Origin of the sequence: Bacillus sp. FSL W7-1085 (genome assembly GCF_038595035.1) — a bacterium.
Classification (GTDB): Bacteria; Bacillota; Bacilli; order Bacillales; family Bacillaceae; genus Bacillus; species Bacillus altitudinis.
Genome location: NZ_CP152000.1, coordinates 3694088 through 3751758, shown reverse-complemented (window position 1 = coordinate 3751758; position 57671 = coordinate 3694088). Strand labels below are relative to the sequence as shown.

Sequence of the window (57671 nt, the reverse complement as noted above, 5' to 3'; positions counted from 1 at the left end):
CACTTGTGAATAACCAAACAACATATTGGAGGAATTAGAAACTTATGAACAAATCACTTTATGCTTGTGCAGAACATATAGAAACCGTACTAGACATGTACATAGATGATCACGAAACACCGCCAGAATTCAGAAAAATCGAACATACACACAGCTTATCCACAACCTGTGAATTGTGCGATGAACCTGCAATATATATAGTGGGGAACGAATGATCGGACACAAAATACACAAATTTTATCCACAATTGTTGATAACTTATATGAATAACTTGTTCTTAAGGTGGGGATGACCTGTGAATATATCAATTATCACAGTAGGAAAACTAAAAGAGAAATATTTAAAGCAAGGCATAGCCGAATACACAAAACGATTACAGGCATACGCAAAAATCGAGATCATTGAGCTCGCAGACGAAAAAGCACCCGAGAATCTCAGCGAGCAAGACATGAAAATCATCAAAGACAAAGAAGGCGAACGCATCCTAAGCAAAATCAACCCAGACGCCCACGTCATCGCCCTCGCCATCGAAGGAAAAATGAAAAGTTCCGAAGAATTAGCCGATACAATAGATAAGCTGGCAACATACGGAAAAAGTAAGGTGTGTTTTGTCATAGGTGGGTCACTTGGGTTAAGTGATGCTGTCATGCAGCGTGCGAATGAGAAGCTGTCGTTTTCGAAGATGACGTTCCCGCATCAGTTGATGAGATTGGTGTTGGTGGAGCAGATTTATCGGGCGTTTCGGATTGTGCGGGGGGAGCCTTATCATAAGTAGATGAGTTTTTTTTAATCATTCCTAGCATAATTAATAGTATCTTGATGTAAAAGGTTCAGCTTAATGTTCTATAAAAGATGTCTTTGCTAGACATTGTAAACTTAAATCTTATGAGTATCTGATAATGATACATTAAACTTTCCATTCGCTGTCTTCTCTGTTTTATCTTTTGTTGATGCCTCATAAGAAAATCATTGAATTTTTCAATAACCAATATTTTTTCTTTTTAAAATCGCTAGGTTTATTCTTACTGTTAATTTTTTATGTCTAATTCCATAACTTATTTAAACAATAGTGAGTAGAAGAATATGAATGATAATGAACCTATTTTGTGAAATCGTAGAGACTAACAATTTCTGTTAAAATACTATTCGATTGAATGAAGTTTTATTGAAATTAGGTAATGGAAAATTAAATAATAGGAGACACAACTTGAAAAAATAAAATAAAAATAGATAGGGATATCGCACTTGAACAAGCATTAAAAATATCTGGTGTAAAGATAGAAAGAGAAAGCCTTCTGACCAATACCTTTTCAGAACTTGTATCTCCAGCACATTATCCATATTGATTTACAAGATAGCATACTAGTAAAAAATTAATAATTCTAATTATTAATCGGTAGTATAAAGTAAATGTATTAAAAGAAAGGAGAATAAATAATGGCTACATCTATAGAAGTAAATAAACAGAGTGTAAAGCAACTATTAGAAACAGGAAAAGTAAATAAATTTATTATTCCTGAATATCAACGTCCGTATGCATGGACTGACGAACAGATTCAAACGCTTTTTGAAGACTTAACAGAGTATACAGAAAATGATAATGGAAGCACTTATTTTCTAGGAACGATTGTTTCTTATGAAAATGATAGTGGTGAACAAGAAATTATAGACGGTCAGCAGCGAATTACGTCTTTATTCTTATTGTTACGAGCGCTTTACTTCAAACTTAATTCAATGAAAGAAACAAAGGAAGTAGCAAACTTTAAAGCACAAATAGAATCAGCATTGTGGGAACAAGATGAATTAACAGCTGAGGTTAACTTTGAAAAAGCTCTAATTGAATCTAGAGTTATAAGTGATGAGGGAAACAAAATTTTTGGTCAGATTCTTGTTAACGGGACTACTAAAGAAACTGCAAAAGATAACTATTCACTTAACTATAAATTATTTACAGAGTTAATTGAGAATTATGCTTCAAATGAACCGGAGTTATTTTTTTGGTTTATTAGGAATGTTTTAAACAAGGCAATCTTATTACCAATCACAGCTGATTCCCAAGATACAGCTTTAACGATCTTTTCAACTCTTAACGATAGAGGACTAGCTTTATCCGATGCTGATATTTTTAAAGCGAAAATCTATAATAATTTAAGTGTTGATATTAGAGCTGTTTTCATTGAGCAATGGCAACAACTTGATGATGAAGCGAAAGATGCTGGTGAAAGCATTCAAAAACTATTCTATTATTATATGTTCTATTTAAGAGCCTTAGAAAATGATCGAAATACTACAACTCCAGGTCTAAGAAAGTATTATTCCAGAAATAATTTTGAACAGTTATATAAAACTGATATTATTACAAACTTAAATTCAATGCTGAATTTATGGAAGGTGGTTAACAATCGTGTGGAAATAGAAGATGAGAATTGGTCTAAAAATATCGAGATTAAACAAATACTTGATGGGTTATCTTCGTATCCAAATGAATTTTGGAAGTATCCAGTAGTTATTTATTATCTTAATTATTATAATTTACCAAATTTCGAAAACCTTTTTTTACGGTTTCTTAAAAATTTACTTGCTGTTTTGGCAGCGCGTTACATAGTTACGCCAACTATTAATGTAGTCAAGCGAGGGATTTTAAATCTAAACTCTGAAATTATTAATTCGCCTATACCTATATTTAATTTTAATAAGTTGGATGAACAAGAGCTAAAAATTAAGATTAAAACTGCGCATCGTAATACTGTTCGAATGATTTTAAAGATACTTGCTTATCAAAAGCAGGAGGAACTCCTTCCTGATAAATGGGAAATCGAGCATATACTACCTAGAAAATGGCAATCCAGTTATTTTCCAAATAATTCTGAGGAAGAGATAAAAGAACTTGTGGAGCATTTGGGAAATAAAATACCTTTTGAAAAAAAGCTTAATATCATTGCAAGTAATGGATATTTTAAAAAGAAACAAGACAGCTACAATAAGTCTAAAGTTCAAATCTTATTAAATTTATCTAGCGAACATAAAGACTGGGGAATGAATGAAATTCGAGAAAGAGACATACGAATTTCTGACGAGCTATTAAATGTATTTAATGATTGGGGATTAAATCAACCCGATTTTCTAAGTAAAAGTGAAGAACAACCAACCCCAACCCCTGAAGATTTAAGAGCAATAAGGGAATTAAAAAGAAAAGGTCTAATTTAAAATTTATTTTTTAGAAGCTATGAATTTGAGTGACTTGTGTTAATTTCATAGCTTTAAATATACTTAAAACCGCACTTAGATACGTCACGGAATTAAAAACATCAAATTAAATGAACAGTTAATAGAAATTAATTTTAAAAACTCTTAAAGGAGAACAAGATAATTAAATCATTTATTATTACTTTTATTATATTACCTTCAATATTAGGAGCTGCAATGGCATTCACTGTAGAAATACTTCCCTTTATTTGGAGTATCATTACACAAAAAGGGACAAGCTTGGCATTTAAAGATTTAGTAATTACATTTGTTTTAGGCTATGTAATGTATCTGGTGTATATTGTATATAAAGCGATCATTCACAAATTCAATAAAAATAAAAGTCACTAAAAATATATACAGATACAAAGCGAAATTTTAACAAAAAACTCTTAAATTATTAATTTAAGAGCTTTTTTGAGTTTTTAGCTATCTTTCTAACGAACATCACGATCACCATTCTTTAAATAATCCTATATAATGTAATAATTTACATTCAAACAATCCAGATTATTCCGATATATGGTTTATAAGGATAATAGAGAGGTGTTAGTATAAATGGCAATTACATTACCAGAAAATATTAAAAGTACTGCTACTGCAGGGGAACGAATTTTATTTCGAACATTAAAGGAATATCTACCCGAGGAGTATATTGTACATTATGAGCCTAATATCAATGGATTTAGACCAGACTTTGTGATAATTGGTCCTGATTTAGGAGTATTAGTTTTGGAAGTAAAAGATTACACCAAAAATACAATAAGAGAGCTAAACGATAATACCTGGGGCATTTTAAATTCTTCTGGTGATTTACATAGAGTGAAGAGTCCCCTAGTTCAATCAAGAGAGTATGCTTTTAAAATAAAAGATATGCTGGAGAAAGACATTGATTTAATCAATACAGAAGGGAAATATCAATTTAAATTAAAGTTTCCTTATGGTTATGGTGTCGTCTTCACTCGGTTTCATGAAGAACAACTTTTAAAAAATAAAGTATATGAGGTTATTGATCCACATTTTATTTTATCGCGTGATCAGATTGATCCTGATAATGACCATTTTGATCCTGAGATCTTAATAGAAAAATTGTTTGATATGTTTCATGTGCCTTTCAAGTTAAATACGCCACTATCATCTGACGAATTAGAAAGGATTCGTTATCATCTATACAAAGAAATACGCGTTGGAGCAGATGTTGAACCAGTCCCATACCAAGAAAAACTGTTATTATCTTTTCGAAACATCAAAACGATGGATCTGCATCAAGAAAACTTGGCTAAACAGATTGGTGATAAACATCGGCTAATTAGAGGAGTAGCAGGAAGTGGTAAAACCTTAATCTTAGCGACTCGAGCAAAAATGTTAGCTGAACAACATCCGAATTGGAAGATATTAATACTCTGTTACAATGTAGCTTTGAAACAAAATATTAAACAAATGATTCATTCTAAATTTACAGAACCAGATGATTTTCTGACATCCGATCATAGAAAAACACCAAATTTAAATAATATACAAATATTAAATTTTCATCACTGGATTAAAAAAGATCATGGTATTTCAGAACTTGAAATAGATGATTACATTGAAAAAATAGAAAATGATGCTTTAACTCCTGTAAAGTATGATGCCATTTTAATTGATGAAGGGCAGGACTTTGAAGGGAGCTGGCTGCATCTCATCAGCTTATGCTTAGATCAAGAGACGCAATCTTTACTTTTAGTAGAAGATAGAGCGCAAGATATCTATCGGAAAAGTAGAAGCTATGTGAAAGATACGGGGCTTGATTTTAGAGGTAGATCTAGAATCTTAAATATAAATTATCGTAATACGTCACAAATTGTGGATTTTGGATGGAAATTTTACGATAGCCATAGAGCTTTAGATCTTAAATTAAAACAAGAACAGACAGAGACAATCGAAATCATCCCTCCAAAAAAGACGAAACGTAAAGGGCCAGAAGTAGAACTTTTAAGATGTAATACCTTTAAAGAAGAAATAGAAGAGATTACTAAACAAATAGTGGATCAACATAATGAAAAGAACATACCTTACTCTGAAATGGCTATTTTATATCGTATAAAGGGATATAATAACCATTATATATCAGCGATTCAATCTGAATTTCAAACAAAGAATATTCCTTACAATTGGATAACTGAAAATGGTGCAACCAAACATAAGTTCAATCCAGAGGAAGAGACAGTCAAAATTTGTTCTCTCGATAGTAGTAAAGGTCTTGACTTCCACTCAGTTTTTATTGTGAAAGCTGATCTGATGCCATTAAAGTATGAAGAGGATCAAGAAAAAGAAGTGTCTTTAATGTATATAGGAATGACTCGTGCTAAAGAGTACCTATCAATATCTTATTCAGGTGTTTCTTCGTTTACTCAGTATTTTGAGGATGCAAAGCAAAAAGAGCCGACATTTAATCAATAATTTTAAATAGTAAAAGGTACGGGAATTATTCATTTCTCATACCTTTTTTCATGTAAGAAGAAAAGAAGACTCTTCTTAATAAATATCGTATTATATATAATGAAAACTTAGTTCAAGAAACGATTACAGCAGGTATTGGGAACGATCACATATTCAATCTACAATTACTCAAAGGAGACTTTCATGGGTTTCAAAGCTGACTTTAAACATGAAATACGTAACATAATAAAAGATGTAGAAAAAGAAATAAATAAAACATGGAAAATTGAATATAAAGGGCATTCTATAGAAATTACAAACCAAATAAAAGAAGAGCAACTAATCATTGATGGTGTGACAGTTGATAAAAAACAACGAAAAAGTTTATTGACTCATATGATCCCTTATTCAAAATTGTCAGGGATATTGGAGCTTCAAGATGGTACAAAACACAAAGTGTCCGTTAAACTTGGTGGGTATGTACGATTTCGTTGTATGGTGAAGGTAGATCATGAAACGGTTTTAGATGAATCAATGAAGATAGACTTTCTCCCATGGGATCATAAAGAGAAAATCGTTCCCTTTATTCAACAACAAATTCAATCACATCATAAAATAGTAGACGACCGTTTACCCGATGAAGATTATTTATTTGACGAAAATGAACCACGATTGGCTCCCGGTTTATCTGATTATTATGTAGATGAACGACCTGCTCCTTTTTATGTGAAGAAACTATTGAAGCTTTTTGAAAAACAACTCAATCATCCTACAAATGAAACAAGAAAGAAAACATATGAAAAGATCATTTCTAACAATATGGCGAGTCGCAACAGTGAGTTAATTGACCGATTTCAACAAACACAATGGGATGAGTCTCTTGTACAGCAAGAAGCGTTATGGCTTCTTGAACATGCGGCACATCGGGAGGTCGTCAAATTTGCAGTTATGATACTGGGATGTACGAACTGTGAAAAATACAAAGAGCTCTTATTCACAATAGGTATGCATGAAGAATTTACTTCTTATGTCGTGATTGCATTGAAGAATGGCACAATTCAAGGAAACGAACATGTTTGGCGTCTTGCAAAGTCCGTCGATGGATGGGGAAAGATTTCGGCTGTTGAGCAATTGGAAGCCTCGACACCAGAAATAAAACGATGGCTACTAACAATGGGCTGCGGAAATACAATCATGAATGAATACTTAGCTTATACTTGTGCTCTTAATGGTGATCTGGAAACAGCTTTATCAGAAGATGAAATTTCCAAAGAATTATACGATGGAGCGAGTCTCATCATTCAAGCATTATTAGAAGATGAGGTTTCTATCTACGGAATCGATGAGTATTCAAATGCAAGCTCAGTTCTCTGCCGATTTATTCACCATGCTCATAAGCACTGCCAAGCAATTGAGGACTTTTATACAATATTGAAAATAAATGAGTTTTTAAATGATGAACAAGAGATTTGGGAAGACCGATTGAATGATTCATGGAAACAGGACGATTATAAGGCTATCCAGGAAGCTGTTCAACCGTTTATTAATGACAGTAGATGGCCAAAGCTTGCGATCGATTCGTTACAACAGGGTTTTAGCTCCCAAGCACTTGAAATCGCTCTCTTTTATCGTTTAGATGTGATTGAGCATCTATTTGCTTTACTTGAGAAAGATCCGGCAAATAGTGAAATATACTTTGCTGTGATGGACACAAATCATCACCAGCATATTAGAGAGCTTTGTACATTTGCAGTAACACATTTATTGTTATCAAACCTCTCAGATGATGAAGTGGCTTGTCTACAATATATTGTGCAAGATTTATATGAACACGAAGGTGTAGGATTGCCATTGATTCAAGCTGCACTTAGATCAGATGATGGAAATTTACAGTATCATGCTTTAAGTGTATTAAAAGAATGGTCTCCTTCGTATTCGCAGCAAGCGGCCACAAGAGAATTGATTGAACATATATCCATTAAGACTGATGATAAAGAAGATCGAAAGTTAGCCAAACATTTGTTAAAGAAATAATATTTGATTAAGTAGAGCATAACAATTCAACGGGGATAAAACTTAAAAATATTAGAAAGCAGGCACACCATGCACACAATAAAAAAATAGGCCAAACCTTCTCCTACATCACATCAGTATCACACACCGACCGCCCCATCCTAGGTATGGTCGCAGGCAATAACAAAACATTAATGATCGATGCCGGCAACGTTGTAAGGAATCTCCAACAACACATGTTGACATATCGTTATTTATCGATATAATGGTTTGTATGGAGCCAATAGAAGTTTTTAAAGCTTTATCCAATGAATCCAGATTGCAAATTTTACAATGGCTAAAGGAACCTGATCGTCATTTTACACCCCATGAAGGGATTGATATGAATACTACAGGGGTATGTGTTAGTCAAATAACAGATAAATTGAAAATGACGCAATCAACAGCATCTCAATACCTTTCAATTCTACTACGAGCTGGATTAATTACAACAGAGCGTATAGGTAAATACACGTATTATAAAAGAGATGAAAATGCCATAAAAAAAATTGCTAAGATTCTAGAAAAAAATATTTAATAAATGAACTGAATTCATACATCAGAATTCAGTTTCATTTATTAAATACAAATCGACTTATCGTAATATGTTTTTTTGTCCATACATATTAACAATTCTAGATATGTAAATGTATTATATATAAGGAGTGATCTACATTGTCAAACACTGTAAAGATTTACATTTTAGCTATTGTAAGTTTTTTAGTTGGTACATCAGAGTATATCATCTCTGGTATTTTGGATAATATTTCTGAATCATTAGGGATTACGATAGCTGCAGCTGGCCAGTTAATTACGATTTTTTCTCTTGTGTATGCCATCTTCACCCCAGTATTAATGGCTTTAACATCGGGAATGAATAAACGCAAGTTAATGTTATTTTCACTTAGCGTTTTTATTCTAGGTAATATTCTTGCATTCGTCCTCCCTGGGTATCAATTATTTATTGTGTCAAGAATTATTATGGCTCTTGGGGCGGGGATGGTCGTAGTTACTGCATTAACAATTGCTGAAAAAATTGCACCAAAAGGTAAGCAAGGTACCGCTATTGCTACAGTAGTAATGGGATTTACAGCATCATTGATCATTGGAGTCCCACTGGGCAGAATGACTAGTGATTTCTTTGGTTGGAAAGCTGTATTCGGAGGAATAGCCTTACTCGGATTATTAGCTATGGTGATAATTTCTCTTACGATTCCAAAAATCCAAGGGGATAAACCTGTACCTTTAATTCAACAACTCGCTCTTTTTAAAAAACCAAAAGTAGTGTTGGGATTAGCTATCACCTTTTTTTGGCTTGGTGGTTATTCAATTGCCTATACCTATTTATCCCCTTACCTTTTAAATATATCAGGTGTAAGCAGCAAATTGCTGAGTGGAGTTCTTCTCATATTCGGGATTGCTAGTCTAGTTGGGTCAAAGTTTGGTGGATTTAGTACCGATCGATGGGGTGTGAATTTTACTCTGATTAGTGGAATGACATTACATGTCATCATGCTCATATTGCTCTCACTAGTTACGCATTCTTATGTTGGAGTATTGCTCATTTTAATATTATGGTCATTTGCTGCATGGTCTTCTGGCCCGACTCAACAATATCACTTAGCTAAAATGGAGCCAGAGTCATCAGGTATACTATTAGGTCTCAATCAGTCAATGATGCAATTGGCGATGGCTGCAGGTGCAGCTATTGGAGGTATCTTTGTAGAGAAAGTTTCTCTATCTTCCGTTACTTGGGTAGGGGCTTTAGGCGTTGCAATCGCGATCATTGTAACAATATTGGCTTCACGTGCTACTTCGAGTAATGAAATTCGATATACTTAATCATAAACAGCAGAACGTTGGGAAAAAACGTGATTCAATTTAAAATATGATGACAGAAAGTAGGAAACACCTATGCACTCAATTAAAAAAATAGGTCAGAGTTTTTGGTACATCACACCAATATCACTCACCGACCGCCCCATCCTAGGCATGGTCGAAGGCAATAACAAAACATTAATGATCGATGCTGGTAACTCGGAAGATCATGCGAACTATTTCATCCAAAAGACCTTAAAACAAGAGAACGCCACGCCGGATATGGTTGTCCTCACTCATTGGCATTGGGATCATATTTTTGGTCTACCGGCGCTGCCTCATGCGGTTTCAATTGCTTCTGCAAGAACCAGAAAGGAAATGGAGAAGCTTCTTCCGTTTTCTTGGTCAGATGAGGCGATTGATGAGCGGGTGAGGGAAGGAACGGAGATTGAATTTTGCGCGAAGGCGATAAAAGAAGAATATAAGAATCACCGAGAGATTCAGGTGGTTTTACCGGATGTGACGTTTGATCGTCGGATGGAGATTGATCTTGGCGGGGTCACTTGTGTTGTGCAGCATGTTGGGGGCGATCATGCTGCAGATTCAGTGATCGTGTATGTGAAAGAAGAGAAAATCCTGTTTCTTGGTGATTGCATTTATCCGAAAATGTATGCAGAAAAAGTACATTATACGGTAAAAGAAATTTTGCGTCTTTTAGATGAGTTAGATGCTTTTGATGCGGAGACGTATATTCCATCGCACCAAAGACCGTGGACAAAAGAGGAGTTTCGTCAGGAAACAGACAAGCTTCGAATGATGGCGAAATACACTGATCTTTATGGTGGAGATCAGGAGAGAATCAAGAGTGAATATCAAACACATGTGAACAGAGAACTAAAAGAAGATGAGTTAGAGACGATTGCTTATTTTGTAAATGGTTATGAAGGATTAGCAGAGGGATAAACCTCTGCTTTTTTTATTTTCATGGCTCGTCCTTTTCCCTGAGTTTATATCAAGTTTATATACGAGCGATATACTCGAACCGGTGAGAAAAGGAGGAGAACCATCAATGAAAGTATTTAGATCATTTATTGATAAAATGTCTACAAAAAAAGGAGCTTGGCTGACTGTTATCATTTGGCTTGTTTTCATGATCGGGTTGAGTGCTGGGCCTAAATTGGGCGATCATAAAGTAAGCAATTTTCAATCTTTACCTAGTGATGCTCAGTCCATCGTGACACAAAAGAAGTTAGATCAGTATTTCCCAAATGATAAAGGGACTCCGGGATTATATGTGTTCCATAACCCTAATGGAAAGCTGGTTATTCAAGATGTAAAAACGATCATTCAAGGAATCAAAGAGGCAAAGATTGAGGGAATTGAAGAAATTGTCGATGTGTCCGCATTGCCTCCTCAAGCGTTATCCGCTTTTTTATCAGAAGATGAAACGACCATGATTGTGCCAATGAATTTGAAAGCGGGATTAGGCAATGCTGATTATGCAAAGATTAATGATGAGACAACGGATGTCGGTACAAACATAGCGAAAGGGCTAGATGCTGATTTTTATATTACGGGTCCAGCAGGTATAGCGGGGGATACGGTTAAGCTGTTTGAATCTGCCGACTTGAAACTGCTATTAGCTACTGTTGCAATCATTTTGGTTTTATTGATCGTCATTTACCGTTCTCCGTTATTAGCGATCATTCCATTGTTCGCAACGGTCATTGTCTATCAAGTGGTGAATCAAGTTGTGGCTTTACTTGGCGTGGGTGGACTTGAAATCAATAACTCGACCACCTCGATTATGAGTATTTTGTTATTTGCTGCTGTGATTGATTATTCATTGTTTGTTTTCTCGCGTTATCGTGAGGAGTTACAACATCATGAAAATCAATTTGAAGCGATGAAAGTGGCGATGCGTTCAACAGCCAAACCGGTCTTATTTGCAGGCGGTACAGTATTTGCGGCGATGATCATTTTATTTGTGGCGGATTTCCGTGATTATCAAAACTTTGCGCCAATCTTTGGTGCTGCGATGGTGGTCATTATGTTGGCTTCTGTCACACTGATTCCAGCCTTGTTTGCATTATTTGGCCGCAAAGCATTTTGGCCGAAAGTACCGACATATGGTGAAGCAAAAGAAGCAAAACATGGCATATGGGGACCTCTTGCCAAATTCGTGGTTCGAAAACCAGAATTAATTGGTGGTGCGGTCTTGCTATTTTTACTTGTGACAGGTGCGAATATTTTCAATTTACATTATGAATTTAACTCGGTGAAAAATTTCCCGAAGGATTTACCTTCTCGTGTTGCATTTGAAATCGTTGAGGAAAAATTTAATAAAGGTGATCTAGCCCAGACAACAGTACTTGTGACTGGTCAAAAGCTAACTCAGGAACATTTACAAGAAATCTCCGCCCAATTCTCAGAAAATGAAGAGATAGGATCGGCTCGTCCTTCGGGGGTAACCAAAGATGGAGAGCATGGCAAAATGACGATATCATTAAAAGTGAATCCATACAGTATAGAGGCTATTGAATTTTTAGGAGATTTCCGTACAAATCAAGCCACCTATCGATTATCAGATGGTCAAAAGGTTCAGTTATCTTTTGCTGGCACAACAGCTAAATTAGTGGATGAGCAACAAGTGAATCAATCCGATATTAAAAAGATCGTATTACTGGAAACATTACTCATTCTGATCTTGTTACTCGTTTTGACACGTTCCATGAAAATGTCGATTTATATGATGGCGACGATTTTAATCTCATTTGTGTCTGCATTAGGCTTAGGTATTTTCTTAGTCGATGTGTTATTTGGATATGATGCGATTTCAACTCGCGCCCCTGTGTATGCCTTTATCTTTCTCGTGGCATTAGGAATTGATTATAACATCATCCTTGTGAGCCGTTTCTTAGAAGAACGCCAAACGTTACACGTCAAAGCTGCATTAGAAGTAGCGATACGAAATACAGGCGGGGTGATTTCTTCAGCGGGGATCATTCTTGCTGCAACATTTGCCGCATTAATGACCATGCCGATTACGGATTTATTTATCTTTGGATTTATTGTCGCTATTGGGATTATCATCGATACATTCTTCGTGCGAGGAATGTTGCTGCCGGCACTCATATTATTCTTTGAAAAAGACAAAGCTAAGGAAATAAAGGAGGAAGGATAATTGCATGTATTGGTTGTGGATGATGATGAAGCCATTTTGCAATTAGTGTCCATCCATTTAGAGCAGGCGGGATACCAAGTGACAAAAGCAAGCAATGCTGAGGCAGCGCTTGCTTTTTTGCAACATCAGTCATTTGATCTCATGATTATTGATGTGATGATGCCTGGGATGGATGGCTTTCAGCTGGCGAACATTGTGACGAAACAATATGAACTGCCTGTCATTATGCTGACAGCGAAAGGGCAGATTGAAGATAAGCAGCAAGGATTTGAACAAGGGATTGATGATTATATCGTCAAACCATTTGAAACGAAAGAACTGCTATTCCGTGTAAATGCGATTTTACGACGATATCGTAAATCCATAGAAGCTTTAACGACTGCGGGAAATGTTCAAATTGATACGAACCGTTGGGAATTAACGATTGCGAATCAGCAATATATCTGGCCCATGCGGGAATTAGAAATTCTGTATTATCTGCTGCAGCGGGCAAACCGCAATGTAAGCCGCTGGGATTTAATTGATGACATTTGGGGGGATACGTTAGATCAACCCGAATTCACATTAAACACGCATATTAACCGCATACGAGAACGTTTAAAAAGGGCGGAAGCGACGATTGAAATTGTCACAATACGTGGTTTCGGCTATCAACTTGAGGTAAAAGAATGAAACTACAACAACGTTTTATGCTATATACGTGTTTGATTGTTTTGATTAGTATCTTCATTGGATTTATTTGTTCTAACTTGATTTACAATCATGTTGTCAAAGAGCAAATGAATGATCGATATTTAGCCATTGCCGAGCAGTTATCTAAACAAATCAAAGAACACGAAATTACCTTGAGAGCCTCTTCTGATTTCTTGCAAACCATGAGCGATCTAGGGTACCAAATCGCTTTGGTTAAAGAAGATGGGGAGATGAAGATGTTTGGCGAACCATTTAAAACGAAAAAATGGAATGACCAAATGCACGCCTTATTTGAAGGCGGTAAAGCATACAACGGGATCAAATCCTTTAAAAATTCATACTTAATCATGAGTCATTTCGCAAATGATATACAAAATACAGTGGGGACGAAAATAGAAATTGACGGGGAAGAATGGGGCTTATTTTTACGTCCGAATAATATCAGTTTCTTTACAGAGTTCCATTTGATTATTTTTGGATTTATCTTTGCCGTTTTTGTGAGCAGTATCATTGGCATTTTATTTATGTCTCGAAAGGTCACCCAATCTCTTTCAGAATTGACGAGTGCGACGCAAGAGATGGCAAACCATAATTTTCAGTATCCATTAATGATCAATCGAAAAGATGAAATTGGTCAGCTTGCTGATCGTTTTCGGATGATGCAGCAGAAGTTAGAGAATACCGATCAAGCAAGGAAGAAATTTGTGAATAACGTCTCGCACGATTTTCAGTCACCACTATTAAATATACGAGGGTATTCTGAATTACTAAATGAGGAGATTTCATCAAGCGAAGGGAAAAAATACAACCACATTATTCAAACAGAAGCAAAGCGATTATCTAACTTAACGAAACAACTTCTCATTTTAACCTCTATTGATCAAGGGACATATCCAACGAATAAACAAATCGTCAGGGTGGATGAGCAGCTTCATCAAGTGGTCCATTCGATGCTATGGCGGATAGAAGAGAAAGGTCTAGAAATTAAGTTGGATCTACAGCCTGTTTCGGTATATGCGGATCGGACCTTGCTGATCAATGTATGGGAGAATTTAATTGGCAATGCCATTAAGTACAACAAAGAGTTTGGGGAAATCAGTATTCATTGTAATGCAAATGAATCGGAAGCGGTCGTGACAATTAGAGATACGGGGATTGGCATAGAACAACACACATTAGAAAAAATATTTGAACGCTTTTACCGGGTAGATCAGGCACGAAATAAAGAGGGAATGGGTCTTGGATTATCCATTGTGCAAGAAGTCCTGTCGTATCACAATGCTTCTATTGAAGTAGAAAGCAATGAAAAAGAAGGAACGACTTTTACGACGGTTTTTCCAAAGAAATAGTATTTGAGAAAAGTCTCGTTTGCGTGTGTCAAATGAGACTTTTCTTTTTAATGTTTATGGTAAACCTACAAAGTCTTCTGCATCACGAACTGTGACAGACATCTGTTTTGCATTTACAATAATGACACAATCCCATGTCGGCTTTATTTGCAGTTCATCATTTTCATCAATACGGAGCATTCCTTTAAATTCAACCGTTTGTTCTAGAAAAACCATTTTCTTTTCTGTATCATCTTTGACTGCTGTTAAATGGTCAGGATAGTGAATCGTCCAATCATAAAAAGCGGTTTTCTTCATAGTTCCTCCTATTTTCATTCGTACACATCTCCGAATACTTCTTTTGTTTGCCGGATTGTCAGTGATTTATTGGTTGGATCAATTGAAATGACACAATCCCAAGTAGGTTTGATTTGTAGCTCGTTGTTGTCATCCATCCAGATGATGCTATTTAGTTCAATGGATGGCTCTAAAATGACCATTTTCTTTTCATAATGATCGGTAATCGCTGTTAAGTCCGCTTGTAAATGGACGGTCCAGTCAAAAAAAGTGATTTTTTTCATTGTTTCTCCCCTCATCATCGCTTATATTTCCATTATAACTTGAGTGTTTCCTGATACAATTTACAGATGGATAAAATAACTAACCCATACGACACGTTCAAAACCAAAATATCGAAATATCCAATTGAACAAAATCATTGGCAAGCCTTCAAAGATGGAACAACGATTAAACAATTAAAAGCGGGTACATGCATAATCAAGGCTGGCGATCCAGTGAAGCATGCCTATTTCTGCATAACAGGTCTCTTCCGTCTCTTCTATTTGTTACCGGATGGCAGGGAGTACAACGTGGCTTTTACGTTGGAAGATGATTTTGCTACTTCTTATGCAAGTATGATCAACGGGCAGCCTTCTCCTTATTCGATTGAAGCGATGGAGGATTCTATCGTGATTGAAATTCCGTATGATCTGCTTCAAATGTTGATGGACAGCAGTCATATGTGGGAGCGGTTTGTTCGGGTGAGTGTAGAAAGGCTGTATACGAGAAAGGAAGAGCGTGAGAGGGAACTGCTATATTTGCCAGCCATTGAGCGATATCAGGCGTTTTTATTGAAATATCCCGGGTTACATCAACGTATCGCTCAATATCATATTGCCTCATATATCGGTATTTCTCCAGTTTCGCTGAGCAGGCTGCTGCATCCTGCTGAACATTAACCTATGTTAATGCACATTCTCTAGATCTGGCGTACAATCATCACATCATAGAAGAATCGAGGGGCTTGATGATGAAATATATGATGGTTGTTTTATTAGAGTTCTATCCATCTTGGCTTTCTTTACCACGAGAGGAGCGCAGAACCCATGCGGCTTCGCTGCAAGAGTTGATGCAGAAATATGAGGAACATGTGACGGTGCGCTTTTTTGATGCTGAAGCTCTTCCAGGTAAGGATTACACAGATTTTGTGATGTGTGAAACAGATGACCTGAAGTTCTATCATTTTATGTGGGAAGAGATTAGAGATTCTATTCCTTATACAAGTGGTTATGTCAAAATTAAAGAGGTCATCATGGGAATGGAAGATGCTTTTCAAACATATGAAAAAGAATCTCTGAAAATGGATCAGTAATCCAAAACCACCTGCTATCAGGTGGTTTTTTGCACATTCTATTTTTTGGTATAATCAGGGGTAAAGTAAGAACGGATAAATTTTTGAACTGAATCGGAGGTACTTATGAAGCAGCTGTATATGAAGCAAAAGGTATTTAGTCTGAGCGGCAGGTTTACGGTAAAGGACCAACAGGAGAATGATGTATATGTGGTCGAAGGCAGCTTTATGAAGGTGCCAAAGACGTTTACCATTTTGAATACAGAACGAGAAGTCATCGCTGTAATCACGAAGAAAATGTTTAGCTTTTTACCAAAGTTTTTAGTAGAAGTCGGTGGACAAGAGGTATTGACGATTAAAAAAGAGTTTACGTTCTTCAAAGCAAAATATTCAATTGATGCTGCTGGTATCGAAGTACAAGGGAACTGGTGGGATATGAATTTCCAAGTGCTGCAAAGCGGCGAAGTGATCGGTCAGGTAAAGAAGGAATGGTTTACTTGGGGGGATAGCTACAAGGTGGATATTTTGAAAGAAGAGATGGAGCCTGTGATGATTGCATTGGTTGTTGCGATTGATTGTGTGAAAGCGGATGAAGCGGCGTCTAGGTCTTCGTCGACGACGATGAATAATTAATTGGAGGGTTTAAAGTTGGACAATCTCACCCGCATTTTAAGATTAAGAGATGCAGAGATATGGGAGTATGAATTTCTCGATAATAAAGACATCATCGTTTATTTCTCGATTACGGATTTAAATAGAAAAGCAACGATTCATGATAACCCTCTGGCCACTCAAGAAGAACTGGATGCAAGAGATAATTACATATCAATGGATGTGCACAGCCATCTAGATCTCAAGAAAACGCTAGAAGAAGATATATTTGATGACTTTATCACCAATATGTCAGCTTTAGTAGAGCATATGCATGATTTTCACAATGCGCATGTTTTTATTCATATGCATGTTCATGACAAAATCGAATTAACAGATTTTCAGTTAGAAAAAGATGAAGAGATGCATGGCGATGAAAAAGAACAACTCTATACATTTAAACGTTTATGGATTCAGCAGGCATGTTTTCAATTGGTCGAACAACAATTAAATCGAAAAATCACAGACATGTCTAACAGTAGGTTTTGCCAAGATCTAAAGTGAGGTGAGCAAACGAATGACATTCCCATACAAAGTATTTCAAACAGTCGTCGAATGCGGCAGTTTTACAAAAGCCGGTGAGAAGCTTGGGCTGACGCAGTCTGGGGTGAGTCATAATATGGCGAAGCTTGAGTCAGAGCTTGGGATTGTGCTGCTTCATCGGAATCGAAACGGGCTGTCGCTGACAGATGCAGGTGAGCGAGTGATGCCCCATATTCGCCAAATCATTCATCATGCGTCATTGCTTGAGCAGGAGGCGGCGTTGATTCAAGGGATGGAAGTGGGGAGTATCAAGATCGGCACGTTCTCTAGTTTTTCTTCAAAAATGCTTCCGCAGCTCATTCATCGTTTTACGAAAAGTTATCCCAATATCCAATTGGAATTATACGAAGGCGGCTATGAAGAAATTGAAGAGTGGATCGCATCTGGCACAGTTGATCTTGGGTTTTTAACACAGCCATCTAGAGATTTGGAAACTGTTCCACTGTTTCAAGATGAATTGGTTGTGCTCATGCAAGAGAGTCATCGTTTCCATACAAAGAAGGTGATGGAAGTGGCTTCGTTCCAAGATGAACCATTTATTATGCCAAAAGCGGGCTGTGATCAACTCATTAAGAAATTATTAAAAGAAAGAGGCGTGAAGCCCCATGTTTTGTTTGAGATTGGGGACAACAATACGATCATCTCTATGGTTCAGGAAGGCCTTGGGCTCACGATCATTCCGAAGTTGATTTTGCCGCCTCAGGTGCCTCATGCGAACGTGATTCCACTTGAGACCAGTGTTTATCGCGAAATCAATATGGCGTTTAAATCTTTTAACACAGTCTCTCCCTCTACTAAAAGATGGATTGAAGCGGTCAAAGATCATTTTAAATAGATTCAGCTTGAACGAGAGTCTCTATTCAAGCTGATCAATTTATAGCGTGATCACCCCACGAATGGTAATAATCGCTGCACCAGCTACTTTAATGACCGGCTTTGCTTCATTCGGAATGACCGTGATACGAAGCAATCCTGGTCTGCCGATTGCATCACCTTGGGCAATACGCAGATGAGTGGTTTCTTGCTGAGGAATGATCCCTTCCAAATAAAGATATCCGGCCAATGCCCCGTTGGCTGCTCCCGTTACAGGATCTTCGGGTATACCAATGCCAGGTGCAAAATCCCTTGTATAAAGATCACAGTCCTTTGTGGATTGAAACGTATAAAGATGAGTCGTTGTGATATCCTGCTCTTTATTCATTTTTCCTAAAGCTGCTAAGTTTGGTGCTGCTTGATCAATGTCATGCTGGTGTTTCAGCGGAACCAGAAGATGCCAGTTTCCGGTGTTTGCTAATTTTATAGGATAGGATGGATCAATCCTGTCACTGCTTATACCGAGCATGTCACTAAGCTCTTCTACATCGATGATAAAATCTCGCGTCTTTGGCGTGACCTGTGTCATCTCCACATCCACAACTTTACCATTCTCTTCGTGCCATACAACGGGAACATGGCCGATCTTTGTGTCTAACACCACCCCTGATTTTTCTTTAGCCATCCCTAGCTCCGTCGCTAAAAGCCAAGTCAACCCAACCGTCGCATGCCCGCAGAAATTGACCTCTTCCGTTGGAGTGAAATATTTCACTCGATAATCGGCTTTCTCATCATGTGCCGGCAGCAAGAAAACGGACTCGGGTAAGTTCAACTCCTTGGCGATATTCTGCATCTCATCCTCCGTTAACCATTCCCCATCCAACACCACCCCAGCAGCATTACCTCCAAATTTCTCAGTTGTAAACGCATCGACATGATACACCCTAATATCTTCCATCTGACGAATCCTCCTAAACATGTTGTTATGTTCATCATAAGTGTGTAGGATGCATTCGTAAAATGAATCTTTTTGATGTGATGAATTTGTATGATTCATGCAAAATGAAAAATCGATCGACATCACTCTCTATATCTATGAATATCGATTTTATATAAGTCTTTAGGCTCAACATTAAACCTTGTACCTATATTGGTTAAAATGTATAATATTTGTATATAAACACATTAATAGGAAAAGAGAGGATATATTTATGAAAATAGTCCTGAAAGTAGTAGCTTCTATTCTTTGTATGATGATGTTGAGTTTTCATATACAAGAAAATGTGAGTGCCGCAGAGGGTGGAACAATAACAACAGTTGATCGTTATCAATATGGTGATAATTATCTGACGGGTAAAACAGCGCCAAACGCAATCGTTGCTTTCGTAGATTGGGGCGTTCCGAGTAACTGGAAATCTAGATATATGCACTACGCAAAAGCAGATAGTAACGGAAACTTTAAGTTGTTTTCTCAGAACTTTAGTTCAGGCCAAACGGTGGAGTTAGATACGTATGACCAAAATGGGACAAAGCTTTCTTCAAACAAAGTGTATATTTTCAAGGAATCGTTTACCTCATTAGATCCGATATATGATACTTCTCAGGAGCTAACTGGGAAAACTGTGAAGAACACAAAAGTAGAGGTCATGAAAGATGGTAAAGTGATTGCCTCAGGAACATTTAATGATGCCATTCATTTAAAGCTTCCTGTCCTAAATGCAGGCACATTCCTAACAGTGAAAATGACGACTGGAAGCAATATCGACATTTACAAAAAAATTGTTAACCCTAATAAAATCTCACTTATTCCTACGACAAAATGGTCTAAATCAGTGAAAGGCCAAACGGGAATCCCTTACGCAAAGATCGTCTTTAAAAACGAGAAATCTGGTGTCATTAATCAATCGGTGACAGCAGATGGAGATGGAAATTTTGAATTTAGTGTAGACAAAGATATCCTAAAGCTCTTAGACCAAAATAAATTACAAGTCATGGAACCAGCATATGACAATGTTTTGAATGAAAGATTTTTTCGTATCAAATCGACGGCTCCAACAATCAACCCATTTACCCAGCTATCAACATCAATTAGTGGAACCGCAACTCCAGAAAGTATCGTCCATATTCTAAATGGAGAGGGCCAAATCATTGGAGAAGGTCAGACAGACGCTAAAGGGTTTTATGAAGTTCCTGTTTCAAAGCTAATCGGTGGCGACTTAATGACCGTAAAATCGTTCATGGCTGATAACCCGACTGAAGCAAATCAATCTCAAGAAGATGTACAGAAAGTATTTGTGGAAGAAATCGATGACTCAAGTGATACCATTAATGGTATCAGTACTTTTGGGGATAAAGCTGTTGTAGAAGTGCAATCTGATTCATCGAATAACACAATTAAAGCGATGTCCAAGCTCAGCACAAGTTCCACGAAAAAGAAATATGGACCATTTGCCATTACGCCAGGCAAAAACTTCAAATTAAAAACGGGAAAATTAAGACAGGGATCTAAAGTGACGATCACGTTGCTAAGTGGAAATAGACAGGTCTCCCTGCCTGCTGTAACCGTCAAAAAAATCTTCACATCTCCTCTTGCAGCATCTCAAGTGAAGGTGACGAACAATAAAGGGAAAAACGATACAGTGACGATAAAAGGAATCAAAAAACAATCCGTCATCAAAATCTTTAAACAAGCTTCTGGTGGAACAGCGATTGCTCAGCAAACTGCATCAAGCTCGAACATGACGATTTCCATGAAACAATTGGGTCAAACAAGTGGAACGCTTTATATCAGCATGAAAGAGCCTGGTCTAAAAGAGGGAAATCGAGTACCAATTCGCTATCAGGGTGAAAAATCAGACGCTCTAAAAGTCAGCCAGATCAAAATCAATAATTTTAAAAATAAAAATGACGTCATTACAGTGAGCAAGATCAAGAAAAAAGACGTCATCAAAGTCTACTCAACAAACGGTAAATTACTTGCCACATCAAAACCGGCGAACAGTTCATCCATCAAATTGTACGTCAAACAAGTTGGGGATAAGAGCGGCAAAGTATTTGTTACACGAAGCAGTGACAAGATGTTGGAAAGCGGCAAACAGGCTGTTTCTTTTAAAGGTGAGCCAACTTCTGCATTAAAAGGCAACCAAATTAACATCGTCAACAACAAGAAGAAAAATGACGTGATCACCGTTAGTCAATTAGCGAAACAGGATCTTGTTAAAATCTATAACCAATCTGGAAAATTAATTGGTCAGTCAACGGTTTCTAAAGGTAAGGTTGTGAAGGTGACCATCAAACAACTAGGCGCTAAGGGCGGAAAGATTTACGTCACGGTTACAAGAAAAGGCATGTCAGAGAGTAGTAAGACGGTAAAGTCGTTTAAGGCTGAGAAGTAGATTTTCCCAATAATTTGTAACACTTCATTTCTATAACAATCGTCATTCGTTTTATGGGTGACGATTTTATGTTCAGATCGTATTTTTGAAATAACTCTAATCATAGGATGGTGCCAATCTTGAAAAAAATAAAATATGTCGTCCTAACGGCTATTATCTTTTGTTGCAGTATGTGGTCTTCTAGTGTTCAAGCTCAATCCGGTTATTTCAACACATATACAACGTATACTGGAATGTCAGGCTCTGGATTCTACACCTCTATGCAAGGAATGTGTGTCGACCGTAACAATAACATGATTTATGCTGCAAAAATAAATACTTCAACCCAGCTGACACAATTGTACTCTATTAAAATGAACAGCTCGACAAGTAATAGAACAGTGAAGCTTCTTAAAAACTCTGACACGAATAGTACTAGCTATGATTTAGGACATGCCAATGACTTAGCTGTCAAAGCCCAAAAAGGAGATGATCAAGTTAGTATTTATGTAGCCCCTATGACCGATGGTGTCAAGTATGTAAAAAAGATCGTGAAGCTACAAGTGAACACGAAAAAAAGTACATACAAAGTGTCTAAAGCCTATGTCCTTCAGTACCAGGGAACGAATTTATCAGTTAGCGGCATCACGTATTCTGTTGGAGCAGACAAATTTATTGTGAGGTCTGGCAATCGCTTTTTCATTGGAGATTTTAATGATCAAACAGGAAAATTTGAGTATGAGGCCACATTTACATTAAATTATACAAAAGCAGTGATCAATCAATCAGTGGTAGATGTTTCGAAGTACATTCTTCAAGGAATTTCTTTTTACCAAGGAACATTATATGTCCCTTTATCTAAGCCAGATACCAACGGAGGGGCTTCTAATGTGAGTGTTATTCTCACGTATCCGTTAAATATCAACCAAATGATCAAAGAGCAAAAGGGAACAACAACAAAAGATTTTTCAAAAGAGTTGTTTACTAGAAATGACCTATCTTTCCGAATAACGAGCAGTGCATTTACTCTTTTTGAGATAGAAGCTGTTGATTTCGATGACGGAACGTTATATTTTAATACGAATCGCGGGAAAAAAGGGACACAAGAAGATATGATCGCAACATTCAATGACTATAACTACTACAAATGATGCCAGCATTAAAAAAAGCTCCTCAAAAATGAGGGGCTTTTTCCTTTCATCACCCATAATAATTATTCGCCTGAATAAAAAATTGGGATTGCATGTAGTTATACGTGATTTTCGAGAAGTCGAAGGGCTGTCCGTTTGTGAGATGGAAAACGGTCTCAACGCGGAGGGCAGGATCGTCTTGTTTAAGTCCGAGATGCTTCGCTTCAGTTTCGTTTAGTTTGCCAACTTGCAGGTACATGTCAGAAAAGCCCACTTTAAGACCAAGGCCTTCACTAATGAATTTAAATACAGAATCGGCTGCAATTTCTGTGTTGAGGTAAGGAATAATGGTTTTCCGGTAATAGGACTCTTCTAAACATAAAGTTTGTCCATTGATGTAACGAATGCGTTTAAGGTAGAAAACATCCTCATCTGGTTCAATGTTTAAATTCAGCGCAGCTTCTTCTGGCGGTTTGACGGTATCTAACGTGAGAACTTCTGATGTCAGTTGAAATTCCTCTAAATCTTTTTTAAACCCTTGGTTGGATAATAGGCTAATATAGCCTTTGCGCCTATGCCTTCTCACAAAGATGCCGCTGCCCCTCACCTGATAGACAATCCCTTTTCTTTCGAGTAAATCTAATGATTTGATAATTGTACTTTTGCTCACAGCAAATTGATTCATGAGCGTCTCAAGCACAGGGAGTTTGTCTCCTTGCTGCAGCTCATGTGTGACAATATATTTTTCAATATCGCTCGCAATTTGTTGATACTTTAACATAGCCATTCCTCTTTGTTTTCACGATTTATTGTCTTTGTATTATAGCACATCTCGATTTCTCTTTGATATGCAAACTCAAATTATATATGTATTGATAAATTGTACCGGTATAATTATAATGTGCATATACTAGTAGTGATAAAGGGGGGTTTATATGTCAAAAGTGAGGGATTATCAAAAGCTTGCAGAAGACATCTTAGAAGCAGTTGGCGGAGAAGAAAATGTGGTGAGTGCCGCAAGATGCGCCACGAGGCTGCGTTTGGTGCTGAAGCGTTCTAATCCAAAGGCAAAAGAAGCAGTCAACGCCATGCCTGGCGTCATTACAGTGGTGGAAAACGGTGGTCAGTTTCAGGTTGTGATCGGTCAGCATGTAGGTGAGGTATATGAGCATTTTTCCAACCTTGTTCAGCTCCAAACGTCGGATGATGACCAGCCGAATGAAAACAAAGGAACGATACTGAATCGGGTCATTGCGACCATGTCCGCTGTGTTTGCGCCATTTGTGTATATTTTAGCCGCAGCTGGTATTTTGCAAGGTGCACTTATCTTAATAAATTTGATATTTCCAAGCTTCTCGAAAACAGGCACTTATGAAGTGTTTAGCTTTATTTCTTGGGCACCGTTTACGTTCTTGCCCATTTTTATTGCGATAACTGCAGCCAAGCATTTCAAAACGAATATGTATATTGCGGTTGCTTGTACAGCAGCGCTTGTCAGTCCTTCTTGGACAGAGATTGCTGGACGTGTAGCATCAGGGGAAGGTGTGACCTTTTTAGGGATTGCGTTATCTGAAACGGTTTATACATCATCCGTCTTGCCACCGCTTTTCTTAGTATGGATTCTTTCCTATGTAGAAAAATTCTTAAACAAACGAATTCATGAGGTCGTCAAACCGCTATTTGTCCCATTTTTATGTATGGTCGTCATGGTTCCGTTAACCATTCTATTAATCGGTCCTCTTTCGACAGCAGGTGCAAATGGAATTGCAAACGGATACAATGTCTTAGCTGAAAATGTACCAGCTCTGGCAGGTGCCATTATCGGTGGTTTCTGGCAAGTCCTCGTGATTTTCGGTGTTCACTGGGGCATCACGCCAATGGTACTTGCGAACTTTGAACAATATGGACGTGACTCCTTTCAGGCATATCAAACCATCGCTGTTATCGCTCAAGTCGGTGCGGTGCTGGGAGTTATTTTAAAAGCAAGAAATCGGGAAACACGGAAAGTTGGGGTTTCAGCTGGAATCACAGGACTTTTCGGTATTACGGAGCCTGCGATTTACGGTGTCACCTTACGTTTTAAAAAGCCGTTTATTTTCGGGTGTATTTCTGGAGCGGTCGGTGCCGTTGTGGCCAGCTTCTTTACGCCTTATTACTTTGCATATGCAGGACTGCCTGGCCCGCTGACCATTGTGAACGGAATCAGTGCAGATTATCCAACGTCTATCATTGGTATTTTGATTGGTGTGGCCATTGCGCTCATTTTACCAGTTGTGCTTATTCAAATGTTCGGATATGGAGAAGATACGGTAGAACAGTCAGCTGGTGAAACACCTGTTAAAGATCAAGACGGAGAAACGACAAATACTTCTATGAACAATGAAGAAATGATCACGGCTCCACTTACAGGAAAAATGCTTTCGTTATCTAAAGTGCCAGATGCCGTATTTAGCTCTGGGGCGATGGGGAAAGGCTTTGCCATTCATCCGACCGATAACAAACTGTTTGCACCGTTTGACGGCAGTGTCGTCATGCTTGCACCAACAAAACATGCGATTGGTCTGCGTTCTGAATTTGGTGTAGAGTTACTTGTTCATGTAGGAATTGATACGGTCTCTCTAGATGGATCGGCATTTACACTCAATATCAAAGAAGGCGACAAGGTGAAAAAGGGTGACTTGTTGATGACATTTGATCAGGAAGCAATTGAAAGCAAAGGATTACAAACAATCACACCTGTTATCATTACCAATACCCAAGCATACGAAGATGTGATTGTAGAGAAACGTTCGACATGTCAGCCAACTGACGTGATGATGACAATTGTGAAATAGGAGGAATAGATAATGACTTTACCAAAAGATTTCTTATGGGGCGGGGCATTAGCCGCTCATCAATTCGAAGGTGGATGGAATGCAGCTGGCAAAGGGCCGAGTGTTGTAGATGTGATGACAGCAGGTGCTCATGGTGTCCCAAGACAGATCACGGAAACGATAGAAGAAGGAACTTTTTATCCAAACCATGAAGCCATTGATTTCTACCATCGTTACAAAGAAGATATCGCCATGTTTGCTGAAATGGGATTAAAATGCTTGCGAACATCGATCGGCTGGAGCCGAATTTTCCCTAAAGGGGATGAAGAAGAGCCGAATGAAGCAGGCTTACAGTTTTATGATGATGTGTTTGATGAACTGATTAAACATGGAATCGAGCCTGTCATTACGTTGTCTCACTTTGAAATGCCCCTTCATCTGGCAAGAGAATACGGCGGATTCCGAAGCAGAAAAGTCGCTGAATATTTCGCGAAATTCGCGGAAGTATGCTTCAATCGTTACAAGGACAAGGTCACGTACTGGATGACATTTAATGAAATCAATAACAAAATGGACGTCAACAACCCGTTGTTCCTTTGGACAAATTCAGGGGTATCTGTCAAAGAAGGCGAAAATGCCAAAGAAGTCATGTATCAAGCGGGCCACCATGAATTGCTTGCAAGTGCATGGGCAGTGGCAAAAGGAAAAGAGATCAATCCGTCCTTTCAAATTGGAGCGATGGTGTCCCACGTGCCAATTTATCCATATTCCTCAAACCCAGAGGATGTCATGCTGGCAGAAGAATATATGAGACAGCGCTATTTCTTCCCAGATGTCCAAGTGCGTGGCTACTATCCAAGCTACGCGTTAAAAGAATTTGAGCGCGAAGGCTATCATATTCCATTTGAAGAAGGCGATGAAGAAAGTTTAAGAAAAGGAAAAGTAGATTACCTTGGCTTTAGCTACTACATGTCAACAACGGTCAAAAGCGATGCAGTATCTGATCACAACGGAGACATTGTCAATGGAGCACTGCCACATGGTGTAGAAAATCCGTATATCAAATCAAGCGACTGGGGCTGGTCCATTGATCCGACAGGCTTAAGATATACATTGAATCGTTTTTACGATCGCTATCAAATCCCGCTATTCATTGTGGAAAATGGCTTTGGTGCCATTGATCAAGTGGAAGAAGACGGCTCTATTCATGACCCAGAGCGAATTCAATATCTCGCTTCTCATATTCAAGCACTGAAAAAAGCGGTTGAATATGACGGTGTGGACCTCATCGGCTACACACCTTGGGGCATCATTGATATCGTGTCATTCACAACCGGTGAAATGAAAAAACGCTACGGCATGATTTATGTTGACCGCGATAACGAAGGTAATGGTTCAATGAATCGTCTTAAAAAAGATTCGTTTACTTGGTATCAAAACGTCATCGCAACGAATGGTGAAGAAGTGTAATAAAGAAATGACTGGCCCGGATGAGCGTGGGATTCGCTTGTTCGGGTTTTTTTATTTCCTATGCTTCAATGTAGCCTGAATACAAAGAAAAAAGAGAGTGATCACAATAAAATAATTCATTGGATTGTGGAAGACATTGATACTAAATGCTAATTGAAGAAGAATCCAAAAACCGAATATCACTGTAACAGCTGGGATGATTTTTTTATACACATTGATTCTCCTTTCGAGAGTAGTTTGTTTTTAGGTGGCATTGTCTCATATCATTGCAGAGATGAAAAGAGAGAAAGATATTAATAGGTTCTATTGCACTATTTGGTATAATTGGTCTATAAAAACGATAAATGGTAGATAAAGAATAGGAGTTGTTGAAATGAATCAAACTCTGCAAATGGGTGCCAATACCGTACTAAACTCTCCAAAGGGGCAATTATCCATCAGTTATGAAGTGTCATCTGCAATTGATATTTCTTTAACGGCGTTTCTCTTAACAGATTCAAATCTAGTTCAAGGAGATAATGGCATTATTTTTTACAATCAGCCGGAGAGTACTACGGGTGTCGCAACACTTTTACCAGCAGAGATATCAGATCAGTTGAAAAGACATCAATTGAATTTTGATATGAGCAAAGTGCCTGTCGGAATCACAAAGATGGCTATTACACTAACAGAGGATCGAGGAATCGGCTTTTCTCATGTGAAGAATCTGCAAGCAGAAATTCGAACAGGTGATGAGGTGCTATACCTAACACCAGTAAGCTTTACAAATGAAAAGGGTATTGTCGTAGTAGAGCTATACATAAGAAATAGTGAAACGAAAGCACGATCCATCTGGCGTGGCTTCGATTCTGGATTGGAAGGGCTATGCAAGCTTTATGGGGTTGAGGTTGAACCTGATGAACAGGATGTTTCTACACCTCCTCCAATGGTTTCTGAAAAACAAATTAATGAGCCTGCTCCAATGAAAACAGCCGCTGCACCTATTAGCTTAGAGAAAGTTCAAGGTAAAATTAGTTTAGACAAAGGTCATAAACCGATCATCATTGAAAAAACACCAGAGATTACGGCTACAGTATCTTGGGAGTCTGGCACCGATTATGATATTTACGCATTGGTCTATACGAAGTCAGGAAAACAAATAGATGTGGCCATGTTTGGCGCAAAAGGTGTTCCCGCTCTCAAAAGTTACGGTAACGGGGCTGTTGAGCATATGGGAGATGTCGGTAGAGATCGTGAATCAATGAAAACAGAAGTCATTAAACTAAGGTTAAATGATGATATCCTTGCGGTGGTACCCGTTGTTTACTCTGCTCAATCAAATGGAACAGGTTCTTTCTATAGATATAGAGTGTCTATGAGTATCGATAATCATCAAGGAACGTCTGTCACGATTCACGCGAAACATGCAAATGACAATGATCGAATTTATTCTTGTGTTCCAGGTATACTTCAAAACACAAATGATGGCGTGATCATCCGTCCACTAGAGCTTTACAGTAAACCAAACTCTGAGCGTAGACCGAAGTTAAAAATGAAATATTCAAATGAGATCGATGTTTTGATGGATAAAGGACCAATCAATGACTATAAGTAACGTGAACATGTGGCCAGACAGAGTATAATGAACTGTCTGGCCTTTTCTATATCCCTACAATGGATAAACTCGTTTATCCAAATGAGAGGGTAAATTGAATAAAGAGTCCATTCCATTTTTTATGTCATTTAGCCTATTTTTCCGTTTTGGAGGTCACGGTAAAATAGACTTTATGATCAATAATGGAGGGAGTGGCTTAATCTGGGCAAGATACTTGATGCAAAAGCACTAACCAGTGCCATAGATACAAGGGCAAAACACTATCAGGAACTCCGCGAACAAATGATAGATTTAAAAAAGGCATTACAAGGTGTTGCCAACCTCGGTGACGACTTCACTGGAAAAGGTGCCGATAACATTAAAAGCTTCTACAAAGAACTCGCCGGAAATGTGGACATGTTTATTAGCTTCATTGATAAACAAAAAGCCTTTCATGAAGGTGTTTCTGGGACACTTGATGATACAAATTTTGGCGGCGACACCTTTGTAGAAGAACACTTTTTAGACAACGCTGTACATATGGGAATCAAGAATGCCAAAAACATCGTGAAGGATCAAAAAAAGGCACTCAAAACGATTTTTCAAGATATTGATGACCTCATTTCTCTGGAGGTATTTGATAGTAAAACCTTTGACGAAAAGATTGCAGATGCGGAAGATGAACGGAAGAAAACGGTTAAAGATTTAATAGAACTTGATCAAAATCTAAAAGATGAATATGCTTTGTCAGAGACTGAGGAGAAGGCTACAATGGCATTGTACGCAGAAATGATGAATGCGACAAATGACGGAAAATCCATTTTGCCTATGAATTTTGACAAGAAAGCGTATCAAAATAGCGAAATCTACAAGGCAAAAAGCGATATTGAGAAGCAAACTTCTGAATATCTAAAAATCAAAAAAGATCAAGAAGAAGCCCGCAAGATCGCAAAGGAACAAGAAGCGCTAGCCAACCGTCCTTGGTATGAAAAAGCCCTTGATTACGGTGGGAATATCGTTAATGAGCTGACAGGCGTGAACGATGCAAAACGTGCCGCAACAGGTGTCGATCCGATCACAGGTGAAGAACTCACCGCAGGCCAGCGAGTCGCCGCAGGCGGCATGGCAGCCGCAGGATATATCCCAATCGTCGGCTGGGCAGGACGTATTTTCAAAGGCGGAAAAGCCGTCTATAAAACGACTCAAGCCACGTCTGCCGCAGTCAGAGCAGTCGACATTTACAAGACATCACAGAAGTCTTTCGATGCGTTGAAAACATCACAAAAAGGCTTATATGGCCTCACCGCAACAAACGGCTTCAGCGAAGCGATTACGGGTCGAGATATGTTTGGAAATAAAGTCTCGAAAGAACAACAGGAAGCAAGTATGAATGCGGCGCTGGGGATGCTTTTGCCATTTGGGGCGAAAGGATTTCATGGAAAGATGGGTGTAAAGAGTTCAGGTATACCTAATATTTCAAAAAGGCATGATGAAATTGCTCATAAAAGTTATTATGGTAGAAAAGATTTTAGAATAAAGATAAATAGCGCAGTATATTCTCATCATGATAATAAGCATTTAAAGGCTAGAACTGCTGAAGAAGCGAAACGTTTTAGTGAAACCGGAAGACGAAATGCTCAATACCTACCTGAAATAAATAATAAAGTGATAGAAAAAGAAGCTCTTCAAAGAGGACATATCATTGATAATGGCAATAATAATTTTTACTTCATTTATGATACTGGTAAAGTTGTTGGTTATGATAATGGAAAATCTACTAGTTGGATTAGAGGAGAACTAACGAGTGGTAATGTGTATCACGGTCATCCAATAGCTGGTGATAGATTAAATAAGTATTTAAACAAATTAGGAATAAAATAACTATAAAATTAACAAAGAGGTTGGATAAAGATGAGAAAGCATGTGAAACTTGATATTCCGGAAGTAAACATCCATCCCTTGAGGATAACTGAAGGTTGGAATGTCCGTTATAATCATTTTTGGGAAATTGACCCTAGAAAGTTAGAAACAGAAGATGAAAGATGGTTTATGTTCACTGAAAGTTTGTTACAGCTTTATCATGAGAAATCATCAATAACATTGGACTTAGGTTGGTATCCCGATTTATCTTCAGATGGCAACTATCTTGTTCTAATAGTTAAAAATACAGATTGGGACAATCCTATTCAGGAGTTTAGCTCTGATGACTATAGCAAAGTGATAGATTTTATAGAATTTCATTTAAAAGAAATTACATCTAACTGGTGGAAATAAAACTGTATGTATTTCTACGAGGTTAATAAAGCTAGTACTCCTCTGTTTTGCCGTTTCTAAGAGCAGTACATGCTTGATGGTGGTGGTCTTATAATGAATAAAAACCAAACAATGCTTAAAAAGAAAAATATGTGGAACCATAATTGGAGCATTAAAAATGTATATAGAACTGGATAAACTTTTATCCGCTGATACAACGGTAGATTCTTGGTACGATGAAGGGTATATACTAGTAAGTGAGATACTCTCGTATTTTAGCCTAAACGATTGGGAAAAACTATCAAAAAAGGTACTCCATAAACCAATAGAGTGGCAGCGGAAAATTGCGTACTGTCTCGATAATGAGTGCAATGAATATGAGTTTCATATTTTATTGGATTTGCTGAATACTAATGATGTTGAATTATTTGAGATTTGTATTGATACATTACGAAGTTATCCTATTGAAGAGGGTACAAAAATAGTACTGAAACATCCTCAGATTACAGAACGTATAAATCAAATGTTGACTACTACTGCAAACCTACCAGCAAAGACAGTTCTTCAAGACTTCATTTCAAAAATACATTCAAATTAGTCTGTTATTGCTGAAATTTAATGATGAAATAAGATCTTGATTGGTTTTAAACTGATCAAGATTATTTAATTTACACTGATGAAAAATGTCACATTGTAAATAGAGTAAGTAGGAATGTATTTATTCGGATTTTAAACAAACATAAGATTCATTATTACGTACATTTAATTATACAGAGTCCCCATTTATCTTGATTTCCTAGATTTATATCCAGAAATTTTGATCTGGAAATCAGTTCATTCCACCGTGTAGCCTGGTGGAATTTTCAAGGGGGAGATGTCTAGAGAGCAATGTTTACGCCTTGTGGAGGTGCTCCTATGAATAATAAAGGAAAAACTAAAATCGAAACCTTAAAAAAAAGCAGAAGAAAGCACTTAATAAACGAATTAAGCTATATGAAAATTCCAGAACCCCCTTTTTTAGAGATCAAAGAAAATCATTTGTTTTGTCAGAAGGTATTAACTTTCCTGCAATCAAGAGAACATAAAAGTCAAATACATGGAGACAACTAACTAGAGCATATAGAAAAGCCTACACAACGTTAACGAAAATAGCCTTAAGGGTGATAGCGACTCCTAAACAAGGGAGATTGCTGTTTTTCTGAGATCATGAAATTGAATCGCTCTTGATGAATGTAGATGAAGTGTTTCATCATTTAACGAAACTTCTTGAGCCCATCAAATTCTCAAGTGGATACGGAGATTTCATTTTAATAGCCGAGGATTTTCATTTTGGATGATGCATAGAGCGTAAAGAATATTTTTATGAGTTTAGTCTTTGGGGGATGTGAGTTTAGAGGGATTTTTTCTATCACCATTTCCCTCAAATTTAAGCAATTCACTATCATTACCTTTCACATTCATATAAAATAAGAGCTAGTGAAAATTTGAAGAGATGCTTGATAAATGAAGGGCATGTAAGCTGTATGAAATGATGAGTTGTTTCAAGTACGTGAAGGTTGCAAAGCTGTTTCTCCTCACGCATGAATCTTGTAAGCGTAACCATTATTTGTCACTTCATTGCAATGTGTTGAGGGGTGTGTCAGCATGAGGAATCCGTATTTGAGAACGGCTTCTAGTCTTTATATCAATTATTTTTTATTAGGTATGGTCAATATTATTTTGGCTTCTAATATGCCATTTTTGATCAAACAATTAGATACAAATAGTGCGGGGATAAGTTATATGATATCTGCACTCGGTATTGGCAGGGTGCTCACGTATGGTTTATCGGGCGTACTGTCAGATCGTTTTGGACGAAAGCCGGTCATTTTGGTTTCCGGGGTGCTGATGGCGGTGTTCCTCATTGGAATCCCATTGTCTCCGAATTATCAAATCGCGTTTGCGTTTGCGATTTTGGCAGGGGTGGCGAATTCGGCGATGGATGCAGGGACGTATCCGGCTTTAATGGAAGCTTTTCCTCAAAACTCGGGATCTGCAAATGTGATGGTGAAGGCGTTTATTTCGATTGGGGCGACCATTCTGCCGCTCGCTATTTTCTTTTTAGCAGAGCATGATCTGTTTTATGGATTTGCGTTTTTTGTACCTGCTTTTATCTATTTAGTGAATGTGATGATGCTGTGGACATTGCCATTTCCGAATCATCGCAAGGTGGAGCAAGTTCAGGTGACGGAGCATGATGGACTTCCGCGCTTCTCATCAGAGCCTACGTTTTGGAGAGAAGGGGTCGCACTGATTGTGATCAGTTTTACATCAAATGGTCTGTACGCCTTGCCGCAAATTTGGCTGCCTACGTACGGTGAGGAAATATTGGGAATGGCTTCTGGCAGTGCTGTGAAGCTGCTTAGTTACTATAGCATGGGTGGTTTGCTGTCTGTCTTATTGCTCGCATTTCTTTTGCGCCGCATTGTTCGTCCGGTCACCGTGCTGCTACTCTATCCGATTATTACATTAGCCTCTATCTGTGTGCTATTGGTCGTGAAGTCTCCAGTCATCGGGACCGTCAATGCATTTGTGTTGGGCTTTTCAACAGCTGGTGTCTTTCAGCTGACGTTAACCGTAATGGCTGAGTTCTTCTGGAAAAACAAAGGGACGATGACAGGAATTATCTCAACAGCAGGCGGAGTGTCCGCCATTGTGATTCCAGTCGTCACTGGTTTGATCGAAACCCACTCGACCATTTTGCAAATCTTTATATTTGATGCGGGTGTGGCTGTTGTGGCGATCATCGGCGCGGTGTATATCCTTTATCGATATCGCCGTGTGATGATACACGAATAAAAAAAGACGACTTCCAAAGCGGAGGTCGTCTTTTTTCTGTGTTTCGTTTAGAAACGGTCATTTTCAAATAGAATTTGTTTCACTTGTTCAACAGGCATATCCTCGCCAGTAAAGAGTTTGTACGCAAGGGCACCTTGCCATAGCATCATGCCAAGACCGTTAATCGTTTTGGCACCAGCTTCTTGTGCTTGAGCAAGAAGTTTTGTTTTTTGCGGGTTGTAGACGACATCTGTCACGATTAAGTCTTTGCGTAATACATCAAGGGTATCGTCAATAATGCTGAGCTCATCTAATGGTTTCATGCCAAGGCTTGTCCCGTTTGCTAAGATCGCACTTTCAGCTACTTCACGACGGAAAGCGTCTTTGTCTTCAAGTGGGAAAATATTCGCTTTGACACCGAATGATTTCATTTCGTTGTTGATGTAATTTACATTTTCTTCTGCTTGAACAAAGTATTGATCATTACGAGCAAAAATACTAATTTCACGAATACCTGATTGTGCAAGCTGAATGGCGATCGGTGTTGCAGCGCCGCCAGATCCAACGAGTGTAACCTTTTGTCCAGCTAATTCAACGCCATGTTCAATTAAGTTTCTTACATAACCAAGACCATCTGTGTTGTAACCAACCAGCTTGCCATCTTTGTTCACAACTGTGTTGCTTGCGCGAGTATATTTTGCAGAATCATCTAGTTCATCTAAGTAATCAAGTACTTTCATTTTGTTCGGCATGGATACGTTAAATCCAGCTGCACCCATTGCTTTCATCCCGTTTACTGCTGCTTCTAGTTCATCATTTCCTACCTCAAAAGCAAGGTAAGCATAGTTGATTCCTGTTAGTGTATAGCCAAGGTTGTGCATCCGTGGTGACAGGCTGTGCCCGATTGGTGTTGCAAGAAGACCGACTAATTTTGTTTTTCCATCAATATTACGTTCGTGTATGTTTGTCATGATTGACATCTCCTTTAATTATCTAAACAATTTTTTCATGCGTCGTAAAACAAAGACTGCTAACAATACGCTGATGACCGCAATGATCATATCGAAAAATAAAGTCATTTTAATATCGTACGTGCTGACGAGTCCGCTTGTAATCAGCGGAACAAGGATAAACGCTGAGCTTGCCGCAATGTTGACATATGATGAAGCCGTTGCTTTGTTTGTAGGGAATAATTTCATCATAATACTCATCGCCAACTGGAAAATGCCGGCTGTAAATAATCCTAAGAAAAAGGTACTAACAATGACAATGCCGTACGTTTCAATTTGAAATAGTGAAAGCATGGCAAGGAATGCCCCGATTGGGTAAATAATGGCGACCATAATCGGTGAAATGAATTTATCTAATACGATTGAAAGCAATAGAACAGATACGAGTGCACCAATACTAAAATAAGAAAGAAGCTGTGTCGCTTGTCCTGAGCCAAGCCCAATCAATTTCAGCCCGAGCTGTGGAAGCCAAGTTTGCCATACGACAAATAATGCAGTAGACGTGAATCCCATAAGTACAACAGCTAAACCTTCACCAAACATTTTCGGTTCTTCCTTCATTTGCTCTTGAACGGGAAGATCGTTTTGAGAAGCCGTTTGCTTATGATTTGGGAACGGCATAAAGATCAAGTAAATGCCTACAAGTAAATAAAGAAGTCCTAGACCAAAGAATGCCCAGCCCCAGAAGATGTCATGTGCAATAAGGAATGCCAAGATAAATGGAAGAACAGTCGCACCAATTGATACAGACGCCTTCACTAATACAGAAGCTGAACTTGCTTTTTTAGGAAATGATTCTGTCAAAGCAGGATATGTTCCTGAATCAAGTAATGAGTTCGCAATCCCTGCGGAAATGGCAAAAATGAAAGCCAATGTATAATTGGTCGTTATTGGAATCCCAATTAAGAATAATAAGTAGAGAAAGTTACCTGTAATAATGACAGGTTTTCGCCCCCAGCTGTCTGCCAGCCGGCCAGAGAAAAAGAGAGCAATTAATTTACCGATCCCGATTGCTGATACAAGCAAGCTGATTTTTGGAATATCTACATGGTAGCGTTCAGATAAGCTTTCCATGTTTGATGCCACAATAATATTGATCATGCCTAGCATGAAATAGTTTAAGTACATGCCAAGTGATGATTTAATGTATGGATTTTTCATGTTCCCACTCCTATATTTGAAACCCTGTTCGGGCCAAATTCTTGTTACCCTTTGTTATTTCCTTAAACGTAAATAATATTAAGTCCATCACAACACCCCTTGTGTGATTGATGAAAAAATAATGAATATTCATCTGTTCTTCAAATAAGTACATCGTTCTACTAATAATTAAAAATAATAACAGTTATCATAAGTTGATGGACTTCCTCGATTTGATCAGAATCAAAAGATCCATCTTTAACTGTAGTTGATATCATAAATAACGATATGTTCACAAAAGGTATAACGATATACTAAAAGAAGCAACGAGATAAATATACTCCTGTGTATAAAATGTGTCAAGTTTATGACTTTGCGATTTAAAAAAAGAAAAATGTAATAAAGAAATAGTTGACTTGCTCAATAAAAAAAGGAGAATCGCTTTGCAATTCTCCTTTTCATGATCATGTCGAGGTTTCTCGAATATGAAATTGAGGCTTTAATATCAATCGCTGCAGTTCTTCATCCTGCTCGTTCATTTTATGATACAAAAGGTTGGCTGCTTTGACTCCAATGGATCGTGGAAATGATGAGACTGTGGTGAGCGGCGGGTGATACATCTCCGCTTCAGGGATGTTATCGAACCCAACTACATCAATGTCTTCACCAGGCTTGATGTCACGCGCTGCCAATTCTTGAATCACCCCAAACGCCACTAAATCACTGAAGCAAAAAATAGCAGTAGGTGGTTCGGGAAGGTCAATCACTTGGGCAAGGGCTTCTTTCCCGCCTTCACGGGTAGGCACCATATCGATAATAAGAGATTCATCCATCGTCAGGTCCTCATCATCATGGGCTCTTTTGAACCCTTTCATCCGTTCAATCCAAGTGGAGGAGGATTTGACTCCGCCTAAGAAGGCGATGCGGCGATGCCCTTTTTGAAGAAGATGACGGACCGCCATCCAAGTGCCTTGTTCATAATCAACGCCGACATAATCACAATGGACATCTGCTAATTCACGGTTTGCCAATACTTTTGGTGTGCGAATGTTGTTTAATTGTTTCACCGTTCGTGTCGAACTTTTCGATGCTGGATTTAAGATGATTCCACCCACTCGGTGCTCTACCATTGTGGAGATGAGCCGCTCCTGCTTATCCACACTATCAAAGGTTGTCCCAAGTAAAACGGTATAGCCAAGTGACTCAAGGGTAGTTTGCACACCGATTAAAAATTCAGAAATGAAGGTGTTTGAAATATCCGTGACGATCACACCTACAATATTTGAACTTTTCGACCGCATGTTGGCAGCGACGCGATCGTACACGTATCCCAAATCCTCCATGGATTGCAGCACTTTTTTCCGGGTGGCTTCAGAGATCCTAGGGTTGTTGCGAACAACGAGTGAGGCCGTTGAAGTCGATACACCGGCATGCCGAGCGACTTCTTGTAATGTCACACGCTGTTTGTTCATTTTTTTCATTTGTCCTCACCAACTTCATTGGATTGCCTAACTATGGTTCATCATCAAGATGGATGTCTCCACCAAACGAGCCGAACATTCTTTGTTTCATTATACCTTAATCAAGGGGTGTTGATGAAGTGATGTCATATCAGCTTCAGATAAGGAGGAAACAACATCTTAAAAGATTACCATTGACAGCTTTCTTTTAGAGGCGTAAAATATAAAATTATTCAGAAATAGCAACATTTAAAGTAAATATCGAAGGCTATGATTGCTGTGGGTCACACTATGGCAGGAGCAGCTTCTGGAGAGACCGCATGTATGTGCGGCGCCGAAGGGTTCACAATCTCAGGCAAAAGGACAGAAGAGTACGAAATATTGTATTTGTGATGCATGGATCATACTGTGTATTGCTTTTCTCTATTTTGCTATTCTTTTATGACCGTGAGATTGGAGCGCATCCAATCTTTTTTTTTATGGACTTTTTGAGAGTTCATTATTTCAGTATAGGATCGTGTCGTAGGAGGGTGTTGAAATTGGCACAACAAGAGTTAAAGCGAGATTTATCAAACCGTCATGTTCAATTAATTGCCATTGGCGGAACGATTGGAACTGGGCTGTTTTTAGGGTCTGGAAAGGCCATTCAATTGGCTGGACCATCGATCATTTTTGCGTACTTAATTGTTGGAATGGCCATCTTTTTTGTCATGAGGGCACTTGGAGAATTGCTCTTATCTAAGGCGGGCTATCAGTCTTTAACGGATATAGCAGAGGATTATCTTGGACCGTGGGCTTCCTTTGTGACAGGATGGACGTATTGGTTTTGCTGGATTATGACAGCGATGGCAGATGTTATTGCGGTCGGGGTGTATGTGCAGTACTGGTTTGATATTCCGCAGTGGATTCCTGCTATTATTTGTTTATTGATTTTGCTAGGATTTAATTTATTAACGGTGAAGCTTTTTGGAGAAATGGAATTTTGGTTTGCACTGATTAAAGTGATTACGATATTACTGTTAATTGGCGTTGGAATTGTCCTGTTAATCATTGGTTTCCAAACAGATGCAGGGCCCGTGACGGTAACGAATCTGTGGTCACACGGAGGGTTATTTCCAAATGGTGTGACAGGCTTCTTATTGTCATTCCAGATGGTGATTTTTGCGTATGTGGGCGTGGAACTTGTCGGTGTGTCAGCAGCAGAAACAGCGAATCCGCAAAAAAACATCCCGTCTGCGATTAATAAAATTCCATTAAGAATTCTATTTTTCTATGTAGGTGCGATTTTTGTATTACTATGCATCAACCCATGGACAGAACTCAGTGCATCAGAAAGTCCTTTTGTGAAAACCTTTGGGCTCATTGGGATACCAGTAGCGGCGGGACTCATCAACTTTGTCGTCCTGACATCTGCGGCTTCTGCCTGTAATAGCGGTATGTTCTCAACGAGCCGAATTTTGTATAATCTCAGTCATCAAAAACAAGGACCGGCATCCTTTGGCCGTCTAAATAAACATGCTGTTCCAAGTAATGCCCTGTTTGTGTCGACAATTGTGGTGTCAGTAGGGGCTCTTTTAAGCAAGCTAATTCCTGAACAAGCCTTTGGTATTGTGACAACAATCAGTGCCATTTGTTTCATTTGGGTATGGAGTATTATTTTAATATGCCATCTGAAATATAAGAAAACACGTCCTGAACTGCATAAGGCGTCTACCTTTAAAGCGCCATTTACACCTTTTGTGAATATAGCGGTTCTTGTGCTCTTTGCTGCCATTCTTGTCATCATGCTTTTTGCTGACGCAACACGTCCAGCCCTGTTATTGACACCCGTATGGTTTGGGTTCTTATTTTTGATTTATGCACGACAGAAACGTCGGTCAGCATAATGAACAAAAAAGCACAGCCTTTTTAAATGGCTGTGCTTTTGCTTATTTAACGATTTCGAATCTTCAACATATAGTATGCATTAAGAATGATCAGAACAAGTCCAACGACGATGATGGAGAAGAGCTGAGAGTGATTGGCGCCAAGAGAATAGACAATCAAAATAAACATGGCACCGGTCAATAAAATATTCATCATTTGAAAAGTGTGAAAAAGCCCATCGAGCATCACATGCTTTTCGCCTTCATCAGAAATGGCGAGCAGTTTTTTGCCATAATCTTTATCGGTTGGACTAGGTAGGTGACGATTAGGATAGACGAGCTTTAGGACAGAGATCGATGCATAAGAAAGAATGACGGTGATCAAAAATAAGGCAGCATTTGCGAGAATCAGCCAGAGTGGTTGCTCGGTTACGATGGAAATACCAATTGCAATAATCGATAAAATGGTACTCACCGTATTAGCTAACGTTACATCAGTAAAGGTTCGGTACTGTTTTACCTCCAGTTCATCCTCCTCATCACCAGATACCGAAAGAGAGACTCTTTTCTTCATGCGTGAAATGCCTGAAAAACAATAAATGATGAATAGAACTGTCAAGCCAGTGATGACAAGAGTCGCTTCAAATGCAGCTTGCAGAAGTGTCAGCTCAAATTCGGCTGCCAGTAAACAGTAAGCACCGAGAAAACCAAGGAGAGCACCTAAGAGCATTTTGTATACAGTTTTCATGTGAGTTCATCCTCCTCGAATAGAAAAATTTGTTCAATGGGTTCTTGAAAAATACGTGAAAGCCTCATAGCAAGTAAGAGAGACGGCATTAATTCATCTCGTTCCATTAAGCTGATCGTCTGGCGGGAAACCTTTGCCCGTTTCGCAAGCTCCGTTTGGTTTAAACCATCACGTGCCCGCAGCTCTTTTAGCCGATTTTTCATTCTGTCACCTCAACTCTGATCAAAATGTTATCTTGATTGTAAAGTATTATATTCATTTTGACAAGTATAGTTGTCAAAATGATAAAAATAATTGTCAGAAAGATCGCCTTTATTCAAAAGGAAATCAATGATACGCTAAAGAAAAGAGAAACGGAAAATAGGTGATGCCCATGTTCATTGATCAATTAAAAAGTGACTTACATCAATCACAGCCGCTATTTATCGGAGAAGAGACAGCGTTCAAAGCGGCAGTCCTTGTCCCTTTGGTGCAAGTAAACGGGGAATGGCATGTTTTATTTGAAGTGCGATCACTGACGATGAGAAAACAGCCTGGCGATATTAGCTTCCCTGGCGGCAAACTCGACGGCGACGAAACCGCACAAGAAGCTGCACTGCGGGAAACATATGAAGAACTAGGGATTCCGCCCGAATCCGTCAAGGTGTTAGGACAGCTCAGTCCTTATATTGCCTCTCCATCCTTTGTGGTATATCCATTTGTCGGAATCATTGATGAACAGCAGGTCAAACATTCCTTTAATCAAGAAGAAGTAGAGGAGACCTTTACTGTGCCTCTATCATGGCTCAGCCAATACGAACCATACTTACACCATGTATCGGTGCAGCCAACACCAGGAGAGGACTTTCCTTATGAAAAAATCATGAATGGTGAAAAATACAGCTGGGGGAGTCGTTCGATTGAGGAGTGGTTTTATGATTACGATCGTTACACCATTTGGGGATTAACTGCCCGCATATTAAAACATTTTGTGATGGTTGCAAAAAGAAATTCCTAGAGAATCAGCTCTAGGAATTTGTTGTGGAAAGGCGTTCTTTTGCGGTTTCTTTTCCTTTCCCTTTTCCAATTAGGATGGGTGCTTTAGCTTGGCTCAATCCATATGAAGGCATGTTCACGTAGATAGATTCATATGATCCGGCTTGAATTTGATACGTTTCATGATAAATTCCGACCGCGTCATTATTTCGTGCTCTTTGGTTAAATCCTTTCCAAGCAGCCAAATGCTTCTCCATCTTGGCGTAGGCAAGGAGATCATCTGTTGATTTCCAATATTGGATCATGGTGGTGGTGCGTAAACCGAAGTAATTTTCTGTCCCGAGAAAACCAAGTTCTTCTTGATGTGTATAAAGTTCTTTGATCATCCCCGGCATCGCCTTAAATACTGGCAGCCATTGATGGACAGCCCAGCGTTTATTGATTCTCATTCCGATAATGAACACAACAATCGGCTCAGAATTGTCTGTTGTATACCTGCCAGCACGTATATTTTTTTTCATTTGTTCATCCTTCTTTCTTCATCGATTCACAGGTCTCCACGCACCAATCAATTCCAGCCTGCGCCACTTTCTTTCCGTAATCTAATGTATATAGCCAATACTTCGCATCAGCTTCATCTGGATACAGCTCTTGAATGTTTTGTTCAATCGCAACATATGTCTCATAACGGATACGGAGCTGCCTCTCATAATCTTGTAAAAGCACCAATTTTTTCTCAAACGAAAGATATTGACCAAAGAATAACTTTAATAACACTTCATTTCGTTCTGATGGTACTTGATCGAGCGGCTGCGCCAGCCATTGCCTCAACGTGTCCAGCCCTTTTTCAGTCAGATGATACTCCCGCTTGTCTGAGCGCCCAGTTGTAGAAGCGGGTGAAACCTTCGCAAGCCCTTCCTCGACTATTAACTTTAAAGCTGGATAAATTTGTCCATAACTAATTTTCCAAAAGTGATGCAAGCTCCTATCAATTAATTGCTTCACTTCATACCCAGACTTACAATCTGTCGTCAAAATCCCCAAAATCGCATACGTCGTATCATTGTATTTTTTCATTGATCAACACACCTATCTAAAAGATATATCATTTAGATATATAATAAACGATGTATAACTGCAGATACAAGAGGTATGAGAAAAAAATAAATGCTAGAAAGGAGGTGAAGAGATCACTGATTGGTTAATCAATGAGATGAATCCTTCATATAGAGTGAACGATCATAGTTTGGAGGGGACATATGAGTAAATCAAAAATCTGGATCATGACTATTCTGGCGGTACTACTGATTGGTGGAGGCGGTTGGATAGCCTATCAAGCAATCGCAAAAAAGAGTGGTTTGAATCATCCCTACGCCTTTGCATATAAGACTCATGATCGTGTGAACTGGTTCAAGGTAACGGAAAGAAACGGAAAAGTAACAGGTCATCTGAATGAAACCATTTTAGAGGAAAATCCGAAAAGGCATTATGATCCCAATCTATTTATCAACAAATATCAATTAACTGGGAAATCAATTGAAAACGGTTACGAATTTTATGTAAAGCAAGGGAAAGAAACGGTCACATATGAAGTTCACCTTGCCGAAAAAGATCTTTCTGTGAAAAAACAAGGTGAAAAGCACAGCATCACATACAAAGCAGTTGATCAAAAAAACCTACGTGCTGTTCAACAGGACATTCATACTCGATATGAGAAACTGATGGATGACACGGAAAATAGATTTCATGATTATGTACGAAACTTCATTAAGAAAGTAACAGGCGCTTATGGTTATCTGTATACGGCAGAGGATGGTTCATACCAACTATTTCTAAAAGTAAAACGAATGTATATGCAGTCTGAATGGGCAGGTTCTTTTCTAATGAGAAAGGCCCCAGGAGATGGTGGTGAACCTTATAAAGAAACGAAACATACAGCCGGTGGAGTTTCTGATGGGATGATGTTTGATTTGAGTACTTATCCTGCAATTGAAAAGGGTTTTATTTTAGGTGAAACTGACCGAGACGCAACATACATTAAATTTCCTTTTAAAATGGCAGGCGGGACAATAGAATTTAAAGCGGTCACGAAAGAGGAATATCAAGAACAAACAGAAGCATTCAAAAAGAAGGCGAAAGAATGGCAAAAGTAGATCGTGTTGGAACAGATGAATGTTGTGAATGGGATTTCAGGGCGATCAGAATAAATAGGGATCATGAAGGTTTTTCAAAACATATTTGAGTGGAGGTACGTATGAGTAAACTGAAAATGTGGGTCGTGTCTATCCTGGCAGTACTCATCTTAGGTGGAGGCGGCTGGACAGCATATCAAGCAGTCGCACAAAAGAATTCATTGAATCATGCCTATGCATTTGCGTATAAAACGAAGGATAGAATGAGCTGGTTTGAGATATCTGAGAATAAAGGCAAAGTAACGGGGCATTTGAATGAAAAGTATATAGAAGAAATATGGTGGGACCCCAAAATATATAAAAAACAATATGTAGTGTCCGGGAGTTCAAAGGAAAACGGTTATGAATTTCGAGTCAAACAAGGCAAAGAAACAATCATATACGAAGTTCAAATGTCTGGGAAAGACCTATCTGTAAAAAAACAAGGTGATAAGAAAAGCAGGATATATAAAGCAACCAATCGAAAAAAGCTAGATTCGTATCACAAAAAAATTCAAGATCGACATCAACATCTAGTTGATACATCAGAAACTAGATTTTATGACAATATGAGACACTTCAGGGATAAAGTAGCGAAGGTATATGGTTTTCTATATACGGCAGAGGACAAACAACTATTTTTACAAGTGGAAAGCATGCATATTGAGAATGGATGGCTCGGCTCTTTTCTAATAACAACTGTTTCTGAAGATGGTTGTAAGCCATATAAAGAAATGAAATTAGAAGTCGGAGGCTTTACGGATGGTGGAGGATTTTTAGACATGAGCTATGATCCTATAATTGAACAAGGTGTACTAATAGGTTCGACTGATCGAGATGCAAAATCAATCAAACTGCCAATTAAAAAGACCAACGGTACAATAGAGTTAAGAGCTTTCACGCGTCAGGAATATAAAAAACTCCCTAAACCATATATCATGACAGGCGATTCGGTAGAGTTAAAAGCTGTCACGAAAAAGGAATATGAAAAACAAGCGAAAGCATTTAAAAAGAAAGCAGAAGAAAAGAGAAAATAGGCATCTTAAACCAGATGAGTGAATCAACTTATCTGGTTTTTATGGAGAAACATTTTGTTGATTGATGATAGAAGGAACAAAAGAGTTGCTTTAAGTAAATAAAGAAAAGTATTTTGGGTATATAGACCTTAATAAATTTCAGAAAAATAAATGTTGACGCTTTCATATAATCAATATATACTAAAAACAAATCCAATATAAATAAATTAGACATGTGACTGGTCATGCAGGCAGGATCTAAAAACGATGAATTTCTTTAATTTGTCGTTTTAGGTCCTTTTTTTGTTGCCGAAATATAGGTCCCATGTATGAGAAAAGGAGGAGAAAAAATGGATTACATACAAGTCGCCAAAGATGTTTTACAGCATGTAGGTGGTAAAGAAAACATTGCGCACCTTGAACACTGCTCAACAAGACTTCGCTTCACACTAATTGATCAGAAAAAAGCAGATGTACCAGCATTAGAAAAAACACCAGGTGTCATAGCTGTCAGAATGTCAGGACAATGCCAAGTGGTCATTGGGAATGACGTGATTGAAGTGTATCAACAGGTAACAAATTTAATGGGCGGCAGCTCATCCGGGCAAGGCGTGCCATCCAATCAGCCAAAAGAAAAAAGAAAAGCAGGCACAGTTCTATTAGATTTCATTGTGGGTGTCTTCCAGCCGCTTGTTCCGGCTATCGCAGGCGGAGGAATTTTAAAATCATTTCTTCTCCTTTTCTCTTTATTAGGCTGGGTGGATGCAAAAGGCCAAACCTATCAAATACTGAATATGGTGGGTGACGCACCACTATACTTCCTGCCATTACTAGTCGCTGTCACAACGGCAAATAAACTAAAGGTAAACCCACTGGTCGCATTATCAGCAGTCGGTGCACTCCTTCTTCCGAACATGACAGCCATGCTTACTGAAGGTGCGCAATTAATGTCATTCGACGTAAAAAATATAGCTTATGCGTATCAAGTGTTTCCAGCAATCCTTTCTGTATTGCTTTACGCTCAAATGGAAAAATTCTTCACACGATTTTCACCAAAACCAATTCGGATTTTCTTTGTCCCAATGATGTCATTAGTCATTACTGTACCAGTTACGTTACTGTTATTAGGACCACTTGGTTTTACAGCAGGACAAGGATTTTCATCCGTTATTCTTGCGATGTTTAATACAGTAGGCTGGGTAGCTGTCGCAATTTTAGCAGCGGTACTCCCGTTTATGGTTGCATCAGGCATGCACAAAGCAATGGTCCCTTATGCAGTGACAACGATGGGGAACCTCGGGAAAGAAGCACTTTATTTACCAGCATCACTTGCGCATAATATTGCGGAAAGTGGAGCGTGTTTCGCAGTGGCACTACGCACGAAAGACAAGGTACTCAGATCAACAGCCATTTCGGCAGGAATTTCAGCATTTTTTGGCATCACAGAGCCTGCTTTGTATGGTGTGACACTTCAAAATAAACGCGTACTTGGAAGTGTCATGATTGGTTCGTTTGTTGGCGGGATCTTCATTGGATTAGTTGGTATACAAGCCTTTGTACTTGTTGGTCCTGGATTAGCAAGTATGTCGATGTTTATATCAGATGAGCTTCCACGAAATCTAATGTTTGCTGTCGTTGGAGCTGTCATTTCCTTCGTTGTTGCTTTTATCGCTGCTTTTGTATTAGGTAAGGATAAAAAAGTAGAAGAAAAGACAAATGATCAAGATGCATTTGCTGAACAAATTGGAGCAGGGGAAACTTTCAAAAGCCCTGTGATTGGTCAAATGATCTCTCTATCTGAAGTAAAAGATGATATTTTCTCTTCAAAGGTCATGGGAGACGGAATTGCCATTGTTCCTTCAGAAGGAGCGTTATATGCACCAGTAGATGGTGAGGTCACCTTGCTGTTCGAAACAAACCATGCACTTGGTATGAAAACGGACAAAGGGGTGGAAGTATTATTCCATATTGGCATTGATACTGTACAGTTGGAAGGACAGTATTTTTATCCAAAAGTGCAGGCAGGAGATCGTGTACAAGCAGGGGATTTACTCATTGAATTTGATGTAGAAAAAATCATGGAAGCAGGATACGATCCAGTTACGCTTGCTGTCATCACGAATACAGATCAATATGATATTAAGGTACAGCCATTACAAGAGGTCAATCGCCAAGATACATTGATGGTTATCACCCAATTAGGAGGCTAAACATATGACGACAATAAAAGGTTTTCCAAAAGGATTTTTATGGGGCGGCGCCATTGCCGCCAACCAAGCAGAAGGCGCTTGGAATGTAGATGGAAAGGGCCCATCTGTTGCTGATATTGCGATGTACCGGTCTAATTTGAGTGTAGAAGATTATGAAGGGCATCTAGCTGTTACTTCTGAAAATATAGATCGAGCGATGAAAGACCCAGATGATAAAAAGTACCCAAAACGCAGAGGTGTTGATTTCTATCATCACTATAAAGAGGATTTGGCTCTATTTGCTGAAATGGGTTTTAAAACTCTTCGCATTTCTATTGCATGGAGCCGTATCTTCCCAACTGGAGAAGAGAACGAACCAAATGAAAAAGGACTCCAATTTTACGATCGTTTATTTGCAGAAATGAAAAAACACAACATAGAACCGATTGTGACGCTGTCACATTATGAAATGCCGTTAGCGCTGAGCGTGAAATATAATGGCTGGGTTGAAAGAAAAGTCGTTGATCTCTTTGTTAAGTTCGCCAATGTATGTTTTGAACGCTATAAACATGATGTGAAATATTGGCTTACCTTTAATGAAATAGATAGTATTCACCGCCACTCTTTTATTACAGCAGGAATTATTCCTGATCGCTGCCCAGAAGGGAAAGAGGAAGAAACTGTTTATCAAGCACTCCATCATCAATTTATTGCCTCTGCACTCGTAACAGCAGATTGTCATCGCATCATACCAGGCAGTCAAGTAGGGTGTATGCTGACAAAATTAACAACGTATCCGCACACTTGTCATCCGAATGATGTGGAGCGGGCATTGAAACAAAACTTAGAAAACTATTTCTATGCAGATGTTCAGGTATTTGGTGAATACCCACCGCTTATCAAGCGCATGCTTGAGAGAAAAAACATTCATATCCAAATGGAATCAGATGATCTTTCTATTTTAAAAGAAAATACAGTAGATTTTATCTCGTTCAGCTACTATATGTCTTTAACTGAATCAGCTGATGAAGGATTAGAAAAAACGGATGGAAATACCATCCGTGGGGTCAAAAATCCTTACCTTCCATCTACTGATTGGGGATGGCAAATTGATCCGGTTGGTCTGAAAATTTCTTTAATAGAATTATATGATCGTTATCAAAAACCACTGATCATTGTAGAAAACGGCATGGGTGCAAAAGATGTTGTTGAAAGTGATGGATCAATTCACGATGATTATCGTATTAACTATTTCAAAGAGCATTTCCGCCAAATGAGAGAAGCGGTGGAAGAAGGCGTTGACCTCTTCGGATATACGAGCTGGGGCTCAATTGATATTATTAGTGCAGGTACATCACAGATGTCAAAACGATACGGGTTCATTCATGTAGATCAAGATGACGATGGAAACGGTACATTAAAACGTTCTCGTAAAGACTCATTTTATTGGTACAAAAAGGTCATTGAAACAAATGGTGAATCGCTTGATTGAAAAACCACAATCATGAAAACAGGTGATGACGATGTTTAAAATCAAAAAAGTTTTAAACTCGAGTGTGGTTCTGGCTGAAGATCAGAACCAACAGGAGATGGTTCTATTCGGCCGGGGGATTGGTTATGGACAAAAACCAGGTCAAATGATTGAAGAAAAGAAGGCAGATCAAGTGTTTATGTCTGTCGATAACATGAGAGCGAAGGAATTTCTCCAACTATTAGATTCAATGCCACAAGAGTTTATCGATTTAACTCAGCATATTGTTCAATATGCTGAAAAACGCTTAAACTCAAGTCTGAATTCTGGTGTCTATTTTACCTTGATGGACCACTTGAATTTTGCAGTAGAACGGCACAAGAAGAATATTAATATTACAAATCGAGTATACTGGGAAATCAAAAACTACTATACCGAAGAATTTGAAGTAGGTAATTATGCGCTTGAGTTAGTCAACAATACATTGGGCATACAATTACCAAAGGAAGAAGCGGCCAATATCGCCTTCCATTTAATTAATGCGTTAGGTGAAGAGTCCGATTCTAAAGATGGCATGAAGTATGCCAAGATGATTGGAAGTATTGTGAATCTCGTCCGCTATACGTTGAATATGAAAATGGATCAAGAGAATATTCATTACAGCCGATTTATTACACATGTGAAATTCTTTGTTGAAAGATTTTACGCAAATAAATTATTATCAGATCAAGAAAATGAGTTGTTTGAACAAATTGCACACTTGTATCCTCAAGCGATGGATGTAGCTTTCAAAATCAAAGATTATATTAAACAGGTGCATAGTATTGTTATTCCAAATGACGAACTTACGTATCTGGCGGTACATATTCACCGCCTCATTTCTTATCAAGAACTAAAATAAATGTGGACCACTTGCCTTGTAATGAGGCAAGTGGTTATTTGTATTGTATCGGTTTATGTTCCGATAGGTCGTTCTGTTGGGCCAAGATTTGTATCATTTAACGAATTGTAAGACACCGTTTGTCCGAAAACAACGATGGCTAAAGCGAAAATGAGTAAACTCACTTTTTTCATCATAATTCCTCCAATTAAGTGTAGTGTGTTCTAATTGATAGGCATCCTTCAAAAAGAGGTATGCTTGGTGAATTGAACCTAGCTCTTCAAAGTGTTTGGCAGCTAGTGCACTTAATTCACGGGCACCTTCAACATCCTTTAATTCTTTCAGAATACTGATGTCATCGAAACAGGTTTGAGCTTTTTTGGATATGTCTTCAGTGAAATATAGGTGATAGAGAAAATTCATTTTTGCTGTATAGATGGGGTTTCTGTCTATTTCTTGTTTTTGTTTGACCAATTCAAAATAATAGAGAGCTTGCGACTTTTCATCAATGGAGAGTAGCTCTTTTAGTAACATAAACATGGAGTGTTCGAAATAACAAGATGAAAGGTAGTCATCATCACTAAGAGCCTTTTCTAGGGCATCAATACATTTTTTTGATTCTCCAACTTCGGCATATAGAATACTGATATTGTGATAAAGCTGTGATGCTAAAAAATGATCGTTTAATTGATTTGAGATGTGTAATGCTTTTGTGTAGTAATTCTCAGCTCTTTTGAAATCGCCAATATCCATGAAGTTGGTGGCTGCGATCACAAAAGCTGCTGCCAGTCTTCTTTCATAGCCATCATGACCTTTGAAAATATCGATGGCATTCTGAATATAATGAAGTGAAATCAGGCTTTGGCGAAGCATCATATATAGGTTTGCGACCTTCGTATGGAATTCTGCTACTTCTATTTCATCAGGAATGTTTTGTAGTTTTTTCTCAGCAATTTTAAACAGTCCGATGGCTGATGCATAGTCTCTGTTATATGAAGCGTAAAGGGCTTTATATAGGTAAAAATAATATTCAATCAAGTCGTTTGTTTTAGAAGGGTATTCTAGCACTGTCGGTTCATTCAGTTTTTTACCTCTTCGTTCATATAACATGAGCTTAAACTTGCCTTCTAGCAATGAATAGTAGGTCAAGACCTCCTGATTCTCTTCCATCTCTTGAAGTAATTCCTTTAATTCTGTGTAGATTGTCTTTGCATTGTGCACATCATGCTTACGAATGGCAATTCGCCAATCATTTAAACGGTTCCCCACCTGTTCAGCTGAAATGATTTTCATGGAAATTTCACCTCTTTAACATACTTTCGCCTGTTTCAATAAAAAACGATATCACAATTTTTGGTAAAATATAATCGTTTCTGGGAGGTGATTGACAGGAGGTAATAAAAAGGACCTTATGTCATGAGATGTACGTTATTGTATTGATGATTGATTGTTTATTCAAATGAGTAAAATCTTTTTTTGGAAGTCTAAAAACGTGATAGATACTATTAGTTTTAAGTTTATGGTCGAAAATACCATCCGAATATATGAAATAAAGCTTTTTTAGCTATGAGAGAAGAACAATGAAAGGTCGATCTAGAAGGGAAAATCAGTTATGATGTTGCTAGATGATTTTGGAAAAGAAACTGGTAGTTACTGAGAAAGGCGAATATCCGAGACAAGTGTTGACCTTTCAGAAAGGATGTTGAAATGAAAAAAAGATTTCAAATGTTAAACTGGCAAATGACAATTGTGATGACGACGCTTTTACTTGTTTTAGTCACTCTTTATATCTCAAAGAGATACTTTTATAGCAAAGAAATTGAGTTGCTGACAGAATCTTGTCAACAAGAAGACGGCAAAATCATACTAGAAACAAATGGTTTGACTATGGATTACTCCTTTGAGTGTAAGAAAAAATAAAACAGGCAGCTTTCTGCCTGTTTGACACCAATTAAAACCCTAAGTTTTGTAACCACTTGTTTAACAAGGCCTCTCGTTTCTCAGCGGTAAAGCGATCGTATTTTCCTAAATTTAAATGGGCTGAAATTTCACCGTCATTCATAAACAAAATTCTTTCAGAGCAAAGGGCCACTTTTGGATCATGGGTGACGAGAAGCAGAGTTGTTCCTTCAGAATTGATTTGTGAAAAAATATCCATGACTTCCTTTGTGGTGCTTGAATTAAGAGCACCTGTGGGCTCATCGGCAAAAAGAATGTTTGGTTCATTCATAAGAGCTCGACAGATAGAGGCTCTTTGGAGCTGTCCTCCTGATACTTCTGATAAATATCTATCAGCTAAATGATCAATATCAAGTTTCTCCATTAAATATTTCGCTCGTTCATTGATTTCTTTTCTCGGCATTTTCTTCGCTAAGTAAGCTGCAGCAATGATGTTATCAAATAGATTGAGGTTTTTTAGTAAGTGGCTGTGTTGAAAGACGAATCCCATCTCTGATAAGCGCAAAGCTGTTAACTGTTTGTCTGTCATTTCTGATAGCAGTTGACCGTTATATTTGATTTCCCCTCTGGAGGATGTCTCTATACCGCTAAGTTGATAAAGCAAAGAGGTTTTACCGCACCCTGAAGGTCCCATAATGGTGACAAATTCTCCACGTTTAATGGTTAAGTGAATATTTCTAAGAATGGTCTGTTTTTGTCCTTTTAATGAATCAATTTGTAAAGACAATTGCTTCGCTTCAATTAATTGTTCCATGTGAAACATCTCCTTATGAAAGAGTATGACGACTGATTTTACTAGAAAAAAAGGACTTCAATAACCACGAGATGACAGTTAAATTCACTATAAACAGCAGGAGAGGATACACGATCCAAACCCATTTCGGGGCTAACCACTGAAGGCTGGATGCTCCTAATGATGCTCCGCCTGCACTCATCAATGCCGGACCAATAGTATGAACAGCGATTGCTCCAATGAAGGCGCCAATAGAGAGAACGACGATAAAACTTGTTAAGTATTGATAGGTTAAATCTTTTTGAGAAAAACCAATCGTTCTTAACAAGTGAGTACGATTTAAATCTTTCGCCCTTAACATGTGCAGAAACATCATTAACATTAGGCTGGCTGTTCCAAAAGCTGCGATGGTTGAAAATAATGCAATCACTTTTACTAGAGATGCGGTGCTTCCTATTGTTTGATGCACATATTCTTTCATATCTGTCACTTTTGCAGGAGACATATTTGTTTCAAGTGCTGCTTTTTTCTCTGCCATATCTATTCCTTGTTTTAATTGTATTTGAATGGTTTTCCAAAGGGATGAATGAGGAAAAGGCTGAGATAATGCTTTAGCTGTTTTCCCTCCGTTGGTGACGTCTTGATAAATGCCGGTAACCATTTTTTGAACTTGCTGTCCATTTGTGGCGAGAGTGACTTTTTCGCCTATCTTTTTCTGAAGTGAGTCAGCACTCAACACCGATAAAGCAATCTCTTCCTCCTTCAACGGTTCCCGTCCTTGTAAATAGGTGAGAGGGAATGCTGATAGATCACCTGTTTCTAAATAGAGCGTTTCTAATGTATTCTCCATTGTTTTGGCTTGTAGAGAAGTTGTTTCATAGACGGCAGATGTTTGAATGTCTTGGTCTTCGCTAATCATAGACTCTATTTTATTTGTGCTTTTCTCTAAATCATTTCCCTGCCGAATATCAATTCGAAGGTCACTTTTTCCAGAGCCAAGATATGTGATGAAATCTGGTGATTGTAATGTGTACCATAACTGAATCGGCATTAACATTAAAAATGTACAAAGCGCAATAATACAGGTAATTGTTGAATACATCTTTATTCGCGAGAACAGATCTTTCAAGCCAAACCAAAAATTGACTGGGAGGAATCTGTTTTTCTGGAGGTGCATAGGAATTTGTTTTTTATGGCTTGGTGAGCTTATGCCGCCTTGAATAGCTTGAGCTGCTGATATTTGACCAAATCTCCTTAGGACAGTATAGCTGAATGAGATGACGATCATTGCCGTCAAAATTGACACCAAAAGCGGGATCACCTGATGAATAAAAGAGAGGCGATTCCCCATATATTGCTGAATATTGGCTGTAAACAAATCACCAAACTTGAGTGTCATCAAATATCCTGCTATACACCCTATACAGGCAAGCACAGCATACTTCCCAACGTATAATTGTTTGATTTTTGATAAAGGGATTCCTAGTACTTTTAAGATTCCAATTTCACGTTCATCCTCTTCTATAGCGGCCGTCATAGCGAGACGAAGAGAGAGGAGGGAAATGCTAATGAGCAGAAAGCAGACAAGAAGGAGAATGGCGATCACTATACCATCTGTTAGAGCATTCAGCATGCGAAGCAGGGATAATGTGACAGAAGGCCCCTGTTGTGGCAGCTCAGATGATTGATAGAGTGATTGAAAAGCATCTGCTTGACTAGCATCATGCAATAAAAATTCAATTAAGTACTCCTTTTTTTGAAACACTTGATTCAGTGCCACCCAGTCCGCATCATGCAGAAGAAATCTCTTTGAACTGACAAGACTTGGATTCATTTGGGCATCTCGTAAGAACGTTTTGATTTGAAAAGAGAATTGATGAGAGCCTTTTGAAATGAGTAACCTTTCGCCAATCTTTAAATGGTATTTTTGTTGAAAATAAATAGGGACTGCTACTTCTCCTTTATTTACAGTGAGCTTTTCATTTCGTTCGTTTAAAAGGAAATCAAAATAGCGATTTTGCTTTACAAATAAATGATCCATCACACCCGCTTGAGCAGGCTCCTGCCCGAACTTGATGCTGACGTGTTCGATCGGAATCATTGGAACAATTTGATGTGCCTTCACCATCGACTGTTTACTTGAAAATATATCGACCGCTTTTTCATCTAAGCTGCCATCGTGCATTTGGACAAAGTCTGGTGCTTTGGCTGATTGGAGTAGATCGGAAATGGAACCATTCAGCTGGGCCGTCATTTGCGCAGCGCTTGTTGCTAAAAATGATGTCATCATGATGCAAAGGGTTAAGCCGATTGAAATGAGACGGTGGCGGGTTAGGTCTTTCTTGATAAACGTCAATCTCATGAGGCTGATTCTCCTTCATGTCGAAGCATATTTTTTGTAAGGAAGGCAAGTGCAAACATCAAGGCACTCACGATTAACACGGTCACATACATGCTAGCGGAAAAAGTGTTGAACAAGAACCCATACATCATTTGACCGAGCGGTGCAGCACATTGAGAGACCATTGTTAGATTGGCCATGACTTTTCCTAATTGAGCATTGGGTGTTTTCTTTTGCACATGTGAGATGACAACGATCGAAATCATGGTGAGCAGCATGGCAATTGGGAGACACCCTGCTAAAAAGAGAAAATAGGCTGGAAATGTACCAAATTGAAGAGCCATCTTGGATGTTGAAAAAGCAATAGGCAGCAAAATGACTGCGATGACGAGCAGCCAGCGATACAAAGTAGGCATCCGCCAATGTTTCGCTACAAGACCAACTAGCAGGGCGCCTGCGATGACGGCAAACTCAATGATGCCCATTCCTATTCCATACATGATGTCACTGCTTTTCATTGTGACCCTTAAAATAATGGGACCTCCAACGATAAAAAATGGTGTGAGGATGAAATTTAGTAGCGCTGCAAGCAGCATGGCTCTTTTTAAAAATGACTGGCTTCCGATATAGGAAAAGCCTTGTTTCATATCTTTCAAGAGTACTTTGGTCATCGGTTCTGCGAGTGGGCTAGGTGAGAAAGAGATATTTAACCGTAAAAGCATGCATGCTGATAGAAAAAATACAATGCTGCTAGCGCCTATGATGACCTGGCTCCCAATGAGTCCGTATAAAACGCCGCCAATGATAGGAGCGACAACACCTGAAAGGGCCTGTACGCCATTCACGATGCCATTCGCTTGTTCTAATTTTTCTTCTTTCACTAGCTGAGGAATACTGGACATCACTGCAGGAGCATAAAACGTACTCATGACACCAAGGAGAATCATGACGGCTCCAATCATATAAAGTGAATCATGACCTGAAAATAACCAGAAATAAAAAGACAGAATCATAATGCCAGTAAGAACATCAAATAAAATCATCAAATTTCTTCTGTTAAACCGGTCAGCAATTGCTCCAGCTAATGGCGAAAGGAGGAGCGGGATATTGGATAAAGCGAAAAGCAGAGCATATAAATCAACACGATGTGTCATATCCAAGACGTGTAAAGATAGAACAAAACGAATCAAGGAAGACCCGAAAACGGAAATAATTTGCCCGAGCACGAGGTAGATAAAGTGGGTGGAGCCATTTTTGGCTGATAACGACATGAAAATCACTCTCCTTTTAGACCGACCGTCAGTCTATAATATATGCATGATTGGTATTGAAGTAACCAATCACTGATTATTGTCTTCCGGTTCTCCAGTTAAACGTTGGAGAAGGAAGGAGAAACTTCCCTTTTCTGCATGTAATGAGGCTTCAAGGATTGCGATAAATGCTAGAGCCCGTTGTATGCTTTCCGCTGTGGTCCATTGGAAAAGTCCCTCATCAAAGATAACCTGTGCAGAAGCGAGGAGAAATTCGACAGTTTCTTGCGGGTAATCCGTTTGAAATATCCCTTCTTCTACCCCTTGCTGAATGACTTCTGCTAAAACGGGTGATAGCTCTGTAATGGCTTTGATCAAGCTTTTTTGATGCATCTCTGCATTAGCAGGCTGATGAAATTGTTCGATCATGCCTTCTTTATGGCTGCCCTGTTTAGGAGATTGTGCCATGATGATGCGAAATAATTTATCAACCACTGAGATATCTGGATCAGCGGCAATACGCTTTGCCTCGATGATATCTGCTTTTATGATCCGGTCAATGATTGCATCCATCACTTCTTCTTTGGAAGTAAAGTAATAATAGAATGTGCCTTTTGCAATGCCAACGGCTTTGAGGATGTCAATAATCGTGGTTTGCTGATAGCCTTTGGTTGAAAAAAGCTTCTCTGCTGCATTTAAGATGTCATTTTTGCGTTCCTCAGGATGTTTAACGGTTCTCATAAAGCCATCCTTTCTTTTGACTAGACTATCGGTCGGTCCCTTGATTTGATTAAACACTTTTTGGCGTATCTTTGTCAACGGCTGTTTTTTGGAGCTTTGCATTTATTGTGCAATGACACTATGATACATTGAATGAAAACCCCTTCAGGAGAGATGCTGAATGCAATTTTTAACCAGTGAATTGGCGCAAGAGATGGTTGAACGTACGATGCATATTTTACATCAAAACATCAATGTCATGAATGCAGATGGTGTCATTATTGGGTCTGGTGAACGAAAAAGGATTGGACAAAAACATGATGGAGCACGTCTAGTGCTGTCAAGCGGAGATAGTGTGGAGATTGATCAGGAGACATCCCGCTGCTTAAAAGGCGTGAGGCCTGGAATCAATCTGCCTATTTGCTTTCGCGAACAAGTCGTTGGTGTCATTGGGATTACGGGTGAGCCAGGGGACATTCGTCATCATGCCGAGCTGGTGAAAATGGCAGCTGAGCTCGTATTAGAGCAGTCTTTTCTACTTGAACGCTTCCAGTGGCGGCAGCGAATAGAGAGTGAAATTGTGAATCAGCTCATCTCCGAATCTGACATGGGTGATCATCAGCTGAAGCACCGTGCTGACTGGCTTGGAATGGATTTAGACAAGCGGCGAATGGCTATTGTTTTTCAGCCAATTCCATCGTCTGAGGACACTGTACACAAAATGATGCATGCCATTCAATACGATAAGAATGCGGATGATTTACTAGGCATGACCTTCCGTCATGAATTGATCCTGTTAAGACAGCCGATATGTGACCATCAACTCAAGCATGTGATCGAACAGCTACAGCAAACAATGGCAGGTGCAGTTGATGGACAAGTGCTAGTGGGTGTAGGAACTGTCGCTGAGGACATGAGTCAATTACCGTTGTCCTTTCAGCATGCGAGAGAAGCCCTGCGGTTAGGAAAGGTGCTCCATCCAGAGGAAAGCATATATGTTTTTGAATCTTATCAGCTTGAAAGCTTGTTTATAAAAGCGAGAGCCGCCAAAGAGGGCAAACGGTGGAGTGATTTTTATCATCCGCTGATACAAGAAACGGAACTCGTTCAAACGTTAAAGGTTTACATTGAAGAGGGCGGGGATTTACAAAGAATCGTTGATCGTCTATTTATTCACCGTAATACACTGCGATATCGTTTAGATAAAATCCAGGCATTGACCGGAAAAGATCCTCGTCATGTGAAACAGTTGATGGAGCTGTACATAGCACAATTGGACAATCAACTGTCTTAATTGTGCATTTGCACAACTGGATGAAGAAATAAATAAAAGAAGTTCATCTAGATTCACAACTCGATCCCGATGGGTAAACGCTTACAATTAAGAAAAGACAATCAGGAGGGATGGAGTATGGGTGGAGATGTGACAGTGAGTACATTGGGCGCATTGACTGCGCTTGTGATCGCTATTGTTCTCATTCTAAAAAAAGTATCACCTGCTTATGGCATGCTGGCAGGCGCATTTATTGGCGGTTTGGTTGGCGGTGTAGATGTTGTGCAGACCGTGAACGTCATGATGGAAGGCGCAAAGGACATGATTCCGGCTGTTCTTCGAATCATGGCGGCAGGTGTACTGGCAGGGGTTTTAATTGAGTCGGGTGCTGCGTTATCTATTGCGGAGGCCATCGTGAAAAAGCTTGGAGAGGCGAGGGCACTTTTAGCACTCGCACTTGCAACAATGATTTTAACAACGGTGGGTGTTTTTGTAGATGTAGCAGTCATTACAGTAGCACCAATCGCACTTGCCATTGCCAAGCGTGCAAAACTTTCTAAAACGGGGATTTTACTTGCGATGATTGGAGGAGGGAAGGCAGGGAATATCATGTCACCGAATCCGAATGCCATTGCAGCCTCTGATGCTTTTGGTGTCCCGC

The 57671-nt window shown here is 38.7% G+C and carries 53 protein-coding genes and 1 riboswitch (1 of these 54 cut by a window edge); of the genes, 36 read left to right on the top strand and 17 right to left on the bottom strand.

Annotated elements, in window-relative coordinates; all coding sequences use genetic code 11:
• The first annotated feature begins 44 nt into the window (after positions 1-44).
• The 11 genes from MKY11_RS19415 (at position 45) to MKY11_RS19365 (ending at position 14763) form a co-directional block, all read left to right on the top strand.
• Positions 45-215, top strand: coding sequence for a CxxH/CxxC protein (locus MKY11_RS19415; RefSeq protein WP_008360116.1), 171 nt, complete (start codon positions 45-47; stop codon positions 213-215).
• 80 nt (positions 216-295) lie between these two features.
• A complete protein-coding gene (gene rlmH, locus MKY11_RS19410; RefSeq protein WP_035390089.1) occupies positions 296-775 on the top strand; it encodes a 23S rRNA (pseudouridine(1915)-N(3))-methyltransferase RlmH in 480 nt (159 codons plus the stop codon).
• Between the two features lie 662 nt (positions 776-1437).
• Positions 1438-3207, top strand: coding sequence for a DUF262 domain-containing HNH endonuclease family protein (locus tag MKY11_RS19405; protein ID WP_342501715.1), 1770 nt, complete (start codon positions 1438-1440; stop codon positions 3205-3207).
• A gap of 597 nt (positions 3208-3804) precedes the next feature.
• Positions 3805-5688 carry a 3'-5' exonuclease gene (locus MKY11_RS19400; protein ID WP_342501714.1) on the top strand — a complete coding sequence of 628 codons (1884 nt, stop codon included), beginning with the start codon at positions 3805-3807 and terminating at the stop codon, positions 5686-5688.
• Positions 5689-5871: 183 nt separating this feature from the next.
• A complete protein-coding gene (locus tag MKY11_RS19395; RefSeq protein WP_342501713.1) occupies positions 5872-7701 on the top strand; it encodes a hypothetical protein in 1830 nt (609 codons plus the stop codon).
• A gap of 253 nt (positions 7702-7954) precedes the next feature.
• Positions 7955-8257, top strand: coding sequence for a metalloregulator ArsR/SmtB family transcription factor (locus MKY11_RS19390; protein WP_045034889.1), 303 nt, complete (start codon positions 7955-7957; stop codon positions 8255-8257).
• Positions 8258-8394: 137 nt separating this feature from the next.
• On the top strand, positions 8395-9561 hold the full coding sequence (locus tag MKY11_RS19385) for an MFS transporter (protein ID WP_327855183.1): 1167 nt from the start codon (positions 8395-8397) through the stop codon (positions 9559-9561).
• A 72-nt stretch (positions 9562-9633) separates the two neighbouring features.
• A complete protein-coding gene (locus MKY11_RS19380) occupies positions 9634-10500 on the top strand; it encodes an MBL fold metallo-hydrolase (RefSeq protein ID WP_342501712.1) in 867 nt (288 codons plus the stop codon).
• A 106-nt stretch (positions 10501-10606) separates the two neighbouring features.
• A complete protein-coding gene (locus tag MKY11_RS19375) occupies positions 10607-12721 on the top strand; it encodes an MMPL family transporter (protein WP_342501711.1) in 2115 nt (704 codons plus the stop codon).
• Positions 12722-13393 (top strand): response regulator transcription factor, encoded by a 672-nt coding sequence (locus tag MKY11_RS19370; protein ID WP_024718480.1) that lies wholly within the window; start codon positions 12722-12724, stop codon positions 13391-13393.
• The gene (locus tag MKY11_RS19365) at positions 13390-14763 is read left to right on the top strand and encodes an ATP-binding protein (protein WP_342501710.1); all 1374 of its coding nucleotides are present in this window, start codon (positions 13390-13392) and stop codon (positions 14761-14763) included. The genes MKY11_RS19370 and MKY11_RS19365 overlap by 4 nt, the downstream gene beginning before the upstream one ends.
• Positions 14764-14817: 54 nt before the next feature.
• On the opposite strand, the gene MKY11_RS19360 is transcribed toward MKY11_RS19365, so the two are convergent.
• Both MKY11_RS19360 and MKY11_RS19355 read right to left on the bottom strand, forming a co-directional pair.
• Positions 14818-15060: a hypothetical protein gene (locus MKY11_RS19360; RefSeq protein ID WP_041508061.1), complete on the bottom strand. Its 243-nt coding sequence runs from the start codon at positions 15058-15060 to the stop codon at positions 14818-14820.
• 14 nt (positions 15061-15074) lie between these two features.
• Complete coding sequence (locus tag MKY11_RS19355; protein WP_058336403.1) at positions 15075-15323, bottom strand: hypothetical protein; 249 nt, start codon at positions 15321-15323, stop codon at positions 15075-15077.
• 66 nt (positions 15324-15389) lie between these two features.
• Between MKY11_RS19355 and MKY11_RS19350 the strand changes: the two genes are divergently transcribed.
• The 5 genes from MKY11_RS19350 to MKY11_RS19330 all read left to right on the top strand — a co-directional run bounded on the left by MKY11_RS19350 (position 15390) and on the right by MKY11_RS19330 (position 18401).
• Positions 15390-15980, top strand: a complete 591-nt coding sequence (locus MKY11_RS19350) for a Crp/Fnr family transcriptional regulator (RefSeq protein WP_301232092.1) — start codon at positions 15390-15392, stop codon at positions 15978-15980.
• Between the two features lie 71 nt (positions 15981-16051).
• Positions 16052-16393: a darcynin family protein gene (locus MKY11_RS19345; protein ID WP_342501709.1), complete on the top strand. Its 342-nt coding sequence runs from the start codon at positions 16052-16054 to the stop codon at positions 16391-16393.
• Positions 16394-16498: 105 nt separating this feature from the next.
• Positions 16499-17005: an LURP-one-related family protein gene (locus tag MKY11_RS19340; RefSeq protein ID WP_025208303.1), complete on the top strand. Its 507-nt coding sequence runs from the start codon at positions 16499-16501 to the stop codon at positions 17003-17005.
• Between the two features lie 15 nt (positions 17006-17020).
• On the top strand, positions 17021-17527 hold the full coding sequence (locus MKY11_RS19335; protein ID WP_327862534.1) for a hypothetical protein: 507 nt from the start codon (positions 17021-17023) through the stop codon (positions 17525-17527).
• A gap of 13 nt (positions 17528-17540) precedes the next feature.
• Positions 17541-18401: a LysR family transcriptional regulator gene (locus MKY11_RS19330; protein WP_342501708.1), complete on the top strand. Its 861-nt coding sequence runs from the start codon at positions 17541-17543 to the stop codon at positions 18399-18401.
• Between the two features lie 39 nt (positions 18402-18440).
• On the opposite strand, the gene MKY11_RS19325 is transcribed toward MKY11_RS19330, so the two are convergent.
• A complete protein-coding gene (locus MKY11_RS19325) occupies positions 18441-19337 on the bottom strand; it encodes a PhzF family phenazine biosynthesis protein (protein WP_342501707.1) in 897 nt (298 codons plus the stop codon).
• 253 nt (positions 19338-19590) lie between these two features.
• Between MKY11_RS19325 and MKY11_RS19320 the strand changes: the two genes are divergently transcribed.
• A complete protein-coding gene (locus MKY11_RS19320) occupies positions 19591-21774 on the top strand; it encodes an Ig-like domain-containing protein (protein WP_342501706.1) in 2184 nt (727 codons plus the stop codon).
• Between the two features lie 119 nt (positions 21775-21893).
• Positions 21894-22904, top strand: a complete 1011-nt coding sequence (locus tag MKY11_RS19315; RefSeq protein ID WP_342501705.1) for a hypothetical protein — start codon at positions 21894-21896, stop codon at positions 22902-22904.
• A gap of 49 nt (positions 22905-22953) precedes the next feature.
• On the opposite strand, the gene MKY11_RS19310 is transcribed toward MKY11_RS19315, so the two are convergent.
• Positions 22954-23664, bottom strand: coding sequence for a GntR family transcriptional regulator (locus MKY11_RS19310; protein WP_017359955.1), 711 nt, complete (start codon positions 23662-23664; stop codon positions 22954-22956).
• A gap of 154 nt (positions 23665-23818) precedes the next feature.
• Between MKY11_RS19310 and MKY11_RS19305 the strand changes: the two genes are divergently transcribed.
• Positions 23819-25717, top strand: coding sequence for a beta-glucoside-specific PTS transporter subunit IIABC (locus tag MKY11_RS19305; protein WP_274660435.1), 1899 nt, complete (start codon positions 23819-23821; stop codon positions 25715-25717).
• Between the two features lie 9 nt (positions 25718-25726).
• Positions 25727-27166 carry a 6-phospho-beta-glucosidase BglA gene (bglA, locus tag MKY11_RS19300; protein ID WP_024718493.1) on the top strand — a complete coding sequence of 480 codons (1440 nt, stop codon included), beginning with the start codon at positions 25727-25729 and terminating at the stop codon, positions 27164-27166.
• A gap of 51 nt (positions 27167-27217) precedes the next feature.
• Here the strand turns inward: bglA and MKY11_RS19295 are convergent, their stop codons facing one another.
• Entirely contained in the window at positions 27218-27379 is a 162-nt protein-coding gene (locus MKY11_RS19295; RefSeq protein ID WP_008347425.1) for a hypothetical protein, read from the bottom strand.
• 160 nt (positions 27380-27539) lie between these two features.
• On the opposite strand from MKY11_RS19295, the gene MKY11_RS19290 reads away from it, so the two are divergent.
• From MKY11_RS19290 to MKY11_RS19265, 6 genes are all read left to right on the top strand, one after another.
• Entirely contained in the window at positions 27540-28760 is a 1221-nt protein-coding gene (locus MKY11_RS19290) for a TerD family protein (protein WP_096882101.1), read from the top strand.
• A 201-nt stretch (positions 28761-28961) separates the two neighbouring features.
• Positions 28962-30620 (top strand): T7SS effector LXG polymorphic toxin, encoded by a 1659-nt coding sequence (locus tag MKY11_RS19285; protein ID WP_274660572.1) that lies wholly within the window; start codon positions 28962-28964, stop codon positions 30618-30620.
• Between the two features lie 30 nt (positions 30621-30650).
• Complete coding sequence (locus tag MKY11_RS19280) at positions 30651-31013, top strand: hypothetical protein (protein WP_035390066.1); 363 nt, start codon at positions 30651-30653, stop codon at positions 31011-31013.
• A 157-nt stretch (positions 31014-31170) separates the two neighbouring features.
• Entirely contained in the window at positions 31171-31590 is a 420-nt protein-coding gene (locus MKY11_RS19275; protein WP_216895359.1) for a hypothetical protein, read from the top strand.
• A gap of 317 nt (positions 31591-31907) precedes the next feature.
• On the top strand, positions 31908-32102 hold the full coding sequence (locus MKY11_RS19270) for a hypothetical protein (protein WP_236552355.1): 195 nt from the start codon (positions 31908-31910) through the stop codon (positions 32100-32102).
• A gap of 534 nt (positions 32103-32636) precedes the next feature.
• Positions 32637-33830: an MFS transporter gene (locus MKY11_RS19265; protein ID WP_024720468.1), complete on the top strand. Its 1194-nt coding sequence runs from the start codon at positions 32637-32639 to the stop codon at positions 33828-33830.
• Between the two features lie 47 nt (positions 33831-33877).
• Here MKY11_RS19265 and MKY11_RS19260 read toward each other — a convergent pair whose 3' ends face one another.
• The 3 genes from MKY11_RS19260 to MKY11_RS19250 all read right to left on the bottom strand — a co-directional run bounded on the left by MKY11_RS19260 (position 33878) and on the right by MKY11_RS19250 (position 37440).
• Positions 33878-34780 (bottom strand): shikimate 5-dehydrogenase, encoded by a 903-nt coding sequence (locus MKY11_RS19260; protein WP_008344408.1) that lies wholly within the window; start codon positions 34778-34780, stop codon positions 33878-33880.
• Between the two features lie 18 nt (positions 34781-34798).
• Positions 34799-35980: an MFS transporter gene (locus MKY11_RS19255; RefSeq protein WP_024720467.1), complete on the bottom strand. Its 1182-nt coding sequence runs from the start codon at positions 35978-35980 to the stop codon at positions 34799-34801.
• A gap of 443 nt (positions 35981-36423) precedes the next feature.
• Positions 36424-37440, bottom strand: coding sequence for a LacI family DNA-binding transcriptional regulator (locus MKY11_RS19250; RefSeq protein WP_342501704.1), 1017 nt, complete (start codon positions 37438-37440; stop codon positions 36424-36426).
• A gap of 276 nt (positions 37441-37716) precedes the next feature.
• Positions 37717-37796: riboswitch (glycine riboswitch) on the top strand.
• 162 nt (positions 37797-37958) lie between these two features.
• Between MKY11_RS19250 and MKY11_RS19245 the strand changes: the two genes are divergently transcribed.
• Positions 37959-39305, top strand: coding sequence for an amino acid permease (locus tag MKY11_RS19245; protein WP_047946697.1), 1347 nt, complete (start codon positions 37959-37961; stop codon positions 39303-39305).
• 46 nt (positions 39306-39351) lie between these two features.
• On the opposite strand, the gene MKY11_RS19240 is transcribed toward MKY11_RS19245, so the two are convergent.
• Both MKY11_RS19240 and MKY11_RS19235 read right to left on the bottom strand, forming a co-directional pair.
• Positions 39352-40032, bottom strand: coding sequence for a DUF3169 family protein (locus tag MKY11_RS19240; RefSeq protein WP_076821448.1), 681 nt, complete (start codon positions 40030-40032; stop codon positions 39352-39354).
• Positions 40029-40235 carry a helix-turn-helix transcriptional regulator gene (locus MKY11_RS19235; RefSeq protein WP_025208285.1) on the bottom strand — a complete coding sequence of 69 codons (207 nt, stop codon included), beginning with the start codon at positions 40233-40235 and terminating at the stop codon, positions 40029-40031. The genes MKY11_RS19240 and MKY11_RS19235 overlap by 4 nt, the downstream gene beginning before the upstream one ends.
• A 170-nt stretch (positions 40236-40405) precedes the next feature.
• Here MKY11_RS19235 and MKY11_RS19230 point away from each other — a divergent pair, with 170 nt between their 5' ends.
• Positions 40406-41029, top strand: coding sequence for a CoA pyrophosphatase (locus MKY11_RS19230; RefSeq protein WP_024720463.1), 624 nt, complete (start codon positions 40406-40408; stop codon positions 41027-41029).
• Positions 41030-41039: 10 nt separating this feature from the next.
• On the opposite strand, the gene MKY11_RS19225 is transcribed toward MKY11_RS19230, so the two are convergent.
• Positions 41040-41528, bottom strand: a complete 489-nt coding sequence (locus tag MKY11_RS19225; RefSeq protein WP_024720462.1) for a DUF4188 domain-containing protein — start codon at positions 41526-41528, stop codon at positions 41040-41042.
• A gap of 4 nt (positions 41529-41532) precedes the next feature.
• A complete protein-coding gene (locus MKY11_RS19220) occupies positions 41533-42084 on the bottom strand; it encodes a PadR family transcriptional regulator (protein WP_008347390.1) in 552 nt (183 codons plus the stop codon).
• Between the two features lie 182 nt (positions 42085-42266).
• Between MKY11_RS19220 and MKY11_RS19215 the strand changes: the two genes are divergently transcribed.
• The 5 genes from MKY11_RS19215 to MKY11_RS19195 all read left to right on the top strand — a co-directional run bounded on the left by MKY11_RS19215 (position 42267) and on the right by MKY11_RS19195 (position 48755).
• On the top strand, positions 42267-43160 hold the full coding sequence (locus MKY11_RS19215; RefSeq protein WP_047946699.1) for a hypothetical protein: 894 nt from the start codon (positions 42267-42269) through the stop codon (positions 43158-43160).
• Positions 43161-43261: 101 nt separating this feature from the next.
• The gene (locus MKY11_RS19210; protein ID WP_342501703.1) at positions 43262-44215 is read left to right on the top strand and encodes a hypothetical protein; all 954 of its coding nucleotides are present in this window, start codon (positions 43262-43264) and stop codon (positions 44213-44215) included.
• A 329-nt stretch (positions 44216-44544) separates the two neighbouring features.
• Complete coding sequence (locus MKY11_RS19205; protein WP_342501702.1) at positions 44545-46404, top strand: beta-glucoside-specific PTS transporter subunit IIABC; 1860 nt, start codon at positions 44545-44547, stop codon at positions 46402-46404.
• 4 nt (positions 46405-46408) lie between these two features.
• A complete protein-coding gene (locus MKY11_RS19200; protein ID WP_008347383.1) occupies positions 46409-47875 on the top strand; it encodes a glycoside hydrolase family 1 protein in 1467 nt (488 codons plus the stop codon).
• Between the two features lie 31 nt (positions 47876-47906).
• Entirely contained in the window at positions 47907-48755 is an 849-nt protein-coding gene (locus MKY11_RS19195; protein WP_008347382.1) for a PRD domain-containing protein, read from the top strand.
• 93 nt (positions 48756-48848) lie between these two features.
• On the opposite strand, the gene MKY11_RS19190 is transcribed toward MKY11_RS19195, so the two are convergent.
• Positions 48849-50027: an aspartate phosphatase gene (locus MKY11_RS19190; protein WP_024720457.1), complete on the bottom strand. Its 1179-nt coding sequence runs from the start codon at positions 50025-50027 to the stop codon at positions 48849-48851.
• Positions 50028-50441: 414 nt separating this feature from the next.
• Here MKY11_RS19190 and MKY11_RS19185 point away from each other — a divergent pair, with 414 nt between their 5' ends.
• Entirely contained in the window at positions 50442-50654 is a 213-nt protein-coding gene (locus MKY11_RS19185; protein ID WP_342473771.1) for a hypothetical protein, read from the top strand.
• A gap of 31 nt (positions 50655-50685) precedes the next feature.
• Here MKY11_RS19185 and MKY11_RS19180 read toward each other — a convergent pair whose 3' ends face one another.
• From MKY11_RS19180 to MKY11_RS19165, 4 genes are all read right to left on the bottom strand, one after another.
• The gene (locus MKY11_RS19180; RefSeq protein ID WP_024720456.1) at positions 50686-51447 is read right to left on the bottom strand and encodes an ABC transporter ATP-binding protein; all 762 of its coding nucleotides are present in this window, start codon (positions 51445-51447) and stop codon (positions 50686-50688) included.
• Between the two features lie 13 nt (positions 51448-51460).
• Positions 51461-53788, bottom strand: a complete 2328-nt coding sequence (locus MKY11_RS19175; protein WP_342501701.1) for an ABC transporter permease — start codon at positions 53786-53788, stop codon at positions 51461-51463.
• Complete coding sequence (locus MKY11_RS19170) at positions 53785-55038, bottom strand: MFS transporter (protein ID WP_342501700.1); 1254 nt, start codon at positions 55036-55038, stop codon at positions 53785-53787. Before MKY11_RS19170 ends, MKY11_RS19175 begins: the two co-directional genes overlap by 4 nt.
• Positions 55039-55107: 69 nt before the next feature.
• A complete protein-coding gene (locus tag MKY11_RS19165) occupies positions 55108-55758 on the bottom strand; it encodes a TetR/AcrR family transcriptional regulator (protein WP_008347371.1) in 651 nt (216 codons plus the stop codon).
• A 160-nt stretch (positions 55759-55918) separates the two neighbouring features.
• Between MKY11_RS19165 and MKY11_RS19160 the strand changes: the two genes are divergently transcribed.
• Both MKY11_RS19160 and MKY11_RS19155 read left to right on the top strand, forming a co-directional pair.
• The gene (locus tag MKY11_RS19160; RefSeq protein WP_342501699.1) at positions 55919-57031 is read left to right on the top strand and encodes a sugar diacid recognition domain-containing protein; all 1113 of its coding nucleotides are present in this window, start codon (positions 55919-55921) and stop codon (positions 57029-57031) included.
• Between the two features lie 117 nt (positions 57032-57148).
• Positions 57149-57671 carry the 5' end (the start) of a GntP family permease gene (locus tag MKY11_RS19155; RefSeq protein WP_056703976.1) on the top strand. 749 nt of this gene lie beyond the right edge of the window, so the window shows 523 of its 1272 coding nt (coding positions 1-523); its start codon is at positions 57149-57151; its stop codon lies off the right edge, out of view.

What these genes read in the sequence shown, in the direction of transcription:
- MKY11_RS19350 (WP_301232092.1), top strand. Translation starts at nt 15,390, where the DNA reads ATGGATAAAATAACTAACCCATACGACACGTTCAAAACCAAAATATCG.
- MKY11_RS19250 (WP_342501704.1), bottom strand. Translation starts at nt 37,440, where the DNA reads ATGAAAAAAATGAACAAACAGCGTGTGACATTACAAGAAGTCGCTCGG.
- MKY11_RS19375 (WP_342501711.1), top strand. Translation starts at nt 10,607, where the DNA reads ATGAAAGTATTTAGATCATTTATTGATAAAATGTCTACAAAAAAAGGA.
- MKY11_RS19185 (WP_342473771.1), top strand. Translation starts at nt 50,442, where the DNA reads ATGAAAAAAAGATTTCAAATGTTAAACTGGCAAATGACAATTGTGATG.
- MKY11_RS19395 (WP_342501713.1), top strand. Translation starts at nt 5,872, where the DNA reads ATGGGTTTCAAAGCTGACTTTAAACATGAAATACGTAACATAATAAAA.
- MKY11_RS19355 (WP_058336403.1), bottom strand. Translation starts at nt 15,323, where the DNA reads ATGAAAAAAATCACTTTTTTTGACTGGACCGTCCATTTACAAGCGGAC.
- MKY11_RS19365 (WP_342501710.1), top strand. Translation starts at nt 13,390, where the DNA reads ATGAAACTACAACAACGTTTTATGCTATATACGTGTTTGATTGTTTTG.
- MKY11_RS19240 (WP_076821448.1), bottom strand. Translation starts at nt 40,032, where the DNA reads ATGAAAACTGTATACAAAATGCTCTTAGGTGCTCTCCTTGGTTTTCTC.
- MKY11_RS19170 (WP_342501700.1), bottom strand. Translation starts at nt 55,038, where the DNA reads ATGTCGTTATCAGCCAAAAATGGCTCCACCCACTTTATCTACCTCGTG.
- MKY11_RS19415 (WP_008360116.1), top strand. Translation starts at nt 45, where the DNA reads ATGAACAAATCACTTTATGCTTGTGCAGAACATATAGAAACCGTACTA.
- MKY11_RS19325 (WP_342501707.1), bottom strand. Translation starts at nt 19,337, where the DNA reads ATGGAAGATATTAGGGTGTATCATGTCGATGCGTTTACAACTGAGAAA.
- MKY11_RS19305 (WP_274660435.1), top strand. Translation starts at nt 23,819, where the DNA reads ATGTCAAAAGTGAGGGATTATCAAAAGCTTGCAGAAGACATCTTAGAA.
- MKY11_RS19225 (WP_024720462.1), bottom strand. Translation starts at nt 41,528, where the DNA reads ATGAAAAAAAATATACGTGCTGGCAGGTATACAACAGACAATTCTGAG.
- MKY11_RS19160 (WP_342501699.1), top strand. Translation starts at nt 55,919, where the DNA reads ATGCAATTTTTAACCAGTGAATTGGCGCAAGAGATGGTTGAACGTACG.
- MKY11_RS19260 (WP_008344408.1), bottom strand. Translation starts at nt 34,780, where the DNA reads ATGACAAACATACACGAACGTAATATTGATGGAAAAACAAAATTAGTC.
- MKY11_RS19265 (WP_024720468.1), top strand. Translation starts at nt 32,637, where the DNA reads ATGAGGAATCCGTATTTGAGAACGGCTTCTAGTCTTTATATCAATTAT.
- MKY11_RS19180 (WP_024720456.1), bottom strand. Translation starts at nt 51,447, where the DNA reads ATGGAACAATTAATTGAAGCGAAGCAATTGTCTTTACAAATTGATTCA.
- MKY11_RS19405 (WP_342501715.1), top strand. Translation starts at nt 1,438, where the DNA reads ATGGCTACATCTATAGAAGTAAATAAACAGAGTGTAAAGCAACTATTA.
- MKY11_RS19220 (WP_008347390.1), bottom strand. Translation starts at nt 42,084, where the DNA reads ATGAAAAAATACAATGATACGACGTATGCGATTTTGGGGATTTTGACG.
- MKY11_RS19275 (WP_216895359.1), top strand. Translation starts at nt 31,171, where the DNA reads ATGTATATAGAACTGGATAAACTTTTATCCGCTGATACAACGGTAGAT.
- MKY11_RS19400 (WP_342501714.1), top strand. Translation starts at nt 3,805, where the DNA reads ATGGCAATTACATTACCAGAAAATATTAAAAGTACTGCTACTGCAGGG.
- MKY11_RS19340 (WP_025208303.1), top strand. Translation starts at nt 16,499, where the DNA reads ATGAAGCAGCTGTATATGAAGCAAAAGGTATTTAGTCTGAGCGGCAGG.
- MKY11_RS19215 (WP_047946699.1), top strand. Translation starts at nt 42,267, where the DNA reads ATGAGTAAATCAAAAATCTGGATCATGACTATTCTGGCGGTACTACTG.
- MKY11_RS19290 (WP_096882101.1), top strand. Translation starts at nt 27,540, where the DNA reads ATGAATCAAACTCTGCAAATGGGTGCCAATACCGTACTAAACTCTCCA.
- MKY11_RS19380 (WP_342501712.1), top strand. Translation starts at nt 9,634, where the DNA reads ATGCACTCAATTAAAAAAATAGGTCAGAGTTTTTGGTACATCACACCA.
- MKY11_RS19210 (WP_342501703.1), top strand. Translation starts at nt 43,262, where the DNA reads ATGAGTAAACTGAAAATGTGGGTCGTGTCTATCCTGGCAGTACTCATC.
- MKY11_RS19310 (WP_017359955.1), bottom strand. Translation starts at nt 23,664, where the DNA reads ATGTTAAAGTATCAACAAATTGCGAGCGATATTGAAAAATATATTGTC.
- MKY11_RS19390 (WP_045034889.1), top strand. Translation starts at nt 7,955, where the DNA reads ATGGAGCCAATAGAAGTTTTTAAAGCTTTATCCAATGAATCCAGATTG.
- MKY11_RS19270 (WP_236552355.1), top strand. Translation starts at nt 31,908, where the DNA reads ATGAATAATAAAGGAAAAACTAAAATCGAAACCTTAAAAAAAAGCAGA.
- MKY11_RS19360 (WP_041508061.1), bottom strand. Translation starts at nt 15,060, where the DNA reads ATGAAGAAAACCGCTTTTTATGATTGGACGATTCACTATCCTGACCAT.
- MKY11_RS19205 (WP_342501702.1), top strand. Translation starts at nt 44,545, where the DNA reads ATGGATTACATACAAGTCGCCAAAGATGTTTTACAGCATGTAGGTGGT.
- MKY11_RS19195 (WP_008347382.1), top strand. Translation starts at nt 47,907, where the DNA reads ATGTTTAAAATCAAAAAAGTTTTAAACTCGAGTGTGGTTCTGGCTGAA.
- MKY11_RS19330 (WP_342501708.1), top strand. Translation starts at nt 17,541, where the DNA reads ATGACATTCCCATACAAAGTATTTCAAACAGTCGTCGAATGCGGCAGT.
- MKY11_RS19320 (WP_342501706.1), top strand. Translation starts at nt 19,591, where the DNA reads ATGAAAATAGTCCTGAAAGTAGTAGCTTCTATTCTTTGTATGATGATG.
- MKY11_RS19280 (WP_035390066.1), top strand. Translation starts at nt 30,651, where the DNA reads ATGAGAAAGCATGTGAAACTTGATATTCCGGAAGTAAACATCCATCCC.
- MKY11_RS19235 (WP_025208285.1), bottom strand. Translation starts at nt 40,235, where the DNA reads ATGAAAAATCGGCTAAAAGAGCTGCGGGCACGTGATGGTTTAAACCAA.
- MKY11_RS19175 (WP_342501701.1), bottom strand. Translation starts at nt 53,788, where the DNA reads ATGAGATTGACGTTTATCAAGAAAGACCTAACCCGCCACCGTCTCATT.
- MKY11_RS19345 (WP_342501709.1), top strand. Translation starts at nt 16,052, where the DNA reads ATGAAATATATGATGGTTGTTTTATTAGAGTTCTATCCATCTTGGCTT.
- MKY11_RS19190 (WP_024720457.1), bottom strand. Translation starts at nt 50,027, where the DNA reads ATGAAAATCATTTCAGCTGAACAGGTGGGGAACCGTTTAAATGATTGG.
- MKY11_RS19230 (WP_024720463.1), top strand. Translation starts at nt 40,406, where the DNA reads ATGTTCATTGATCAATTAAAAAGTGACTTACATCAATCACAGCCGCTA.
- MKY11_RS19255 (WP_024720467.1), bottom strand. Translation starts at nt 35,980, where the DNA reads ATGAAAAATCCATACATTAAATCATCACTTGGCATGTACTTAAACTAT.
- MKY11_RS19200 (WP_008347383.1), top strand. Translation starts at nt 46,409, where the DNA reads ATGACGACAATAAAAGGTTTTCCAAAAGGATTTTTATGGGGCGGCGCC.
- MKY11_RS19165 (WP_008347371.1), bottom strand. Translation starts at nt 55,758, where the DNA reads ATGAGAACCGTTAAACATCCTGAGGAACGCAAAAATGACATCTTAAAT.